The organism is Halovivax cerinus (assembly GCF_024498195.1).
Lineage (GTDB): Archaea > Halobacteriota > Halobacteria > Halobacteriales > Natrialbaceae > Halovivax > Halovivax cerinus.
Map to the genome: position 1 here is coordinate 1714919 of NZ_CP101824.1, position 55251 is coordinate 1770169.

The window sequence follows — 55251 nt, forward strand, 5'->3', positions numbered from 1 at the left end:
GTCCCCGGGCTCGACGAGGACATCCCGCTGATCGACCCCGAGACGGAGGACGAACTCGGCCACGTCAAAGGGGCCGAACAGTCCTACGTCGTCGGACCGGGATCGCTCCACCCGTCGGGCAACCGGTACGGCCCGCTCCAGGGCGACACGATTGCACCCGTCGACGAGGACGAGCTCCGCGAACTGATCGAGCCCTACCGACCGGCGACCCCCGCGAAGCGAGACCGGGATACGGTCGACTGGGACGCCCTCGACGGTGACGGTGGCGACGGGACCGACCTCTCGGTCCACGACGTCGTCTCACGTCGACGCTACCCCGAGGGTGAGCGGTGCGAACACCCGCTTCACGGGTCCGATACCGGCGCGAACTTCATGGTCGACGAGGGTGGCGACACCTGGCGCTGCTGGCGTCACGACTGCACCGGGAACGCGCTCCACCTCGTCGGCGTCGAGCAGGGCGTCATCAGCTGCGGCGACTGGAATCACACCGGGCTCGAGACGGACACCTGGCGCGAGATTTTCGAGGCGGCCCGCGAAGCCGGGTACGACCTCCCCGACTACGAACGCCCCGACGGTGACGACGTCGAGCACACGGCCGTCATGCTCGGGTCGCCCCGCCGCCGCGCCGCGGTGAACGGGTGGGATTGGACTGCCGACGATCGCGACGGACTCACGCTCGACGAGGTACGCGACCGGACCGTCGACGCGATCGTCGACGCGATCGAGGGGCGGACCGATACGCTCCTCGAGGCACTCCCGGGCAGCGGGAAAACGACCGGCGCGCTCATCGCGACCGAACAGACCGGCGAGAAGGCGACGATCGCCGTCCCGCGAGGGAACAACGAGATGTACGGCGCCGTGAAGACGGAAGCCGAGCAGCGAGGCCTCAGCGCGAAGGTACTCCCTCGCGTGTTCGGTGACGACGACGGAAACGGCGGGTGTCCGACCGCAACAGGTGAGCACGGAGAGAGCTGGAAGAACTCCTTCGAGCGGTGGTACTTCGGCGGGAACGCAACCGGTCAGGAGATTCACTCCTACGCCGCCGAGAACGGTATCGAGCTCCCGTGTCAGGAGGACGGCGAGTGCCCACACACCGCTGCCTGGCGGTTCGATCCCGACGACTACGACGTCCTCGTCGGCCACTACAACCACCTCCACAACGACAGCGTCACGAAAGGCCGCGTCACGTTCGTCGACGAGTACCCTGACGACTACGAACAGGCGATAACCGATCCCGCACAGTCGGTCAGTCACTTCCTCGCGTCGACGGACGAGCTCCCGTTCGACGACTACACCGACCTGCTCGAGCGCCGCACCGAGCCCGAGCCGCGCGCTGATGCGCTTGCCTGGTTCACCGACAACCTTGGTCGCGACGGCCGCCAGGCGTTCGACGACGATGGGGACGCACTCGCCCCGCTGGCGACGTTCACCATCCTCGCCGGCGAGTCACTCGGGAACGAGTTCGAACGCGCTCGCTTCCCCGCGGCGTGCGACGACGCCCACCTCGGGCTGTTCGACCGCGAGGACGGCGTCGTTCACCTGCTCATGCCGCCAACGACCCCCTACGCGCGGAACGTGATCGCACTCGACGGGACGCCGACCCCGCGGCTGTGGGACATCACCCTCGGGCGTCGACTCGAGCACACGGAGGTCCTCAGCGACGAGGAGAAGACCCGATACGTCACCGAAGCCCTCGGGGTGAACGTCGTCAGAACGACGGACGCCGTCAAGTCCTACGCGACGAACGAGGAAAACATCGAGCAGCGCGTCACCGTCGACGAGGACCGGACCCTCTTCGAGGCGATCGCGAACGAGCACGGCGAGAGGCCGGAGCTGCTCACCACCAAGCGTGCGAAGGACGTCTACGACGAGGCGGGTGCGCTCGACGACGTCGCAGGTGTCCGATGGCACGGCGACGTCCACGGTTCGAACGAACTTGCTGACTGTCGCCTCGGCGTCGTCGCCGGCGCCCGCAACTTCGGCCCGAAGTGGGTCAAGCGGTGGGGCGCATACCTCGGGGAGACTGTCGAGCCTCGGTACCCCGGCGAAGACATCCCGCTCGAGGCCGGCGTCACTACCGACTACGGCGAGACTGGCAACGATCTCGCCGAGCACATGACCGTCGCACAGACGACCCAGGCGATCTTCCGGTTCGGGCGCGACGGCAACGGCGCCGTCGTCTACGTCCACACGAACACGCTCCCCGACTGGATGCCCGCGAGTGACGACGCTCGCGTCGTTCGAACCCGGGCGGACGGTGAGCGTGAAGTGATCGCCGCCGCCCAGGCCCTCGGGCGGGAGTTCACCACGGCCGACGTCGCCGCGGAAGTCTCGATCTCCGAGCGACAGGTTCGGACCCACCTTCACCGGCTCGCCGATCGGGACGCCCTCGACGTCGAGATTGAGGGCTGTGGATTCGTCTGGCGCGACGATGGGCTTCACCGGCTCAACGAGCACGGAGAGGTCGAGCTCGAGCCGGTCGACCTCGACGAGCTGACCGACGAGGAAAGTGCGGAAGTCGCCCGTATGGAATACTATTGGTGGAACTTCCGCACATCGGGACTGTCACTGTCGGTTCGCGGTCCTGGAGCAGCGGCGTCGGGCTCGACCGCCGATTACCTGACAGGGAACGGAGGTGACCCACCGCCACATGACGCCGACTGACACCGGCCGACGGCGAGATCCACGCGCCGCCGTGAGCGGACGGTCTCGAGCTACTCGAAGCCAGATACCATGACACACTCACACTCCAAAAACACGAAATACGACGACGAGGAGTTCTTCGCCGTTCTCCTCGCAGAGTTTCGCACCGGCGACGACTGGGTCGGAACGCATCAGGTGACTCGGTACGTCGGCTGTGGGATGCAGACCGCCAACCGCCGGTTGCTCGAGTTAGCCCGCACCCTCCCTATCGAGGTCTACGATCCGAAGGCCGGCGACGGGGAGGTTGTCGCTCCGGACCAGATCGACGAGACGGCACGCCGCCTCCTCGGGTTCCGAATCGAGCCCCTCGACCCCGACACGGCACCGGATTCCCTAGAAACCGAACACAAAACGCTATGAGTCAGTCAGACACCTCACCCGACTCGCCCGGATCGCTCGTCGAGGAGTTCTCGGAGACGGACACCCCATGGATCTGGTCGATGGCGGTACCCCATGGACCCAGTCATGTAGCGAATACCCCATGGACCCCGTCGGTGGTAGGCGGGGAGGCGTCTCCACCCGTCGACGAAGAGGAGCTTCTCGACGAGCCGATCGATGACGTCCCGAAGCTCTTGCCGGGGTGGTACTGCAACGCCCGGCGATCCGACGACGGCGTGTTCGTCGGCTACTGTTCGAACCGAGCGGGGAAGGGGACTGACCACGTCGGCGACGGCCGCTGCTCGTTCCACGGCGGCGCTGCCGACAACGCCGGGCGGGAGAACGGCAACTACGTCCACGGTGCGTACTCGCGGGAGTTCCACGCAGCGCTGCTCGGATTCGTTGAGTCTGAACACCCGGGCACGATCGAGGCGGCAGACTCCGACCCTGTCGCGCGCCGGCGTCTGGGTCGATACCTGGCGTCATTTGCCCTCGAGAAGTTCGCGCGATCGGAGGACCCGCGCCACCTCTGCGAGTTTGAAATGGCCCTCGAGAATTTCGGCCTGCTGACCGCCGCTGGCGGAGAGTAATATACCTGCCTTAGAAGACGTCGAGGATGTGGACGCAACTCCTAACTCCCTCAGCCACGAGATGTATTCATGGACGTCTCTTTTTCTGACCTCGATCTCCCTTGGTCTGCGAAGTGTTTGCTGAAGGTGATCGACTCGTGTGGTGGATCGGTAACCCGGTCGACTCTCCTCGAGCGTGCCGATATGCCGGTGTCGACACTCGATCGGGCGCTGGCTCAGCTCGAAGCCGACGGTGTCGTCCGGCGTAATCGAGACCCTACCGATCTGCGGTTCGTTCGCGTCGAGATCGTCGAACCTTCCGAGTGGCAAACCGGGGAGTGAAAGGGAACACGGTCAGGCGAACGCCCACCCGTTCACCCGGCAGTTTGGCACCATACGGATACTCACACACCTCCACACTCCGAATGCATGTCACAAGTAACACAGCAACGAGACCGAATCAACGTTGCACTCCGACGGTCGACGTACAACCGGTTGGAGGACTTAAAGGAGTATGAATCCACGTCGTTCAACGATCTGATCGCGGGGTTGATCGACGAACACGAATCCAGGCAGGGAGTGTGATGACGACTTTCGGATCGGGGGCCGAACGATTGGGGGATCCCGTGACCGATGCAGTCGACGAGCTGGGCGAGGGTGACGACGTCCCGGGCGACGCCTTAGAGGAACTCCCATGACGCGGCGCTCGAGGTGGGAGACCGAGCGCGCCCTGGAGGCGTTCGCCGATCCCGACGGCGGTGACGCATCCACACCTCCGGGACCAGCGGAGAGGGGTTCTGAACCATGACAAACGTCTACGAAATCGACGCGACCGACATCACGACCGACGGCATACTCGTCCCTCGAGACGTCGGCACCGACGCGAACGGTGACGCCGTCGACGCTGACGCCTACACCTGGGGCTCGCGCCATCGGGATCAAAAGCACGACTGGGCGGCCAAGCTCGTCAACGTCGACGCCGACGAGGCCGTCGACCTGGAGGCGGCGATCACCACCTCTGACGACATCGACACCTTCCAGGAGTATGCCCTCGCCGGCGACGCAGGTACTGCGGACCCAGGGAACGTGAACGCCGTCCCGGCCACCGTCGCGCTGATCGACGGGATAACGGTCGCCGCAGCGGTGAACGCACATCTCACGGCCGATCCGGTCCCGACGACGGGGACGGTGAAGGTAGTGTTCAACAGTCGGCGCTACGGAGGAGACCGATGAACAACGGCGACGATCTCGACTCCGACCCTGACAGGGGCTCCCGCCAGGACGTCCCGGACGAGGTCCTCGAGGAGCTCGTCGAGGAGATTCTCGATCGGCTAACGGCTCGGGTCGCCGAGGAGTTCGGCGACACGGCCAAGGAACTCACCGATACCCAGGGCCAGGTCCTCGACGTCGTCGATGAACACGCCGATCGGCTCGACGAACTCGAACAGCGCGTAACTGAACTCGAATCCTCACCCGAAACGGACCAATCGGACACCCGCCAGCGAGGTGTCTACTGACCATGACGAACGTACAAGCAGAACCCACGACGGAAGTACAGACTGACGACCACCACCCCCAGGACCTGCTCGAAGCGGCTGGGGGCTTCACGGTCGGCGGAACGGGCGAGCGCTTCGCACTTCTCATCGAGTGGGCGCGTCCGGTCGCCCATCCCCGAGATTCCATCCAGGAGCTCCACGTCAAACTGAGGAGCAAGCTCCGAAGCACCATCCCCGGCGGGACGAGCGGTCGGATCGACATCGAGGCGCTTGAGACCGACCAGGACCGGACGGTGATCGTCCTTTCGACCGACGGTGATGGATTCCCATCGCCCGAGGCGGTACTGGGGGTGAATCGCGCCATCAGACGGTACAACAAGGAGGATAACCGCACGCGGGATCCCCTCCGATCCTCGCTCGCGAAGCTGGCGCGAAGCGGGGAAGAGAAGCCACGGAGTCATCCCAAAGCGACCCGAGGGGTCGATGAAGACGAGTGGGAGCGGGCCCAAGAAGTCGCAGCCGAATGGGAGTCGATGCCCGACAGTGCTCCCCAGCTGCACCATGAGGACGTCAAGATTCTCACGCTGCCGGCCGCTCCCGTATCGATCACGACGTCCCGCGACGCTGGAGGTAACTTGCGATGAGCGATCCCGACGCCGTCTCATCGGTTTCCTCGGTGACCGAGACGTCCGACGAGGCTCTCCCGCCCGAGAAATTCCCGAAGCCGCCAAACGTCGAGGAGATGACCGATGATCAAATCGGCGAATGGTACAAGAATCTGCTCTCGCCTGTCGAGCAGGCGAAGCATCGACGAGCGGCCGAGAAACTACTCGAAGGGGGTCGCGATCCGACGGAAGCAGAGTACCGGACTCTCATGAACGAATTCTTCGCCGACCTTTCGACGCCAGCCAATCTACGACGGCTTGAGGCGAAGCTAAAGGAGGTACGATAACATGGCAACTGTGGGGGAAGTCGCGCTGAGGTTCAAGGCAAACGGCGCGAAAGACGCCGTTCGCGCCGACCGACGGGTTCGCGACTCGATCAAGACGACGGCGAAGACTGCCCAAAAGGAGACGGGGAAAATTAATCGGTGGCAAGAAAGGCACCAGTCGGCCATCCAGGCGATCGGCATCGCGACAGCGGCGACGATGGGGGCAATCCTTTCCGCCAGCCCAACCATGCGGGCCGAACTCTCCGGCATCCGGATGGCGTTCTCGCTGTTCGCCGATACCGTCGTTCGGGACGTCCTTCCGGCAGCAGGAAGTCTCACAGATATGGCGTTCAACCTGCAGGACGCGTATAGTGACCTTCCGGATCCGGTTCGGGAAGCGATCAGTACCGTCATCCTCCTGGCGGGAGCAATCGGGGGGATCGCAGCTGCCGCCGCGACAAGCAGCTGGGTGTTCAGCGCCTTGTCGGGGGCGATCTCCGTCATCAGTGGAGTCGCAGCGACGGTCGCAGGGATTCTTTCCGGACCACTGGTTCTGGGAATCCTCGCAGTTCTGGGAGCTGCCGCGGCCCTCTACGTCGCATGGACGAACAACTGGGGAGGGATTCGAGACACCACTGGCCGCGTCATCAGCACCATTCGCGACACGATTACTGGTGCGTTCGAGCGGATTAAAACTGTAGTCACTAACGTAATAGAATTCGTCTACCGAAATCTCATATCCCCGACGTTAGCCTCGATGGAAGAGTTATGGGCGATTCACGGAGAGTCGGTCATGTCGGCCGTCGATACCGCGTTCGGGACGATCAAGTCGGTCATCTCGAGAATTCTGAGCGTGGTCCAAACTGTGATGACCGTATTCATAAACGTCGCTACGGGTCTCTGGTCGAATATATTCGGACCGGTTCTCATAACAGCAGTGAAGAACGCCTTCAGCATCATCAAGACGGTCGTCACCACCGCCGTCGACCTCCTCCTCACGTCGATACGGGTCACAATGTCCCTTCTCCAGGGGGACTGGGAGGATGCCTGGAACGCAATAGCGGGGTTCCTCGACCGGACTGGGGAGCGAATAGTCGAAACGATAACCTCCGTCAAGGATCGAGTTGTCGATACGTTGGGTGCCATCGGATCCGCGGTGACGGACGCCTTCGCGAACGCGTTCAACGCCGTCATTCCGTCGAGTATTAGCATCCCCTCGATAACGATTCCGAACCCGATGCCCGGCGAGAGTGGGTGGACGGTCGGTGGGGGATCGATCGATCTGCCGCAGCTCCGCCAGGGCGGCTTCATCGAACGCGGCGGTCTCGCGCGGCTCCACGCCGGCGAGCGGGTCGTCCCCGCGGCGGAGGTGGGGCGCGGAGCCGGCGGCAATGGAGGCGTCCGGATCGGCGAGATAAACGTCGAGGTCGATGGCGCCGGCTCCCCCAAACGGACCGCCGAAAAGACCGTCGAGGAGATCTCCGGCGCGATCGGCTCGCGCCTCGGCTCCCGGGGTGTGGGCGGATGAGCTACGACAGCATCCGTCTCGAGATATTTGACAGTTACAGGTAGCGATCGTAGACGCGATCTCGGTGGTCGACGACCACCACGAATAGAACATCACCGTCCCTGTCCCAGTCGATTATCGCACGATAGTCACCGATCCTGAGTTTGTAGTAATCGGAATTGGTGAGTTGCTCAAGACGGTGATCTGTCCACTCAGTTGCTTCCTCAACCTTGTTCACGACTCGCTCCGCAACATTTGGTTCGAATGAGTCGAGTTTCTCGACGGCCAGGTCTGAGTACTCGACCTCAGTCATCTATGCCGAGGCGGCTGCGGACGTCCTCGGCCGAGTGGGTGGTACCGGCCTCGATCTGGTGCGCGCCAGTGTCGAGTTCCTCGCGAAAAGACTCCGAAAACTCAAGCTCGCCGGCATCGTGGCCAAGTGCTTCGGCCAGCTGGGCGATCGCCTCGGCCTTGCTCTCGCCGTTCCCTGTAACCCCAGAGTCCGGCTCCTCAGCGAACCACTCGCCGTTCTCCTGGGACAGGGTAATGGGATGGCTGCCGGTCACGGTTTCTAGTACGGCCTCGATTCTTTTGACCCTTTGTTCCAGCCCGCCTACGTCGGCGCTGTCAAACTCAAAGGTGGCTGTTTCCCGGCACTCGAGGGTATCATCGTCCGGTTGATCGTCTCTGGCCTGGCCTCCAGAAAGACGATCCAATAGCCCACGCATACCACGGAGTATGAATGTCTTACGTGATTAGTGTTCCGGCAGAGGAGAGTTATCAATTTATGAGGGGGCGAATACACAAGGAGAAAAAGCCAGGTCAATGGGACGGCGCGCGGTGACGCCTCGATGACGGCGCCGCAGCGTTCTCACCTATTCGTCCGCATCGTCATGACCTGGGAAGCACTTCGCACAGGCGTCGTAGTGCGTCGCGATCAAGTCGGGATCCTTCAGCAATGGGTTCCGACCGGTCTGTCCGCAGGCGGCCACGAGACGCTCCTCGTCGCCACGAAGCGCCGGCTGTTCGACCGGGCGGTGATACGACCGGCCACCGCTCCCGGCGAACGTGAGGACGTCCTCGCGGCTCTCGTCGGCCGCTGGCTCACTCGCCGCCATCGGCACCTCCATCGAAGCGATCGCGGACGTCCTTCCCCGCTGGGTCCTCGAGAACAGGAGCGACCTGGATGAAGCTGTCGACCGTATCATACCACGCGGTTTCGGGGTCCTTCCCTTTGCTTTCCTGCTCGAATTTCGCGCGGAGAACGAGCCGATTCGCGATGTCCTCACTGACGCCCACCAGCGCCTCAACTTCCTGCTCGTGTTCCTTGTGACGGGTGGTGAGGAAAAACCACGCAGCGGCCCGGACGAACTCCTCGACGGTTTCGTGAGCGAGTCGGTCGTCCTCGAGCTCCAGGCGGATTAGGTCGTAGAACGGCCGCTCGAATGTGACGTCGATCGAGACGTCGCCGGCTCCGTCGGTCGCGTAAGTGTCCGTGTCGGTGCTACTGTCAGGGGTGTCGTAGTTCGTACTCATTAGTCTACTCGCGGTTGCTCGTTCGTATACCGGTACTTCCGCCCCCGGTTCTCCCCAACGGCCTCGACGAGGCCGGCGCCGACCAGGTCGGCCAGCCAGTTGCGGACCGTTCGCTCAGTCACCGGCTGCTGGACAGCGGCGGTGTAGCGGTCGTAGATCGTCGGCATCGTCGCGACGCCCTCGTCGACTACGATCCCGTGGATAACTCCGCGATCGCCGGCGGTGACTTCCTCGGGAGTTTCGAGCCGATCGATGAACTTGCGGACGGCAGCCGCGTGCTGGTCACAGAGCACGTCGGCCGTGTAGCCGGGGTTCGACTCGGCGCCGGCTTCTCGATCGCCAGGGTACTCGAGTTCGAAGTAGCACCCGGTCGCGAGCTCGACGCCGCAGACGGCGCACTCGATCGTCTCGTCACCAGTACACGCGGGGCACTGACAGTCGACGGTGTCACTCAACATTGTCGCCCTCCGCGTTGCGTTCGGCCGCCTGTTGGTCGCGACGATACCGGAGACACATCCCCGTGAGAGTCTGTTTGCACTCCAGCAGCGTGAGGACGTCCTCGTCGAGCAGCGCGTTCAGGTCGACATCCTCCATCGCGAGCGTGACCTCACTGAGCGCGTCGGCCGCGCGCTTGGACTCGTCGACGTCGCTCATCGATCGATCGCCTCCAGGACGTCGACCAACACTCGAACGTCGTCGTGGTCCAGCTCGATCCGCGCAGTCGCGCCGTCACCGGCGACACTCAACGCGATCGCGGTCTCGTCGGGACCGAGCGGCGTCAAGTCGGGTGTTTGGATGTAGAGCGTTTCGTCGACGTCGGCGTTCATCGCGACGCGACCGTCGGTGATCGAGACCTCGAGGACCGTCTCCTCGATCGTCGCAGCGGAGGACATCATCGGTCGAACCCCTCACGCTCGACGTGTTGCTCGTACACTCGGTCGGGGTCCTCAGGTGCCTCCGGTTCGTCGGGGTCGACATCGTCGGCCGAGACGTCCGCCGGGTAGTGGTCCGGCGATGACCGCGGCCCGCCGAGCGGGCTACGCCACGCGGTCATGCGTCAACCTCCTCGCCGGCGGGCTGGAGCTCGCGGGCGCCGTCGACTACTTCCGCCTCCAGGTATCGCATGGCGCCCTTGTGCTTCGCGATCGCGTCGGTGAGGGTGTGGCCCTTCGCCTTCACCGTGTGGACGTCCTGGTCGCGGGTGCCGGTGCCGCGCGTCACCTTCGAGGTGATCGAGACGCCCGTATCGGTCCGCTCGACGAGCTGGTCCGCGTCGAGGTCAGTCATTGGTCGCCTCGCTCCGTGACGGCGGTGACGGTCGCACCGTGAGCCGACTCGATCTCCGCGACGGTAGCGGATGTCGTCTGAACTGCAAGGCGAGGCGACAGGCGGACAGTGTAGGTCGTTTGGACCGTCATAGCGATTGAACCCCCGTGGACTCGCCACTGCCGAAGTCGGCCGGTTCGTGTCGTGTCGGAGCCTCGCGTTCGGCGCTTTCGTCTACCTCGCCGGCGACAGGGCACCCATCAGCGTGGGTGAGTTGGTCGCGTCCGATCGAGACGAGGATCTCCCGCTGGCAGCCCGCACACCGCCAGTAGTCGGCGCCCCCCTGGTCGCGCGGCTCGGTATGGCGCGACCAGTCGGCCTCTCCGTGGACGTCCGCCAGGTCGACGACGTCCTCGCCGCCGTCCGTGGCGACGACTTTCGCGGGGGTGTCGTCGACGTGCATCCCGAGCTGGGGATCGTGGTCGACGCCAGTGGGGATCGGCCGGCGCCCCGTGGCGAAGGCCACGCGGCGCAGGTGTTTACAGCGAACGTCACGGTACTCGAAGTCCGGGCACGTACAGGCGCCCTCGCGGGCGTCGACGACGTAGTTGCTCCCGGACTCCGAGATGACGTCGTAGACGTCCGGCGCGCGGGGGAGAACGGTCAGGTACTGCTCGAGGGCGCGGACGTCCCGCTCCTCGAGGTCGGTACATTCTTCGGTCGCGTGGTCGTTTGCTTGCATGGGCTTTAGTCTCCCAAGACAGCCCGGCTCGGGTGTTCCATCACCCGGGCGTTCCACACGCCCCGAGGAACCGGTCTGCCTCTGTTACTTGCTATGTGGCAAGGGGCCTTAACTCTTGCTATGGGGCAAGTCTTTACAAGGGGGTGTCGCAAACGACTTACCATGCAGCAAGGATTATTGGGTGTGAACCGATCCGAAGACGAGTATCTCGACGCAGTCAGGGAATTCGAACCCGCGGCGACGAGTGAAGTAGCTGAAGAGACTGGTGTGACGCGACAGGGGGCCGATTACCGCCTTCGACAGTTGGAGGAGCAGGGGAAGGTGAAAAGCAAGATGGTCGGAAACTCCCTAGTTTGGATGCTCGCGGACGGAGGCGACTGATGACGCGGACTCCTCGCCAGAACTTCGAAAACAACGATTCCAGAAGCCTGGACCAGTTCATTGAGGATAATCGAGTTGGTCTCGAGAAGTTGGCTGCGAGCGACTTGCCGGCTAACTGGGTCGCTCAGGCCCTTCTGGACGGTGAAGAAGCCGACAAGGACACCCAATGAGCGCAACACCCCTCTCCGAAGAGCAGCGGGACGTCTTCGAGCGCCTCCAGGAGGCCTTCCCCGACGACGACGCGATGCAACTACTCTGTGAAATTATGCTCGATCGAGGGCGTGGCAGTGCATGATTTCCTTCACTCAGATCGGGGGAGATCGTGATGGGTGACGCGCTCTTAGAACCCGACGAGATCGAGGAAAAGATCGCAGAAAACCCGGATCCGTACATCGACCTGTTCCTGGAGTCGGGCGATCGGTATATCCGGGTGCTACTCCTCACTGTGATGAAAAATTGCTGCTCCGAGCCTCAGTGGGAGCGGACGGTCTCGAAAATCGAGCGTCGAATCGAGGAAAAACAAGCGGTGACGTCGACCGTGGAGGACGACGGGGATGCGTCGGCGGGGTACTGTCCCCAGTGTGGGACCAGCGTCGATCGAGACGATAGGTTCTGTCGCCAGTGCGGCGAAGCGCTCGAGGCGGGTGAGGCCGATGGCTGACGCGCTCACCTGTCCGGAGTGTGGCGAGGGACTTGAGGGGAACCTGGGCCGCGTCCCAGCGTTCGCGAACGGCGACGCCGTCCGCCTGGCCCTCGAGTGTCCCGGCTGCGCTGCGATGCTCGAGCTCGCCGGCGCCGGCCCGTCGATCGCGACGGCCGAGGCGAGGTGAACGGTGCGCCGGAGTTCGCGATCGGCGCCGGTGGTTACACCCGAATCGCCAGGGGGCACCGACTCGGATGTGACTTCACGCGCGCGCACTTGGCGTCGACATCGCCGAGGGAGTCTTCAGAAACCAGAGTTCGAGAACATGAACATCTCGACCCGGGTCACGGTGGGCACTTTCCGAAAGCGAATTTCCAAAAACGCCGATACAGGCAGTGATAGGTGGTTCTGTCGATCTTCAGTATGTTATTACGAGTCGAATTCGTCGAATTTTCCACCGACTATGACCGACCAAGAACGAACGACGATCACGGTCAACCGAGGGACGTTCGAGAAAGTCAAGTCTCTGAAACGGGGCGGCGAGTGCTGGGACGATCTCCTCGAGCAGATGGCGAATTCCTATCACCCCGATGAATTCCACAACAGAACCCATGATACGTAAGCGAGAGAACACTACCGCAGGCGTATCTTATGGTCGCGCCGCAGTACTGCGTTCTCAGAAATTGAGAGTGGAAAAGGACGTCAATCGACGAAGATCATCACGCCGATCGACGTACCCGTTCACCGACGATTTCGGCACCATACGGAGTATGCCGGACATCCATGGTTCGACCATGGCACAGGCCCAACCCGAGAGAACGACCGTCGATGTCAGCCGGTCGCTCCATCAGCGACTCGAGGATCTGAAACCGTACGAATCGGTTTCGTTTAACGACCTCATCGCCGAGATGGCCGACGTCTACGAATCTCAACAGGATACGTAAGGATGACTCTGGCACCTGAGGAACGGAACGACGCGGCCGGGTACGCACACCATGCAACCCCCGACCACGTCGAGAAACTCGACGAGGAGCTTCCCTTTGACGAGGGGAAGTTTTCCGACGACGATGGCGAGGAGCCTATCGTCACCCGGAACTTCGGTCCGGGTGCTGATAGGTTTTTCCCCTTGTCGTCGGCTCTAACCGCGAATACCGACGATGAGCACACCCCACACTACTGAGCCAATCGAATCGATTCCCGACCGACCGCCAGCGCAGGTGGTGGCGTCCCTCGAGGACCACCGCCCGCCAGCCGATCCGGAACGGTGGGACAGCGTCTATCAGGTCATCCCTGGAGAGCCATGCCCCGATTGTGGGACCGCGATCGGGCTGCTCCTCGCGCCGGCAGCACTGCTCGAGGACCACGTCGACGAGGTGATGCGCGACTACCCGGTTACAGTCCCGGATGGATGGACGGAGGGGTACGAACACCCGGTGTACTTCTACTGCGACAGTCCGGTGTGTTCCTGGCACGGCGCCGCCGAGTGGCGCCGCGTCGGGCCTGCACTCGAGCAGTGGATCGGCCGCGGTGCCCCAACCTGGAGAGACAGGGTTACGCAAGAAGGTGAAGCATGAGTCAACCCAAAGACCCCGACGAATACGTCCGCGAGAACCGAGAGACGCTGGTGAAGATCATCAAGCACGGCAACGACGACTTTGTCCGGGCGCTCGCCCTCGCGGCGATCGTCGAGTACGGCGGCGAGCCGGACCTCGAGAAGGTTCGGCGCGAAGTCGACCGGGCGGGAAACACGGGGGGCGTCGCATGAGCGCCACTTCAGCTGTCGGCGTCCGCGGCTTCGACGAACTGGCGGGCGGTGTCGATGACGTCCAGGTCTCCGCCGAGCGCTTCGACGAGCGGCTCGAGCTCTTCGAGACTGTCGAGGAGCTCGGGATTCTCCTTCGCGAGGCCGAGGAGCTGCCGGCGCTGGGTGTCCTGCTCGGTCTCGATCTCGTCGACTGCGCCGTGTTCGAGTGCCTGGTGGCACCACATACAGAACGGTTCATCTCGCGGGGTCTTCTCACCGCATCGGTCACACTCGACGGCGGCGATCGGGTCAGGTTCGTCGACCTCGACGTCGAGACCGTGGGCTCGGGCGACCTCGCGATCGCTCGCCTCTGCGAAGACGGAGATGTATCGCGAGGCGGCTCGGCTCCCGCGCGTCCATCCGTGATGATCCTCGAGGACGGCCTGGTTGACGCCCTGGCTCGCGAGGTGGGACGCCGACGACTTGCGGAAGTTGGTGAACGTGACGGGTTTCGTGACGCCGGCGCGGTCGGCGGCCTCGCGCGGGATCTTGCGCGCCATCTGGTACGAGATCTCTTCACCACTTCGGAGCTTGCACCACAGGGGCGCGCTGGAGTCGTCGCGACGTGGGTGTTCGGAGAGCCACCGGTTGAGGTACGGGACGGCCGTGATGAGCGTGATCGACCGCTGGCCCTTCTTGCCGTCGACGGTGATCTGCAGGCCGTGTTTGTGGTCGGTGACGTCACCGACGGTGAGATCGAGCAGCTCGCCGGAACGGGGGCCACCGTCCCACGCGACGGCGATCAGGGCAGCGTCGCGGGGGTTCATCGTTTCGTCGATCATCGGACGGACGTCGTCCTCCCAGTCGAGCATATCGCCCGGATCGGGGATCGGGTTGTAGTTCGACGACGTCCCGGTCGGGATCCACTCGAGGCTCTCGGGGACGTCGTCGCCGGGCGTAAGGAAGCGACCGAAGGCGCGGAGCGCGTTCCGGTTGTCCTTGTTGCTCTCGACGTTCTCGTACTCGCGGTGGATCACGCGGACGACGGCCTCGGCGGCCTCGCGATCCTCGAGGACGTCCTCCAGGCCGTCGCTTCGTTCGGCGAGGATCGTGCAGTGCCGGAGCAGCTTCTCGTGGCGATCGACACCGATCCGCGAGGGAACGAGTTCCAGGGCGTCGCTGAACTCCAGGAGCAACTCCCGATCGGCCTCGGAGACGTCGCGCTCGCCGACTTCGATCTGTTCGCGAAGCCGCTCGAGCGCGCGGCGCTTATCAGGCATGATGACTCTCTGTTTAAACGACTTGGAGTTAAACCTTGGGTTTGTTGCCCTGTCCTGGCGTTGCGCGATTCGGAGCGAACGGAGTGAGTGAGAATCGCGAGTTGCCGAGCGGCGACAGCCGTGAGATGTATTTTCTGTCGCGAGCAATACGCGAGCGACGAAAACGCAACAAACAGGCGGCGAAAACGCAACAAACAGAATTTGAACTCGCGAGTCACAGCACTGATCGCCCGTGTGAAACGAGGCCGCAGGCTCGGACCGTCTCCCCGCTGTCTGTCGCAGATTGCGTACTGTGCCGTGCGGACACCCGCGTCTCTCTGTCCGACCATTCGGATCGACACAGGCAACAACTGTCTTCGCTCCCGACGATTAATATTGGTTCGATACTACCGTGAAGGTATGGCTGCGTCGAAACCCGCGCCCACGGTCGAAGAAGCGCTCCACACCACGCTCGAGTTGCCGTTCGAGGACGCCGTCGCGCACGTCCAGCTCGAACACGAGTACCAGGGGTTCGAGACCGTCGCGCTCACGCGCCTGGACGAGTACGTCGAGGGCGTCCTCGGCGAGGAGATCAGGAAGACGGCCCTGATCGTCGTCTGTCACGCCGAGATCGCGAAGGACGCCCTGGAGATCGATCCGCAACTCGCCGGGTTGTTACCCTGCACGACCGTCGTGTGGGAGGACGACGGCGAGGTCCACGTCTATCACGCCTCGACGACGAAGGCGATTCGCGACCTGGGCTGTGCGCCCGGCGACTGCGGCCCCGAGATCGAGGCGCTCGTCGAGATGACGGGTGAGGTGATGGCGGACGTCTGGGCCAACGTCGAGGCGTACGCCGAGGGCGCGGCCTCCTCGTAGGTGCGATCTCCGCCGCGAGGGGTCGTCGGTCACCGCACGATTTCGACCGGCCGATCCGTCGAGAGCCACCGGTCCGGCCGGTCCGGATCCCGAAGCTCGAGCCGTCCGTCCGCACTGACCACGAATTCGCAGGTCTCGCCCCCACGGTCTCGCGTCGTGTCCATGGGCGGCACCTCCCGACGACCGTACAAGGGTACGGACGGCTTACCGTCCGTCCGTTCGTCGAAGGGACCGATTTACCGGTTCGACTCCGCTATACCGCGGCGCTACCGACTCGTTTCTCGGGTCCGCCCGCCACGCCAGGCCGCGGACGGCCGACACGATTTCGGTACTGGCCGACCGAGTACGGGGTATGTGTGGCCGGTACTCGCTGTTCGTCCCGCCGGAAGAGCTGGAATCCCGGTTCGACGCGCGGTTCGAGCGGTCGTTCACCCCGACGTACAACGCCGCGCCGGGTCAGTCCGTTCCGGTCGTCACGGACGAAGCGCCGGAGACGATTCGTCAGCTGGAGTGGGGATTCGTCCCGTCGTGGGCCGACGGAACGAGCGACCGGCTGATAAACGCCCGGGCGGAGACGCTCGCCGAGACGCGAGCGTTTCGCTCGGCGTACGTGACGCGGAGCGACGGTGGGCGATCGGGTGACGACGCGCTCGCGTCCGACCGCGAGACGCCCGCCCGTGGTCGGTGTCTCGTGCTGGCCGACGGTTTCTACGAGTGGGCGCCCACGGAGACCGGCAACCAGCCCTACCGAATCGCCTTCGAGGACGACCGTCCGTTCGCGATGGCGGGTCTGTGGGAGCGACGGGAACCGCCGTCGGACGACTCGCAGGCTGGGCTCGACGCATTCGGTGGGGGTATCGAGACCGACTCCGACGACGATCGCCTGGTGGAAACCGTGACGATCGTGACGATGCGTCCGAACGACCTGGTCGCCGAGTTGCACGATCGCATGCCGGCGATCGTAGCATCCGACGACGAACGGCGGTGGCTGCGCGATGCGGATCCGGTGGCGCGGCTGGACCCGCACCCGTCCGATTCGATGGTAGCCTACCCCGTCTCGACGGCGGTGAACGACCCGTCGGTCGACGATCCGTCGGTGGTGGAGCCGATCGACGGCGCGGGACGCTCCGACTAGAGCCCCTCGCGTCCGCCCTGGGAGAGGAGGACGACCATCGAGAGGCCGGAGACGACCAGCAGGATGATCGAGGGAATAACGGCGTACTGGTAGAACGCCTGCTCCTGGGCCTCCCAGATGAGCGTGACGAGGTTCTCGTATCCCAGCGGCTGGAGCAGCAAGGTCACCGGGAGCTCCTTCATCGCCGTCAGGAACACCAGTGCGGCGCCAGCGACGATGCCCGGACGGACGAGCGGGAGGGTGATCGAGCGAAAGGCGGCAAACGGCGAGGACCCCAGCGTCCGGGCGGCCTCGGTGAGTTTTGGATCGACCTGGAGCGTGTTCGTTCGAATGGTGCCGACCGCCTGGGGCATGAACCGGACGACGTAGGCGAACACGAGCAGTGGGAGCGTCTGATAGATCGTCGGAACGAGGTCGAATCGGGTCCCGAGGACCCCGTCGTAGGTGGTGGCCGCCGAGACCAGCGCGAGCGCGAGGACGATACCCGGTACGGCGAAGCCGACGTAGGTCCCCCGTTCGAAGAGAGACGAGAGCCGCGAGTCGTGACGGGCCGCGAAGTAGGCGACGGGCAGGGCCGCCAGCACGGCGACGATGGCGGCCGCGGCGGCGACCTTCACCGAGTTGAGCACGTGGAATCCCTGGAGCGCGAGCGAGGCGCTGGCGTTCGGGTCGGCATTCACCAGCCAGAGGCCGAGGATCCACAGCGGGACCAACAGCGCCAGTCCAGAGACCGCCGCGGGCAACAGCGTGGCCGGCCAGCGCCACGCGCCGAGCGAGACGGCCGGGTCGGCGGCGTCCCCGCGACCCGCGCCGTCGCCGCCCGTTTGTTCTCCCGACCGGACGCGTGATTCCAGGGCCAGAACCACGAGGACGATGGCGAGTAATTGCAGCGAGAGGACGGCGGCGTACTCCGACTGGAAGCTGTTGAACGTGACGTAGATCTGGCGGGTGAACACCCGCAGGCGCATGATCGCGGGTGTCCCGAAGTCCGAGACGGCGTACAGCGCCGCGAGCAACGAACCGGCGGCGATGGCCGGTCGGATCTGGGGGAACGTCACCCGGCGAAAGGCCTCCCATCGCCCGTGCTCTAGGGTACGTGCGGCGTCTAACAGCGTTCGGTCGAACGAAAGTAGGCCCGCTCGCGTCGTCAGGTAGACGTACGGGTAGGTGTACAACGTGATGACGGCGATCGACCCCGGCAGGCCGTAGATCTCCGGGATCTGCTCGACGCCCAGCGGTGCGAGGATCGACTGGAACTCCCCGCGCGGACCGAACGCCGAGACGAACGAGAACGCGCCGATGTAACTCGGGATCACGAGCGGCAGGGCGACGACGATCGTCCAGAATCGCCGGAACGGAAGGTCCGTCTGGACGGTCAGCCACGCGAGCGGAACCCCCAGCAGGATCGACAGCGTCGTCACGCCGACTGTCAGCAGGATACTGTTGGTGAGTACCTCGAACGTGAGCGGCCGGGTGAGGTCCGACCAGACCTGACCGGGATCGACCGTGAGTACCTCGAAAACTAACCAGCTAATCGGCATCAGCATGCTCGCGGCGACCGCTCCGGACAGCAACGTCAAACCGATCGGCAGGCCCTCTCCCTCGCCGCGATTCGTGCGCACGTGTGGAACGTTCATGGCTGTGTGCTCGGGGATTCCCCGCTCGGCGTGTGGTTCGACACCCGATAACTCGACGCGTCTCCGTCGACCGTTCGTGTCGGGTGCTCCGCCTGCGGCCACTTCCAGTCGTCGGTTCGTGCCCGATATCGCCCCGACCGCGTTCGTCGACCGGGTTCACTCGTTCGGAGGCGTTCCAACGAATATAAGGTTTAGGTTTGCCTAATCTCCCGCATGGAGCTGTCACGGCGGGACGCGGTCGCCGCGCTGGCTGCAGTCGGAACCGGTGCCGGCGCCGTTGCCGTGGGTACACACCTGCACGAAAGCGACCCCGGGGAAGACGGCGATCTACGCCGGGCGATGGTCGCCGCCGCCGAGGTGGTCTACCCCGACGCGGTGAGCGGCGTCGACGAGTTCGTCGAGACGTTCCTCGACGGTCGCCTCGACGACGAGGCTCACGCTGCCGGCGTCCGTGAAGCCGTGGACATCCTCGATGACTACGCCTCGGCGCGTCACGACGCGTCGTTCACCGACCTCTCGATCGCGGAGCGTGACGACCTGCTGCGGGCGGCGGGCGTGGCGACCGCGTCGGAGAACCCTGACGGTACCGAGGTCGAGCGGATTCGCTACTACGTGGTCAACGAGTTGCTGCTCGCGTTGTACGCCTCACCGGCCGGCGGCGAACTGGTCGGTATCGAGAACCCGCCGGGCCACCCCGGTGGTACCGGGAGCTACCAGCGGGGGCCGACGCCGTGAGCGATTGGCCGCCCGCCGAGACGGCCGAACCGACTGCCGGGGCGAGCGACCGCACCCCGGTTGCGGACGCCGACGTTTGCGTCGTCGGTGCTGGCCCCGCCGGCGCGCTGGTAGCGAATCGGCTGGCAGCGGCCGGGAAGGAGGTGGTCGTCCTGGAGGCCGGTCCACGGTTCGACCCGGCGGACCGTCGCGCGCGCCAGGAACGATTTCTCCGGCCGTCGGCCGGCCGTGAAGCCGTCTGGGATGGGGACCCCGAACGCGACGCCTACGGCGCCTCCGGCGACGCCCACTACCCGCTGAACCGCGCTCGCGTCAAGGGTGTCGGCGGCACGACGCTCCACTGGCAGGGGATGGTGATGCGGCTTCACGAGGACGACTTCGCCTCACGGAGCGCCCGCGGCGTCGGTGTCGACTGGCCAATCGACTACGCGAACCTGCGACCGTACTACGCCGCCGCCGAGTCCGAACTCGGCGTGGCCGGCGCCAGCGACAACCCCCACGCCCCGCCGCGCGAGGAACCCCACCCGATGCCCGCCTTTCCACCTTCCTACAGCGACTCGCTGTTCGCCGAGGCCTGCGAAGTGCTGGAAATCGACACGCACTCGGTGCCCAACGCTCGCAACTCCGAGGGATACGACGGCCGGAGCGCCTGCGTCGGCTACGGCACCTGTCAACCGGTCTGTCCCTCCGGGGCGAAGTACGACGCGACCGTCCACGTCGAGCGCGCCGAGGACCACGGCGCGAGCGTGATCGATCGGGCCCCCGTCCAGCGCCTCGACCACGACGCCGATCGAATCACCGCAGCGGTGTACGCGACCCCGGGCGGGGCGACCCACCGGCAGGAAGCCGACGCGTTCGTCCTCGCAGCGGGCGGCGTCGAGACGCCCCGACTCCTCTTGCTCTCGGAGTCGTCGCACTACCCCGACGGTCTCGCCAACTCCAGCGGAGTGGTCGGTCGGTACTTCATGGACCACCTGTTCGCCGGCACCTGGGGCGTCCTCGACGAACCGACGCGCCAGCACCACGTCGGCTTTCTCACCAGCGAGTCCCAGCAGTTCTACGACGACGCGGACGACGAGGTGGGGCCGTTCAAACTCGAGTTCTTCAACTACGCCGGTCCCACGCCGGTCGGGCTCGCGCTCACCGGCGACGACTGGGGCGACGACCTGCTGGAGCGCATCCGCGGGGAGTACGGCCGCCACGTCGCCGTCGGCGCGCTGGTCGAGCAACTCCCCCGCGAGGACAGCTACGTCGCGCTCGACCCCGAACGGACCGACGACCGCGGCAATCCGGCCCCGCACGTCCACTGGTCCGTCGGCGAGCGCGCCCGCAACACGCTCGCCCGTGCGAACCAGGTGCAGGAAGCCATCCTCGAGGAACTGGGCGCGGAGATCACCTACCAGGAGGGCCCCGACCGCACCATCCCCGCGAACCACCACATGGGTACCACCCGGATGGGGACCGACCCCGCCGAGAGCGTCGTCGGCCCCGATCTGCGAACCCACGATCTCGATAACTGTTGGATCGCCTCCAGCAGTGTCTTCCCCACCGCCGGCGCGCTGAACCCCACCCTGACAATCGCCGCGGTCGCGCTCAGGTGCGCCGACCACGTCGAGGCGGCGCTGTGACGCTCAGCGATTGTTTAGGCAAACCTAAAAATATAAGGCCGGCCGGCCGAGAGTACCGGCAATGAGTACCCTCGATGCGGACTCGACGGACGGCGGCACCGACGAAGAACCGACCGACGCTGGCGGATCGACGCCGGTAGACACCGATCCCGGCACAACCGAGGAAGCAACGAGCACCGAGACGACCGATGCCGGGGTTGGAGCTGCGACGGACGATACAGGGGCTGGAACCGAGTCAGCCGCTACAGGGGCTGGAGCCGAGACGGCCGCGACGGACGACGCGTTCACCTTCGCCGACGTGAGCGTCGTGATGGGAACCTACAACGAGGAGGCGGCCATCGGCACCGTCCTCGACGACATTGCAGAGGTGACCGACGGCGAGGCCGAGGTAGTCTGCGTCGACGGGTCCAGCGACCGGACGCCCGAGATCGCTCGCGAGCGCGGCGCCACGGTGATCGAACAGGAACCGCAGGGCTACGGCGTCGCCGTCCGGGAGGCGATCCTGGCACCCGACCGCCCAATCGTCGTCACGACCGACTGTGACGACACCTACCCGATGGAGCAGCTGCCCGAGTTCCTCGAACTGATCAACGAGGGCTACGACGTCGTCAGCGGTGACCGCCTCTACCACGGCGCCGAGGCGATGCCCGCGTTCAACCGCTTCGGCAACCACGCCTTCGCCGCCGTCGCGAGCGTCCTCATGGGCACTCGCGTCCACGACACCACGACGGGAATGCGCGCGTACCGCCGCACGGTCGTCGAGGACATCGAGTGGACCGAGAACACCGGCCTCTCGGCGGAACTGCTGATTCGGCCCCTGATGCGCGGCTACGATATCCGCGAACACCCGATCGCCTACGGCGAGCGCGCCGGCGAGACGAAACTCGACCCGCTCCAGGGGGGTGCCGCCATCGCGAAATCCATCGTGAAGGTCGCCCTCGAAGAGCGGTTCCGGTAACCGGTCGCGTCGACGTCGCTGTTTTTGTCCCCTCGACCCGACAGTGCGTCACCTGTCCCACAGCGACGATTGCAACGACTCGGGCGAGACTCCCGCCTCGTCAACGTCCGTTCACTCCCGAACGTCCAGCTCGGTCTCGAAGGAGACGCCGTCGAGGTACAGGTCGGGCTGTCCGGGGACGTAGGTTCCCTCGTCCGCACACCGCGAGACGAGCGTGCACACGGTTCGCTCCGCCGGCCAGAGCACCTCGACGGCCTCGTCGGTACTCCGCACGGGGACCTCCTGGCGGTAGGTGAGCGACGACCCGGCCGTCTCGTACATCGTCACCGTGAGGGCCAACTCGTCGACTTCCTCGAGCGCGACCGACCCGTTCTCGACCGTCTCGGTCGACCCCGCCCCGTTTTCGGCGGACTCAGCCGACTCCGCCCCGTCATCGGCGGACTCGGCCGACTCCGCTCCATCGCCCGCCGTCTCGTTGGAGCCGGTCCCGTCGTCGACGGTTACCAGTTCGGCGCGACCGTCCGTGACTCGCCACTCGACGGTAACCGCGTCGCCGGGCTCGTGTACCCGGTGGGTGGCCGTCTCGCCGTCGGACGTTTCGAGGCGTACGATCGCACTCTCGACGGTGGTGAGGGTGCCGACGCGGGTTTCGCCGTCGACGCTCGTGCCCTCCCGGAGCGTTACCTCCTGGAGCGTCGGCACGTACTCGTCGTCGGGGTCGGGCGACCACTCGCCGTGGGCGGCGTAGCGGTAGTAGGTGCGCTCGGGATAGGCGTCTAACACCGCGAAGTCTCGTTCGACGCCGCCGTCCAGGGCGTACACCACTTCGCCGTCGAGGCCTGGGTCGTTGCGCAGCGCCTGGAACGGGTGGCCGAGCCACTGCCCGTACTCCGGCGGGAGGAACACGAGTGCGTTCTCGAGGTCCGCCTCCTCGAACGGTTCGTAGGCCGTCTCGAACGTCTCGGTGTGTTCGGCGTGGCGCTCGACCGGTGTCGAGACGATCGCGGCGTTGGCGCCGCCGATCGCGAGCGCACTCACGAGCGCGACGGCGATGGCCACCCGCCGCGCACCGTTCGTTGAGGTGTGCGCGGCCAGCCACGCGTGGACGCGTCCGCGACGGAGGGTCCGCCAGGCTGCGACGAGTGCGACCCCCGCGAACACCGCGAGGACGGGGAGTGTGTCGAAGTAGTAGTACGGCCCGAACTGCGAGATGAGGCCGTCGGTCGGGTCGGTCATGGTCGCGAGCGCGTTTCGGTTCCCCCAGAACGCCAGATTCCCGAGAACGACCGCCGGCAGGACACCGGCGAGGAGGACGCCGGCGGTCCGACGGTGACCGGCGTCGTCGGCGCTACCCGTCGTGAGGATGCCGTCCGGTATCCACCGGCGAACGGCGAGTCCGAGCCCGCAGACGGCCAGGAGTGTGCCGAGCGGGCCCGCGGTCATCCAGCGGGCCGCGTAGTACTGAAGGACGTACCCGTTCGATTCGAGCGCGAGCGTCGGCGTGTAGTCGATGCTGTGGTCCAGCAACTCCCGACGGCCGAAGCCGGGGCCGTCCATGGGGGCGAACGCCTGGTAGGGGAACACGAGCGGCGAGCCGGTGACGCGGGCGTTGTACGCGAGCGTCAGCGCGACGAACGAGAGCCCGAGCACGCCCGTGAGCACGTTGCGCCGAATCGGATCGGGGAGCGGACGCCGGACGGCGCCGACGCCCTCGCGACGGACGGTCGCCACGACCTGCCACAGCGCGTGGGCGACGAACGGTGTGGCGAACAGCACCGCCGTGTACGGTCGGGCGAAAAAGGCCAGCCCGACGGCGACGCCCGCCGCCGCGGCGCTCGGGAGCGAGGCGGTGCGGACGCCGCGGAGGTAGGCGACGGCGAACAGCAGGTTCAGGAACGTCGTCGGCGCGTAGGGTAAAAATACCGAGGAGGTGAGCAGCGCGAGCGGCGAAGCGGCGAAGACGGCTGCGGCGACGACGCCGACCGAGCGGTCGAAGATCGCCGATCCAAGGACGTAGACCAGCGCCGCGTTACCCGCCGCCACGACCGCGAGCGTCACTCGCGGTTCGCCGAAGAGCGCCATCGAGATTGCGAACATCCCCGAGGGAACCGGACTGTACTTCGGATAGAGGCGGCCGCCGTCCTGGACGAAGAACCAGGGACGGACGGCGTCGGCGAGTGGGCCCGCATGGAGCTCCACCTGCCCCTCCAGGAGCATCGCGGCCTGCAGCAGGTAGACGGCCTCGTCGTCGTTGGTCGAGTGGTACGGAAAGAGGCGCGTGGCGAGGACGAACACCGCCAGCCCCGCGAGGAGTGAGACGGTGAGTGCGAGCAGGCGGTAGCGGTCCGTCGACGTCAGTTCGCCCGCAACGAGGCGACGGCCGAATCGGCGGCCGCGCCGGACGGACTGGCGACCGCAGTCGAGGAGTAGTCGGGATGGGGAACGGGGCTGGGACACGAATTGAGTGGGGAGTGACGCTCGCTCAGACCGGGACGCCTGCGTCGCGCATGAGTTCGATCGTCCCCTCGACGTCTGAAAGTTGTGTCGGGTCGACGTCGGGAGTGTTCAGTTCGTCGGCGCTCGGGAGTTCGCCGACGGGGTCGACTCCCTCGATGACGGGGTACTCGTACGTCCGGCCCGCGAAGTACGCCTGGGCCTCCCCCGAGAGGAGGTGGCGGACGAAATTCTCGGCGAGTTCGGGCTGATCGGACTGGTCGATAACCGTGGCGCCGGCGACGTCGAAGGTCGCGCCCGCGTCGCCGTCGGTGAACGCCGTCGACACTGGCGCGTCGGGGTTCCCGGCCAGATGGCGCTGGATGTAGTAGTGGTTGGCGAACCCGGCGTCGATCTCGCCGCTGGCGACCGCCCTGGTGACCTCGGACTCGTAGCTGTACTCCTGGACGCCCGAATCGAGGACGCCTTCGAGCCACGCCTTCGTCGCCTCGTCGCCATCGAGGATCCGCATGGACGTGACGAAGCCCTGGAACGAGCCGTAGGAGGGCGCCCAGCCCAGCTGACCGTCGAAGTCGCCCGCGAAGGCGTCGATCGAGTCCGGAATCTCGCTCTCGTCGTAGGCGTCGGTGTTGTAGGGGATCGTTCGGGCTCGTCCGGAGGTCCCGACCCAGTCGTCCGTGGCGAACGTCTCGTTGGCGACCATCCCGGTCACGTCACTCGAGAGCGATCGGGTGCGTCCCTCGTCCGCGAGCGTCCCGAGCGCCCCGGAGTTGACGGTGAAGAAGACGTCGGCGGGCGTCGCCGACCCCTCCTCTAAGATCAGGTTGACGAGGTCGGCCGAGCCGCCGGGATTCTCCTCGACCGTGAAGTCGTCGTACCGGGATTCGAGGTGGGAGAGCAATTCGCCGACGAGTGCCTGCCCGCGGGCGTTGTAGAGGACGAGTTCGCCCGCCAGATCTGGCAGGTCGTCCATCGGCGTACCGCCGGGTTCCGGAAAGCCCCGTCCGGAGCCGATCTGTCCGAAGAAGTCGTCGCCGTCGTCGTCGCCGTCGTCGGGATCGCCGATCAGTCCCCCACAACCGGCCAGCCCGACCGATCCGAGCGCCGCCGAGCTGGCGAGAAAGGTTCGACGTCCGCCATATCGTCGTTGCTGTGTCATGGTTTTAGGTTAACCTAAATAAACTTATAGCCGTCGATCGATCGTCGCGGGTCGGCGTGTTTCGAGCGCGTCGAGGCAGTCGAGCCAGTCTAACATGTACTCGCCGACGTGGGTCAGGAAGTCACCGTTCGTGAACTCGTCCCACTCGCCACTGGCGAGTTCGCGCCCCATCGCCTCGAAGACCTCGGTGTAGGAGTCGGCACCGTGACCGACATCGTCGATCAGCTCCCAGAGGTGCTCGTTGAGTTCGAGTCCCGGCACCTCGTTGTTCAGATCGTCGAACGTCGAACGTGGGGCCTTGTTGTGCTTACACAGCGGTGTTCCGTTGTAGATTCGCTTCCCGAGCACGTCGCAGGCCCGCTTGAGGAAGACGCCCGACCAGATGTCGTCGAAGCGGCCGACGTCCCAGGCGTTGTCGTCCATCGGCAACTGGTAGAACGCCGGGATCACCTCGCGGCGGAAGGCGAGGTTCATCGAGCAGACTGTGAGGTAGTTCCCGCGCGCGGCGACGAAGTCGTCCCCGAAGTCCGCACGCGTCGTCCGCGTCTCGGCCTGCCCTTTTAGGTCGCCGTCCATCAGGATCCTGACGGCGTCTAAGTCCGGAACGTTCGTCCACAGTCCTTGCGAGGCGACGACCTCGCCGGAGTCGATCGTCGTCGTGTCCGTCTCGACAGTCTCGTCCATCGCGGCGTAGGGATACCCACGCGGGTAGAGCCCGTGGTCCTCGGCGTTCTGGTAGAGGACGTTCACCCACCCCTCGTCGGAGGATACTTCCTCGATCTCGCCCTCGTAGCCCAGATTCTGCAGGTGCGTTCCGAAGAAGTCCACGTCGTCGTGCGGGAGGGTATCGTCGTCGATGAAGACGCCGAGTTCGAAGTCCTCGTTCGCCCACATGTAGAGCAGACCGAAACTCGTCTCGGCGTGACTCGCGGCCGGCACGACGTGACTGTACTGTTCGATCCCGTGGGATTCGTACCACTCATCGCGTCGACTGCCGTCGAAGACCTCGCCGGAGACGGAGAGCTCGTCGAGCATCGACTGCATCTCGTCGGTCTCGCAGAAGTCTTCGGTCACGAGCAGGAAGTGCAGCCGCGAGACGTCGAACCCGTGATCCCGGGCGTTCTCGACGTACGAGCGTACACACTCGTACTCCCGGATCGTCGGGACGATCACACAGATGTCGGGTGCCATTACTCACAGGATTTTAGGCCAACCTAAAAAGCGTGCCGATCCCTGTCGACCGGCTCGGAATCTCCACGGACCGCCGCCGCGGAGAGGCCGAGACCGATGGCAGCCAGTGCACCGCCGGCCAGCGTAAGCACGTTCTTTAGCGCGTGGTCGAGGACGGCTGCGGCGAGTGCGGTCCCCGCACCGACCGGCGCGAGCGCGACCACGATCGCGGTAAAGGCTGCCTCGTAGAGGCCGATTCCGCCCTGTGAGAGCGGGAGGACCTTCGCGAGGTTGCCGACGCTCACTGCGATCGAACCGACGACGATCACCGACGGGTCGGCGAGTCCGGGTTCGACGGCGAGTAGCACCAGAACGGCCGTGGCGACGTCGAGGAGCCAGATCGCGAGGCTCGATGTACCGACGACGAGCAGCGTTCGCGGACGTTCGATCACCTGACCGACGTCGACCGCGATCCGACTGAACCACTCGGCTACACTCGACACCCGTGTCGACCCGGCCGCGCGGACGCGAAGCCACGCTCCAACTCGTGTTCCGAGACGGGTCCGCGCCAGGATCACGAGGCCGACGCAGGCGCCGACGGCCCCAAGCGCCACGGACCCGGCGGCGACGACGATCGGTCCCGACCGATCGGTCGCCGAGACCAGCGTCGCCGGCTCGGCCCCGCCGCCCAGCAGGAGCCAGCAGACGGCGCCGCCCGCGATCACCGTGATCGCGACAAGGTCGAAGAGTCGTTCGACGACCAGGGCAGCGATTCCGGCGCTGTAGGGGACGTCGGCGGATTCGTGTGCGACGTATGCGCGCACGGGATCGCCCGCGCGGGCCGGGACGACGAGGTTCGCCGCCTGACTCGCGAAGACGGCCGCCGTCGATAGCGCGGTGCCAACGACGGCGGAGAGCGGCGAGAGCAGGTCGGCGTACCGCTGCCCGCGAAGCGGCCACGACGCGGCGTATACGACCGCCGCCAGTGCCACCAGTGCCGGGTCGGCACTCGCCAGCGCGTCGAGGACTGCGCCCTCGCCGAGTCGGCGCGCGGTGACGACGAGCGCACCGATCAGGAAGAACGAGCCGAGAACTGGTCCGTACCGACGACCGAGCCGGACCAGCCGGTCGCGTGGCGTCGACTGGTCGGAACGGGCACCCGCTTCCGCCGTCTGCACGCCCATGGTTGGGCTGTCCGTCCCAGATATTTAAGCACACCTAAAACGCGACCATGGCCTGGACCGAGCGCTCGTTCGAACGATCTGGCGGTTTTACCCATGCTCTCGACCGCACTCGCCGTAGCTCGCACTAGTCTTCGAGCAACTCCCGCGTGGCCGTTCTGACCGCCTGGTCGCTCGAGCGCTCGGGCTCCCAGCCGAGAGCCGCGAGTTTTTCGATCGAGAGGCGCATCTTTGGGACGTCACCGGTCCAGCCCCGATCCCCGCCGGTGTACTCGAACGCCGGGTCGAGCCCCATTTCGTCGGCGACGATGGCGGCGATCCGATCGACCGACGTGGTCGTCCGGGCCCCAAGGTTGAACGTGTTCATCGCCTCGTCGGCGGTCGCGACCACGTGGAAGATGGCGTCGAGACAGTCTTCGACGTGCAGGTAAGACTTCTCCTGGCGCCCGTCACCGAGGATCGTGAGCGATGCCGGGTCTGCCCGCAATTTCTCGATGAAGTCGGGAATCACGGCGCCGCGCAGTCGTGACCCGACCACGTTCGCGAAGCGGACGTTCCAGACGGTGAGATCGTGACTGTGGGCCCGGACGGAAAGCAGCCCCTCGTCCGCGAGTTTACTCGCCCCGTAGGCGCTGATCGGCTCGAGCGGCGCGTAGTCCTCGGGCGTCGGGCGGGGTGCCTCGCCGTAGACGGTCGACGACGAGGTGTAGAGCAGTTCGGTCACGTCGGCGTCGGCCATCGCCTGGAGCACCGTGCGTGTCATGCGGGTGTTGTCCTCGAACTGTGCGTACGGCCGATCGATGTCGACGTGCTTCGAGGCCGCGAGGTGTGCGACCCGGTCGATTCCGGCGAGCCACCCATCGAGCGCATCCGGTTCGCGGAGATCGGCCTGGACGACCGTGGTCGCGTCGGGAAGTCGGTCCGCGTCACCGTTCGAAAAATCGTCGACGACGGTGACGTCTGCACCGCCGTCGACCAACCGCTCTACCAGGTGCGACCCGATGAACCCCGCGCCGCCGGTCACGAGGACCCGTCCACTGGAGAGATCCATACCCGACCATCGAGGGTCTCGAAAATAGTCCTGCTGTTCTCTGCAGGACACCGTGATCCGGCGGGTGGACCGCCCCTCTCCTGAACTTAAATCCCTGAATCGACCGGCCGTCCACACGTTCTTCGGAATGCGAATCTTTCACAATATTCTCGGCTGTGGTCGTTCAGTCTGCGGGTTTTACGATAGCGAATCTACGCTCGGCCTCGGCTCTCCTGTCCCGAGTAGCGAAACCTTTATGTAGAAGGACAAACAACGAATCGTTTGAGTATGAGTCAGCGAATGCAACAGGGACAGCCGATGATCGTCATGAGCGAGGACTCCCAGCGCGTCAAGGACCAGGACGCCCAGGAGTACAACATCAGTGCCGCGCGAGCGGTCGCCGAGTCGGTCAAATCGACACTCGGCCCGAAGGGGATGGACAAGATGCTCGTCGACTCGATGGGGTCGGTCACCATCACGAACGACGGCGTCACCATCCTCCAGGAGATGGACATCGACAACCCGACGGCCGAGATGATCATCGAGGTCGCCGAGACGCAGGAGGACGAGGCCGGCGACGGCACCACGACCGCCGTCGCCATCGCGGGCGAACTCCTGAAGAACGCCGAGGACCTCATCGAGCAGGACATTCACCCGACGGCCATCATCAAGGGCTTCCACATGGCCGCCGAACAGGCTCGCGAGGAAGTCGACGACATCGCGACCGAGGTCGACACCGAGGACGAGGACCTGCTGCGCTCGGTCGCCGAAACCTCGATGACCGGCAAGGGTGCCGAACTCAACAAGGAGCACCTCTCCCAGCTGATCGTCGACGCGGTTCGTGCGGTCACCGTCGAGACCGACGAGGGCGAGAACGTCGTCGACCTCGAGTTCCTCAACATCGAGACCCAGACCGGCCGCTCGGCCGGCGAGTCCGACCTCCTCGAGGGCGGCATCGTCGACAAGGACCCCGTCCACGACGACATGCCGACCGAGGCCACCGACGCCGACGTCCTCCTGCTCAACGACCCGATCGAGATCGAGGAGGCCGACGTCGATACCGAAGTCTCCGTCACCGACCCCGACCAGCTCCAGCAGTTCTTAGACCGCGAGGAGAAGCAGCTGCGAGAGAAGGTCGACCACATCGTCGACGTCGGCGCCGACGTCGTCTTCTGCCAGAAGGGCATCGACGACCTCGCCCAGCACTACCTCGCGAAGGAGGGCATCCTGGCCGTCCGCCGCGCCAAGAAGTCCGACCTCGAGTTCCTGCAGGAGGTCGTCGACGCCGCCGTCGTCTCCGACTTAGAGAGCGCGACCGAAGACGACCTCGGCTTCGGTGACGTCACCCGCGACGACGAGGACGAACTCTTCTACGTCGAGGGTGAGGACGCCCACGGCGTCACCCTCCTCCTGCGCGGCTCGACCGACCACGTCGTCGACGAACTCGAACGCGGCGTCAACGACGCGCTGGACGTCGTCGCCCAGACGGTCTCCGACGGCCGTGTCCTCGCCGGCGGCGGTGCCGTCGAGGTCGAACTCGCCTCCCGGCTCCGCGACTTCGCCGACTCCGTCTCCGGCCGCGAGCAACTCGCCGTCGAGTCCTTCGCCGACTCACTCGAACTCGTCCCCCGCGTCCTCGCAGAGAACGCCGGCCTCGATTCCATCGACACGCTCGTCGACCTCCGTGCCGCCCACGACGAGGGCGATCTCCAGGCCGGCCTGAACGCCTGGACCGGCGACGTCGAGAACACCGCCGACGCCGGCATCGTCGAACCGGCCCACGCCAAGGAGCAGGCCGTGACCTCCGCCTCCGAGGCCGCGAACCTGGTACTCAAGATCGACGACATCATCTCCGCCGGCGACCTCTCCACCGACAAGGAAGACGACGACGAAGGCGGCGCACCCGGCGGCGGTATGGGCGGCATGGGCGGCGGTATGGGCGGCATGATGTAAACCGACCTTTTACGCTGCTCTCTTGTCGCGCCGGCGGCTTCGCCGCACGGCGCGCCGACGTTCGGTAAAAGGTCGATCAAAAGCACTCCTCCTTCCGTTCTACTCGCTTCGCTCGTTCCACATCAGTCGTCGGCCCGCTCGGCGACTCACGGGCTGCGCCCGTTCGTCTTCTCGCGGTTCTCATACTAGTGTAGACCAGCCGTTCCTCGTTGAGCGAAAGCGAAGCTTTCGCGATGCTCGGAAGCGCTTGCGCTTCCGTAGGCTCGCGTGCCCGTTCGGGCACGCTCGCGGCCACCGCGGACGGTGATCGGTCGGTGGCGCTGTTGGCCGTAAATCTGTGACCGACTCGATTCCCGGCACTGCCGGCCGATACCGTGGATCGTTTACGGTTCGAAACTGAACTGGAGGGTCAGTGAGCGCTTACGACGAGGAGGAGACGCCGTTCGACGCCTATCGAGAGCGCGTCGATCGGCCGCTGACGCGGCTGTTCATGGAGTACGGGACGGACCGCCTCGGCTGGTTCTCGGCGGGGATGGTTGCGAACTTCGTCGCGCGGATGGCGAGCCTCGTCGCGCCGTTGCTCCTCGGGACGGCGATCGACGCCGTGTTCCCGCCGCCGGAGCGGGCGGGAGAGTTCACGCTGCCGGTCGTCCCGAACGCGTGGCTGCCGGTCGAACAGATGCCTCAGTTCTGGTTCTCGGTGACGGCCATCGCGCTGGCGTTCGTGGTGACTGCGATCTTCACCTGGATCTACGGCGTAACGGCCAATCTCTTCGCCCACGGCGTGATGCACACCGTGCGGGTCGACAGCTTCGAGAAGATGCAGCGGCTGGACCAGACGTTCTTCGACGACAAGCAGACGGGCGAGGTCATGGCGGTGCTCAACAACGATACCCAGAATCTGGAGATGTTTCTGGACAACGCCCTGATGAACTCGCTCCGGTTGATCGTGATGGTCCTCGGCATCGCCGGCGTGCTCTTCTATCTCAACTGGCAGCTCGCGCTCATCACGCTGGTCGCCGTGCCGCTGATGGTCGGCTTTACACTCTGGTTCATGCGTGTGGCCGAACCGCGCTACGTCCGCCAGCGGTCGGCCGTCGCCCGACTCAATACCCGGCTGGAGAACTCGATCGCCGGGATGGAGCTGACGAAGACGACTGCGAACGAATCCTACGAGACCGAACGCGTCAGGAAGGCCTCGAAGAACCTCTTCGACCGGACGATCGACGTCCTCAAGCTCACCTACCTCTACCGGCCGGGGATGGAACTGCTCGCCGGCGTCTCCTTCGCCGTCACGTTCCTCGTCGGCGGACTCTGGCTCACGACCGGGACGGCGCCTGGGCCCCTCTCCGGGAGCCTCTCGGTCGGCGACTTCGTCGTCTTCCTGATGCTGACCCAGCGCATCGTCGCGCCGCTCGCGGAGGTCTCGAACATCGTCGACCAGTACGAGAACGCCAAGGCCTCCAGCGAGCGCATCTTCGGGCTGATGGACATCCCGGTCGCGATCCAGGACGACGAAGATCCCGTCTCGCTGCCCGATCCCGACGGACGCGTCGAGTACGACAGCGTCTCCTTCGCCTACGACGATATCATGGCCGACGAGGACCACGAGGCCGAGACCGTGATCGACGATGTCTCCTTTAGCGCCGAGCCGGGCGAGATGGTCGCGCTCGTCGGCCCGACGGGTGCCGGCAAGTCGACGATGCTCAAACTCCTCATGCGACTCTACGACGTCGACGACGGCGAGATCCGCGTCGACGGCCACGACCTGCGGGACGTCGCGATCGAGGATCTCCGCGAAGCAACCGGCTACGTCGGCCAGGAGACGTTCCTCTTCGACGGGACGATCGCCGACAACATCCGCTACGGCAGCCAGGAAGCATCGATAGACGCCGTCCGCGAGGCCGCGAAAGCCGCCGAAGCGCACGAGTTCATCCAGGACCTCGAGGAGGGATACGACACCCGCGTGGGTGAGCGGGGGGTCAAGCTCTCCGGCGGGCAGCGCCAGCGAATCGCCATCGCCCGCACCGTCCTGCAGGACCCGCCGATCCTCGTCCTCGACGAGGCGACCAGCGCCGTGGACACGGAGACCGAACTCGCCATCCAGCGCTCGATCGAGCGCCTGACCGCGGACCGGACGACGCTCGCCATCGCCCACCGGCTGTCGACGATCCGCGACGCGGACACGATTCTCGTCCTCGAAGCGGGAGAGGTCGTCGAGCGCGGCGACCACGAGCAGCTGCTCGCCGAAGATGGCCGCTACGCCGCCCTCTGGAACGTCCAGGCCGGCCAGATCGACGAACCGGCGGAGCTTTCGGGCGACTGACGGTCGTCGTTACGGGGCTTTTTGCTGCCTCGCGCGAAACGCCGTGACGTGTCCAACGACGCGCCGGTGCTCGTCAGGCGCTACTACGACGCGCTCGACGCCCACGAGTACGGCGAACTCGAAACCATCCTCGCACCGTCGTTCGTCCAGCACCGCCCGGATCGAACGTTCGAGGGTCGCGATGCGTTCGTCGTGTTCATGCGCGACGAGCGGCCGACGACCGACACGCGTCACGAACTGCTCGAGGTAGTGGGCACCGACGATCACGTTACGGCTCGCGGCCGGTTGCTCGACGGCGAGGCGGAACCGCTCTTCGAGTTCGCAGACTGTTTCGCGGTCGCAGACGGCCGGATCACTCGGCTCGATACGTACACCCGATGAGCGCGACGTCGGCCCCGTTTCGTAATTCGGGAGCGAGACACGAGGAGATCGGTCCGGGCCGTCTGGGACCGGCGACTGACGACCGGGCCCCGCCGCGTCGGAGGATATCGAGCGCACCGGTGTCGGAGCCCGGTTCGACCGTCGAAATCGCCGAGGTCGTGCGGTTCTCTCTCTCTCTCTCTCTCTCTCTCTCTCTTAGGAGCGTCTCCTCTCGCAGATACCGAATTCGTGACAGAGCGACGTCGGATCGTCCCCGCAGGTGATTCCGGTGACGATCCCGAGGATGATGGAGCAGATGGTCCGACACAGCGGATCGGGACAGATCGACGAACAGATCCGGTCGCCGTCCCCGACCATGTCGCAGATCATCGTCATGGCCTCCTCGCAGATTTCACACCAGTCGGGTGCCGCGGTCGCGGTGAGCGACCGGGTGGCGACCCGTCGGTCGTCGATCGTCGTCGCCTCGTCGTCGGCTTCCCAGAGGGAGACGACGACGTCGTCTCGCCCGCCGTGGATCGTGATCCGACGGTCGCGTTCGACGGTGATCCCGAGCAGACCGTCGACGTCGTACCCGGTTCCCGAGTCGGACAACAGGGCGAACGCCACGGCGAGTCCATCGTCGGACCGGGCGGCCGTCGACTCGAAGGGGAGCACCGTCACGACCGGGTTCCGTTCGTCGAGGCGTCGTTCGTCGGTCTCGACCCGATAGGCACGGGCCCGACCGATCGCCGCGTCGAACCCCCGCGATTCGAACCCGCTCGCGAGGGACGCCACTCGACGGGACCTGAGTGCCGTCGACGCGAGCGTGCGCGTTCGACTGGCCGGGAGCACCGCGGTCGAGTCGATCGAGGTGTCCTGGGCGTTCGCGCCCGTTGACGCGGCCAGACCGCCGACGATCGACGCGCCCGCTCCGACGCCGACGCTGTGGAGAACGGATCGACGGCTAACATCGGCGGTGTCGTCTCTGTCGTCTCGATTGGAGGGAGTGTCGTTGGTCATTGGATTGGACCATCAGGAGAAACAATGCGACTGGAATTAAATCTTACTTCAACCAAACTGTAATTTACTGGACGAGGGTTTACGGGAGCGCGAGGAGAAATCTACCCTGCAGTGTGGGGTACATTGCAAGGCTGTCCGAGGTGAACGCCCGCTACTTCGTCCCCCAGTCGAATCTAGTGGACCGGTCCGTCGTGAGACGGTCGTCGAACCTCCTGCGACGAACGAGTGATCGCAGATCGTCCGCCACTCACGCAGAGCAGTTGTTCGGCCCGAGTTCGAGTTCCGTTCGGTCTTCCGGGTCCATTTCTCGGACACCGCGGTTGATCTCGATTATCTCCTCGTAGTTAGCTGGCTTCGCACCGGGATCGGCCAGTCGCTCGACGAACGCCTCTTCGTCGAGCTGGAGGACGTCGATCCCCGTTCGGGCGTCGCGGATCGTCGTGGCGACCGGTTCTCCCGCCTCGCCCCCGCTCACGGCGTTGCCGTTCGCCTTTTCCGAGGCGGTTCCCGCCTCGCCCACGTCGAACTCACCCTCTTCGGTGACCGTGACGTGGCCCGGAAGCACGGTCAGGGAATCCGGTTCGGCCAACAGCGTCCGGTGGAGCGACTCGTAGAGCATCCGGGCGCCCTCGTCGCCGTCGTCGTCGCTGAATTCGAGCTCCGTTCGTCCCACGGAATCGACGTGCAGCGTGTCGGCCGTCAGGGCCGCGTCCTCACCGACGAGGACGGAGATCATCTCGCTCGTGTGTCCGGGCGTGTACAGCGCTTTGAGCGAGAGCTCGCCGACCGCTATCGTCTCGTTGCGTCCGAGCCCTTCGAACTCCAGGTCGAGGTTGCGTTCTGCGGCCCGCTCACCCAGATAGTACGGCACGTCGAGTTCGTCGGCGAGGCGTCGGCCGCCCGAGACGTGGTCGGCGTGGACGTGCGTGTCGATCACGGCCGCGATCGTCAGTTCGCCGTCCGTCGCTGCAGCTTTCACCTCGTCTATATCCTCAGTCGGATCGACGGCGACGGCCTCGCCGGTCTCCGCACAACCGACGACGTAGGAGAGACAGCCCTTCGCCCGCCGCTGGAGCTGGACCGCGCGGGCGGACTCTCCGACGTCGATCTCGACGTGGTCGTAGACGCCGCTCCAGGCTTTCATCCCGCCGTCGACGGCGTTGACCTCACGGTCGTCCAGTTCCTCGGCGAGTTGGGTCGCGAGAGTTCCAGAGGAGATACCGGTCGCACAGATCGTGACGACGCGATCGTCCTCGCCGACGAGTTCGTCGATCCTGTCGAGGTGGCCGTCGTCGACCGTCTCGTCCGCTCCGAAGGGATAGTTGACGGCCCCGCGAACGTGCCAGGCGTCGTAACTCTCCTCGGGGCGAGTGTCGAGGAGGGTGAACGCCTCGTCGTCGTCCAGTAGTTGCTTCAGTCGGTCGGGTGAGATGGTGGTGACCATGGTGGTCCTCTCACCACGCCGAGGGACGTAAGTCGTTGTCCGCGGATTGTGGATCGGTCGCCGGGTACGCGGATCGAGCACCGGTTCCGTTCGTCGGATGGCTCGCTCATCGATCCGATCCCGGGCGTTGCTTCGAAATTGCCTGGACTTCGAATTCGATCGCACTGGTGCCAGGGGGCAACGCTTCGGCAGAGCTAGACGATCATCACCTGGGCGAATCGACTCAGAAGGTACTTGGTCCGGGGAGGGCGTTTCTCGAGCGGAGACGATGGTCCTCGATCTCTCCGAGTTCCGGTCACGAATCGATCGCCACCGCGTTCCGGCGTTTCTCCTCGCTGTCTACGGCTGGTCCTGGGGGTGGGACGCGGTCTATTTCTCGTTCGGCTGGTGGGAGACGCTGCCGGTCTACATCAATTCCTTCCCGCGACAGTGGGGCCTCCCGATCGGCGCGCTGGTAGTCGTCTGGGCGAGCGACGTCCCGCTTCGGGAGTGGCTCGGTCGCGTGCTCCGGTGGCGACTCCACCCCGGTCTGTATCTCGGCGCGCTCGCCCTTCCCGTATTCGTCACCAACGTCCAACCGGCGCTCGCCGCGCTCGGCGGGGGGACGCTTCGCTACTCGCCACCTGCCCCGTTGTCTCTGCTACTGGGATTCTTCCTGCTCAACGTGGTCCTCTTCGGCGGCGTCGAGGAGTTCGGGTGGCGCGGATTCCTCCAGCGACAGTTTCAGGGCCACTTATCGGTCTTTTCGGCGGGACTCGCCGTCGGCGTCCTGTGGTGGGCGTGGCACCTCCCGCTCTTTCTCGGCCATCCGAACTTCGCCGCCGACCCGCTGTTCCTCTTCCAGTACACGACGTTCGTCCTCGGCGCGTCGACCGTCCTCGGTGCGCTCGTCAACGCCACAGACGGCGGCGTACTCCCGGCGGTGGGGATGCACGCCGCGATCAACGTCGGGGCCGTCCTGGCGGGATCGGGCGGCATCCTGGAGGGAGTGGTGCCGCTCGCACTCGTCGTCGGTTCGGGCGCGTGGTGGCTGCTCGCCGCCGTTCTGGTTGCGCGCTACGGACGCTCGATGATACCCGGATCCGCGCTCCAGCCGCTGTCGGAGCCGTCCGATCGTTCGGATCCGAGCCGTCGGTCGGCCTCTCGATCGGTACAGACTCGCCGCTGACCCGACCGATCGCATCGCTCACGACCGGTGGATACCGATCGGTTCGCTCGTGTGATCCTCGTCGTCTGCCCCTCGATTTCTGAAACAGATTCCCCTCGAACGGTTCCCGGTCGTGCGAATCGTGCAGTCCACTCGATCACCACGTCCGTGTCGGGAGGAGGTCGATCGCAGGCGCGACCCGATTCTCCCCATCGACGGGGACGATGACGCGCATCTCTTCGTTGTAATCGGCCAGCAGTTCCCGGCAGGAGCCACACGGCGGAATTACCCGTACCTCGTCCGTCTCGTGAGACGGCATCGGGTACGCGACGGCGACGCTGGTTTCGATCTCGTCGTGGCCGTACCCGTCGGCTATCGCGGCGCCGACGGCGATCGGTTCGGCGCACATCGACGCGCGACCGACACTCGCCGGGAGACTCACTCCTTCGTAGATCGAGCCGTCCGTCGTCCGCACGCCAGCGGCGACGATGTGGGCGCCGTCGAAGAAGTCTGGATCGACCGTCCGCTCGTTCGTCGCTGCGACTCGCTCGATGAGGGCTTCGTCTTTCGCCGAGAGCGGTGTCGTCTCCATATCGGGTCGAGTCATGTGAAGGGGGAAAAGACGGTCGGTCGATGCGGACGAAGGACTCTCCTCCCAACTATGGTACGAAAATCTCCGTACTACTCATTGTGTATTGTGCCGTAGAACGAGTATGCCGCGCGTCACCACGAAGGGCCAGGTCACCATCCCCAAGGACGTTCGGGACGCACTCGGAATCGAACCCGGCGACGAAATCACGTTCGAGTCCGTCGACTCCGGCTACAAGATCCAGAAGAAGGAACCAACGGCGGCGGACGGTACTGACCCCTTCGAGAAGTATCGGGGGAGCGCAGAGAGCGACGAATCCATGCCGGAGCGGATGCGGCGACTCCGGGGCGAATACCCCAGAGTTGTCGACGATGATGAAGGTGTCCCGACGGAGGATGCGTTGTGATCACCGCAGTCGACACGAACGCGCTTCCCGCGCTGCTGTACGACGACGAACACGCTGCTGTGAGTGAGTGCTCTCACGTCTGCGGGTACTGCCCTTGCCGTCCTCAGTCGTCGCCCCCTTCTCCCAATGCACTCTCGCCGACCGAGTCGTGTCCCTCGATGACCTCCTGGCCGCCCATGTAGGGTCGAAGCGCCTTGGGGACGGTTATCGTGCCGTCCTCGTTCTGGTAGTACTCCATGATGGCGACCATCACGCGCGGGACGGCGACGCCGGAGCCGTTCAGCGTGTGGACGTACTCGGCCGATTCGTGGCGTTCGGGGCGGTACTGAATGCCCGCGCGACGGGCCTGGAAGTCTTCGAAGTTCGAGACCGAGGAGACCTCGAGCCAGCGCCCGCCCTCCGCGGGTCCCTCCTCCATGTCGTCGCCCGGCGCCCAGACCTCGATGTCGTACTTCTTGGCCTGGGTGAAGCCGAGGTCACCCGTGCACATCTCGAGGATTCGGTATGGCAGTTCGAGACGGCGGAGGACCTCTTCGGCCTCGTCGAGCAGCCCCTCGAAGCGGTCGTCACTCTCCTCCGGGCGGACGAAGTTGACGAGTTCGACCTTGTTGAACTGGTGGACGCGGACGTAGCCGCGGGTCTCGGTGCCGTGTTCGCCCGCCTCGCGCCGGAAGTTCGGCGAGTAGGCGGCGTACTTCAGCGGGAGATCCTCGTCGACGAAGATCTCGTCGCGGTGTAAGTTGGTGACCGGCACCTCGGCCGTCGGGAGCAGCCAGAGGTCGTCGTCGCCGTAGGGTTCGTCGTTGTCAGCGCCGATCCGGTAGGCGTCCTCGGTGAACTTCGGGAACTGGCCGGTGCCCTGCATCGAGGCGGAGTTGACCGGAATCGGTGGGAAGACGTCGACGTAGCCGCTCTCGCGGTGGACGTCGAGGAAGAACTGGATCAACGCGTGCTCCAGGCGGGCCCCGTCGCCTTTGAGGAACTGAAAGCCGCCACCGGCGACCTTCGCGCCGCGCTCGAAGTCGATCAGTTCGAGGTCCTCGCCGATGTCGTAGTGTGGGACGATCTCGCCGGGCAGCTCGCGCAAGTCGTCGAACCCTTCGCGCCGGCGCTCGACGTTCTCGCTCTCGTCTGCGCCGACGGGCACCTCGTCGGCCGGGATCTGGGGGAGGCGGAGCAATCCCTCTTCGAGTTCCGCTTCGAGGACTCCGGCCCGCTGTTCTACCTCTTCGAGTTCGGTCTTCAGATCGTTCGAGCGCTCGATAGCATCCTCGGCTTCTTCGTCCCGTCCATCGCGCTTGAGTTCGCCGATCTGCTGGCTCACCTGATTGCGTTCGTGACGCAAATCGTCTCCGCGGGCCTTGAGCTCGCGCCACTCCTCGTCGACGGCGAGGAGTCGGTCGAGGTCGAGATCGACCCCTTTGTTAGCAAGCGCTGTCCGTACCTCTTCGGGGTGTTCGCGCACGTAGGTCCGGTCGAGCATTCGTTGTGTGGTGGTTCCGGACGCCTCGCCTAAATCGTATCGGAACGCGTGACGCGTTCGCGAGCCGTGATCGATGTCGCTCCGAGTGTCGACGCTCGGACGACTGCCGTGCCCACGGAGTCTCGTGGGACCGATCGTGCCGAGCCGAATCGTTATTGGGCTCGCCCGTTCATCCCTCCGCTATGGACGAACATCTCGCCGCGTTGCTCGACGGCAACGACGAGCACGTCGAACAGGTCCCCGATGGAACGTTCGAGGTGGTGCAGGACGGTCAGGCCCCCGACGTCGTCTCCGTCTGTTGTTCGGATTCGCGGGTCTCCCAGGAGGGAATGTGGAGCGTCGACACGCCGGGAGCGCACTTCACGGCGAGCAACATCGGCAACCAGGTCTGGGACGCAGACGTCGGGGAGCGGATCGTCAACGGGAGCGTCCTGTATCCGATACACCACTGCGGGACGGAGGCGGTGGCGGTCGTGGGCCACACCGGCTGCGGCGCGGTGACCGCGGCGTACGACGTCGTTCGCGGCGAACCGGCTCCACGCCCGCTCGGCGTCTCGAAATTCGTCGAGTTACTGGTCCCCGTGGTCGAGGACGGCCTGGAAGACGACCGGACGGACGCGGCAGCCGACGGCACGCCCGCAGACGACATCGACGAGGAAAATGTTCGCGATCAGCTCGTCGAGTACAACGTGTACGCGCAGGTCGACTTCCTCCGAGACGCGCCCGAGATCCCCGACGGCGTCGCCGTCTACGGGTTCGTCTACGACTTCCACGGCACGTACGGCGACGACCTGGGGCGGACGTACCTCGTCTCCCTGGACGGTGAGACCGAGCCGTCGGCGATCCAGGAGTCGCTTCCGGACGCCCATCGTGACGCCGTCGCGAGCCTGCTGTGAGCCCGCCGCGTCGCCACCGTTATAGCACCGCCGTGCGACTAGTCCACTAGTCGATGAGCGCCCTCTTCGAATCTGACCAGGCGTTTTACTACGCGATCGGAGCGTCGACGTTCGCCCTCTTTCTCGTCGGTCTCGGCGTCCTCGCCCTGCTCAATCCGGACGGCATCGGTACGCACGAACTCGGCGGGTTCGTCGTCGGCTTCGGCCTCTTCATGGTTTCGTACGTCGTCGCGATGGTCGTCTATCGGTTCGTCCCCGGCGACGCCGATTCTGTGTGATCGCAGACAGTATTTCCGTCCCCCTCAAACGCCGATACTGGTGGCTTCGACCCATCTATTGCCCCGTTCGAACGAGACGATCAGAGTCGGAAAGGTTATCAATGGGAAGCCCCTCCGTTCAGAAGCAATGGCGAAAGGAACCGTTGATTTCTTCAACGACACTGGCGGCTACGGATTCATCGAGACTGAGGACGCGGACGACGACGTGTTCTTCCACATGGAAGACATCGGCGGCCCGGACCTTGAGGAAGGACAGGAACTCGAGTTCGAGATCGAGCAGGCCCCCAAGGGCCCGCGCGCAACGAACGTCGAGCGCCTGTAAGGCGAATTCGCTGAGGTATCGACTCTTGACTGCAGCACTTACCCTTCTGAGCAGCGGCTGTCCCTCTATGGTGTAACACCACCCTCCAAGCGACGGCTGTTCCGTTGTAGCGACGCACCACCACCCGGCCACACGGCCGTCCCCCTGTGGTGCCACACCACCCACTGCCACGGCCCTGCGGTCCCATCGGACAGCCCGCGAAATCGATCGATCTTTTGACGGTGGCCACCGACGACCGGGTATGAGCGAGCCGCTTATTCGAGGTGCGGACGACATCGAGTACGAATCGGTCGACGCTGCCGACGGCCTGGCGAAGGGCGTCCTGATCGCCGAGGACCACGGTGCGCCGAATTTTGCGATCCGCCGATTCACCCTCGACGCGGGCGCCGAGGTGCCAACACACACGAACGCAGTCGAGCACGAACAGTACGTCCTCGCTGGCGAGTACGTCGTCGGCGTCGACGACGAGGAGTTCACGGTCGAGGCGGGCGACTCGCTGCTGATCCCGGCGGGCGTCCCGCACTGGTACCGAAACGAGGGCGACGAGGAGGGAGCCTTCCTCTGTGCGGTTCCCAACGGCGACGACGCGATCGAACTGGTCGAGTGAGCGCGTCGCGACCCCTACCGATCAGTCGTGCCCGGAGACAGTCACGGGTTCGTAGGGTTCCTCCAGGTACGCCTGGTCACTCGCCGAGAGGTCGATTTCGAGGGCTTCGACGGCCTGTTCCAGGTGCTCGACGCTCGTCGTTCCGACGATCGGCGCGTCGACGGCGTCCTGGTGGAGCAGCCACGCCAGCGCGATCTGGGCCATCGTCACGCCCTTCTCGGCGGCCAGCTCCGCGACGCGCTCGTTGATCTCCGTCCCGCCGCCCTCGCGATAGGGGTGTTCGTACATGTGCTCTTCCGTCTCGCCGCGCGTCGTCGCGTCGATCTCCTCGTGCGGTCGGGTGAGATAGCCCCGGGCGAGTGGGCTCCAGGGCACGACGCCGATGCCTTCTCGCTCACAGAGGGGCAGCATCTCCCGTTCCTCCTCGCGGTAGACGAGGTTGTAGTGGTTCTGCATCGTCTGGAAGCGCTCCAGGCCCAGTCGGTCGCTCGTGTGGAGGGCGTCGGCGAACTGGTAGGCCCACATCGAGGACGCACCGGCGTAGCGGATTTGCCCGCGCCGGACGGCATCGTCGAGCGCCCTGAGCGTCTCCTCGATGGGTGTGTCGTCGTCGTAGCGGTGGATCTGGTAGAGATCGATCGTGTCCATCCCCAGCCGCTCCAGCGAACGCTCTAACTCCTGCTCGATCGCCTTCCGGGAGAGCCCGCCGGAGTTCGGGTTCGACTCGTCCATCTGGAAGTAACACTTCGACGCGACGACCTGCTGGTCGCGGTCGTACTCCGCGAGAACGTCCCCGAGCACGCGCTCGGACTCCCCATTGGAGTACATGTTCGCGGTGTCGAAGAAGGTGATCCCCAGGTCGATCGCTCGTTCGATGATCTCGCGGGACTCTTCCTCGCCGAGGACCCACTCACGCCAGTCGCTCGTCCCGAAGCTCATACAACCCAGGCAGAGTCGGCTAACCTCCACGCCCGTCGAGCCGAGGGTGGTGTACTCCATGCACGAGCTATCGCGTCTACCCTCAAAATACTCCGGGATCCGGTAGCCGAGGGTGAGCGAGCGGATCCGGACCTGGAGCGAATCGGCGAACGATCCGACGGACCTGGAGCGAATCAGTCGGTCGACCCGACGGGCCTGGAGCAAATCAGTCGGTCGAACCGTCGGGTCTCGAACCGTTCGTCCCACCACGAGACGGACCATGTTTTCGACGTCGGCTGTCGTCATCGAGACGGTGGTGGACTGTCTCGACCGATTGGGCGAAGACGAGGCCGGTGTCGTCCGCTGTGCGGTCTCGAAGCGGACGACACGATCGAACTGGTCGAGTAGTTCCTTCTATCGTCGCCCGGAGAACCACCGCTTTCGACGTCTACTTGAGGCGTCCGTACGCAGGCGTTCGTATGAATCACCCGACAGGTTCGAATCCGCCGCCGACCGAGCGGGACCCGGTCACGGAGAAACTCCACGGCGAGGAGATCGTCGATCCGTACCGCTGGCTCGAAGGTGACGACGAGGCCGTTCGCGAGTGGGAGGCAGCGCAGAACGACTACACCGACGGGTTCGTCGAGACCGACCGTCGCGAAGACCTGCGTCCACAGTTCGAACGCGTCGCCGACCACACGACGTACCAGCTGCCGGTCGCCAGGGGCGGGCGGTACTTCCAGTTGATCGAGACCGCGGACGCCGATCAGCCGCACTTGACCGTTCGAGCGGAACGGGACGACGAGCCGCGGACGCTGGTCGACCCGGCCGAGTTCGGCGAGACGGTCTCGCTCGGCTGGTTCGTCCCGGATCCCGACGGGGAGCGCGTCGTCTACGGGCTGATGGACGGTGGAACCGAAGAGTTCGACCTGCGCGTCCTCGACGTCGAGACCGGCGAGGTGATCGACCGCGTCGACGGCGTCGGCCGTTGCGGCGAGGTTTCGGTGGCGTGGACGGGGGAGGGCTTCTACTACCAGTCGACGGGTGCCGCGGCGGACGACGAACTGCTGGACAAGGCGATTCGCTACCACGAGATGGGCGATGGCGGGGCGGATCGCACCGTCACCGACGACATCCCAGAGTCCCGCTGGCCGAACGTCCAGGTCGACCGAGAAACGGGCCTCGTGCTGGTCGCGCTGGGAGAACTCGCCTCGGACACCGAACTGTACGTCCTCGAAGACGGCGAACTGGTCCCGCTGCTCACCGACGTCGACGCGTCGCTGGTGCCGCTCGTCCACGACGGCGACGTCTATCTCCGGACGAATCACGACGCGCCGCGATTTCGGCTGCTCGGCGTCGCCGCCACCGATCTGGTGGACGGCGGCGCGGCGGCGATCCCGTCGGACGAACGCGGCCTGGATTCGTTCGAGACCGTGATCCCCGAGAGCGACGACGTACTGTTCGACGTCGCACCGGCCGGCGACGGCCTGGTCGTCCACCGGATCCGGGACGCCGAATCGATGGTCTCTCTCCACGACGCGGACGGAACGGCCCGCCACGAACTGACACTGCCCGAGCACGCCGGCATCGGCCGCGACGCGATCGGCGGCAGCAGAGACGCCGACGAGGCGTTCTTCACGCTTCAGGGGTTCGACCGACCGCCGAGCATCGTCCACGCGGACGCGGGACCGGCAGCCGGGTCGGACGACTGGGAGATCGTGCAGGAACCCGAACTGCCGACGAACCGCGACCCGCGCGTTGAACTGGACCTGACCGTCGACCAGCTGTGGGCCGACTCGCCGGACGGTACGTCGGTCCCGGTCTTCGTCGTTCACCGGACTGATATCGACCTGGACGGCGACGCGCCGACGGTACTCTACGGCTACGGCGGCTTCCGTATCCCGTTGCTACCGAGCTTCGACGAGTACCGCCTCCCCTTCCTCGCCGACGGCGGTGTCTTCGCGGTGGCCTGCCTGCGCGGCGGGCTGGAGTTCGGCGAGGCGTGGCACGAAGCGGGCCACAGGGCTCAAAAGACGAACGTCTTCGACGACTTCGAGGCCGTCGGCGAGGCCCTGATCGACGAGGGATACACGACGGCCGATCGGCTGGCGGCCTGGGGTGGTTCGAACGGCGGGCTCCTCGTCGGCGCGGCGATCACGCGTCGGCCCGACCTGTTCGGCGCCGCCGTCTGCGCCGTACCGCTGCTCGACATGCTCCGGTTCCACAAATTCCTGCTCGGGGCGACCTGGACGCCCGAGTACGGCTCGCCGGACGACCCCGAGGCGTTCGCGTGGCTGCGAGAGTACTCGCCGTACCACAACGTCGCGGAGACCGAGTATCCGGCGACGCTGTTCCAGACGGCCGCCGGAGACACGCGCGTTCACCCCTCGCACGCCCGGAAGATGACCGCCCGGGTGCAGGCCGCGACGACGGGCGACGCACCGATCTGCTTTCGCGGTGACGAGGGGACCGGTCACGGCGCGGGGACGGCCACCTCGATCGAGATCGAACAGCAACTCGACCGCTGGACGTGGGTCGCCGAGATGCTCGGCGTCGATTCGTCGTAAGCGTCACTCGATCGGCGGGCTCGACCGTCTGGTCTCGGTCCGAACCCCTCAAGTACCACAGCCCGCTACGAACGAGCGTGTCGAAGCAGCTCCAGGCGGTGGATACCCTCTTCGTCCACCAGGTGGGTGACGACTATCTCGTCATCCCCGTCCGTGACGACGAGCGGCTGTTCCGCGCGAAGCTGGGCCTGTCGGAGACCTCGGCCGGTCCCCGACCCGCGAAGTTCCGCCTGAAGCAAGGATCGAGCGAGGAACCGCGACAGCCCGCCGAGTTCGTCGAGATCGCCCGCCGGGCGGGGCGCATCCGGATCTCCGAACAGACGTCGGCCGAGAAGCGATCGGAATTGCTGGCGATGTTCGCCGGCTACCAGCTCGACGAGAAGGCCAAGGCGGTTCGGACCTGCCGGTACTGCGCGTCAGAGGGGCGCTACTCCCCCGTGACGACGGAGACGGCCGTAAAGGACGATCGCGACTGGATCTGTCGTGACTGCGCTCGTCAGGAACTCGAGCGCCAGCTATCGTACGCCGGCGGCGTCACCGGCGCGGCGAAAGAGCGCCTGGAAGAGCTCATGATGGATGTCCAGGACCTGCAGCGCATCGTCAACCTCCTGAAGGGGCAGCTCGATCCGGATCTGACGAAGTTCGATACGATCAGTGCGACGACCGACGAGGTGGATCTCGCACCGGTCGACTCGCTCGCCCTGCACGACGATCTGCAGGGGCTGCTCGAGGACCGGTTCGATACCTTGCTCCCGGTCCAGAGCCTGGCCGTCGAGAACGGGCTACTGGAGGGGCAGGATCAACTCGTCGTGAGTGCGACGGCGACCGGGAAGACCCTGGTCGGCGAACTCGCCGGGATAGATCGCGCGTTGAAGGGTAAAGGGAAGCTGCTCTTTCTCGTCCCGCTCGTCGCGCTGGCCAACCAGAAACACGAGGACTTCGAGGACGAGTACGGCCACCTCGTCGACGTCTCGATCCGCGTCGGGGCGAGTCGAATCGCGGACTCTGGCAACCGATTCGACCCGAACGCCGACGTGATCGTCGGCACCTACGAGGGAATCGATCACGCCCTTCGCACCGACAAAGACATGGGCGACATCGGGACCGTCGTCATCGACGAGGTCCACACGCTGAAGGAAGCCGATCGTGGCCACCGCCTGGACGGGCTCATCTCCCGTCTGAAGTACGTAACCGAGAACCGATCCAGGGAGCGAAGTGGATACGAGGGGGCGCAGTGGATCTACCTCTCGGCGACCGTCGGCAACCCGGAGCACCTCGGGGAGACGCTGGAGGCCACCGTGATCGAGTTCGAAGAGCGGCCGGTGCCGATCGAGCGCCACGTCACCTTCGCCGATGGGCAGGAGAAGGTCCGCGTCGAGAACAAACTCGTAACGCGCGAGTTCGACACCAAATCCTCGAAAGGCTATCGCGGGCAGACGATCATCTTCACCAACTCGCGGCGTCGGTGTCACGAGATCGCCCGGAAACTCGAGTACGACGCCGCGCCGTATCACGCCGGGCTCGACTACAGGCGACGCAAGACCGTCGAGCGGAAGTTCGGCGACCAGGAGCTTGCGGCGGTCGTCACGACGGCGGCGCTGGCCGCCGGGGTCGACTTCCCCGCCTCGCAGGTCGTCTTCGATTCGCTGGCGATGGGCATCGAGTGGCTCTCCGTCCAGGAGTTCCACCAGATGCTCGGGCGCGCAGGCCGGCCGGACTACCACGACGAGGGGAAAGTCTACGTCCTCGTCGAACCCGACACCACCTACCACAACTCGATGGAGGGGACGGAGGACGAGATCGCCTTCAAACTTCTCAAAGGCGAGATGGAACCGGTGACGACGCCGTACGACGAGGCCGCCGCCGTCGAGGAAACCCTGGCGAACGTCACCGTCGGCGGTCGCGACGCAAAGCGACTCAACGACCGCATGCTGGGCGACGTCCCGACGAAACACGCCATCGGCAAGCTCCTCGAGTACGACTTCATCGATGGGTTCGAACCGACACCGCTGGGTCGCGTAATCACGGAGCACTTCCTCGATCCGGGCGAGGCGTTCGCCTTACTCGACGGCATCCGCAAGGGGGCCCACCCGTACGACCTCGTCGCCGACATCGAACTGCGCGATCAGGAACTATAGCACGGGTGTCTCGACAGTGTCCGTCCGTCCACAGTTCCGGTCTGACTCATCGGTCCGCAGGTCGAAACGGACGGTCGGTCGAGTCACGCGCCGACAGGAGTCGATCTTCGATGTGTGGACCGAATCCGGGCGGATTCTGGCCGGAAAGGTAAAGGACGCTTCCGCCGAACGTCGTGACAACGCGGGGCAACTCACGCCGACCCATGGAGCACACACCGTCTTCAGCGATCGACCCACCGGCCAACGTGTTGCTGGTGCACGACTCACAGCGCCGACCAGCGGACTGCGAGTCGCTGTGTTGTGACGCGGGTCGGACGGCTATCGTCCGCGTCTCGTTCGCCGGTGAGGCGTGCGACGACAAGCCGGTACGCGCGACCGACGCTGCCGTCGGCCTCCTCTCTGTCGGTGACGTCATCAGGGCGAGCGCGTCGAGCGAGGCCCCGGATTTCACCGGCCCGATCGCCGTCGACACCGTCGCGGATCCGACGGATCTCTCGGCGATCGGCGTCTCGATCAGCCGATTCTGCGAACACTGGGCCGACGAAGACCTCGGCGTGTGTTTCAATTCACTCGACGCGTTGCTTCGCCAGCGCGATCCGGAGACCGTCTTCGAGTTCATCTACTACCTGAATCGACGTCTCGAAACCGTCGGCGCGCTCGCTCACTTCCACCTGGACGCCGCTCGTCACGACGATCGCATCGTCGCAGCCTTCGGTGAGGTGTTCGATGCGGTCGTCGTCGACGAGAGCGCGACCGATTCGATCCCGGAGGCGACGGACGACGACGTCGCTGCGCTGCTTTCGGACGTCGGAACCGAACCCGATCGCCCGGCGTATCCCTGGGAATCCGGTCAGTTCTCGGAGGCGACCGACGAGGACATCGAGCAAGTCCTCGGTGGGCGTGTCGACTGACCGCCCGTCGACAAACGAAACCCTTTACGCGCTGCCCAAGAAAGATCGGACACGGGACCGTGGGTTAGTCTGGTATACTTCGGGCCTTGGGTGCCCGTGACCGCGGTTCAAATCCGCGCGGTCCCACTGCGCATAAAAGTGAATCGGCGGATTTTGCCGATTCACGCGGCCGTTCTCACACCACCCAGCCGTCGCTCCGAGGTGGTCGGTGATGCACCGATTCGACCTCGATCATCGCCCGAACCGGTGGCGCAGATGCGGCTCTCACGTACGCCCGCATACGGCGAGCGGTGTGCGACAGACTCGCCACTGTGACCCCTTCGGTGGCCTCTCGGTACCACTGCAGTACCGGTCGAACGGGGTCTGTCGCCCCGTGTCCGTACGACCGACTACTCGACCGCCGTCTCGTGGCCGACTTCGGGCGCGGATGGCGCGTCGAGTGCGTTTTCGACGGTGATGGCCCCGTCCGCGGCGACGGTGACCTCGTACCCGACGTACGTGAACGAGACGGATCCCACACAGTCTCGGTCCGTGGTCGGTGTCGGTTCGAACAGCGCTTCCAGTGCGTCGACGTCGACGACGTCCTGTAGCGGTGGTGTGAGGCCAGTCGGATCGACCCCTTCGCGATCTGCGATCTCGGTGACGATGCGTACCCCAAGGTCCCCCGTCATGGCTTCACCGACTGGGAGGTGTGGTAAAACGGCTCCGATTCGACGAGGGTTCACACGAATTCAGTAACCGAAACGAATGACCGAAACACGTCCTTGAAGGACGCGGTCAGTCCCGTGGACCTGGTAATGACAGACTACCGCGGGTCCATCGGGATCAGTACGTCTCACGCTCGGCGATCGGGACAGTTACGCCGTCGCGTGAGACGAGGATCCGATCGACCTCGCCGGTGGTGTCGGTCCTGACGACGAACGAGTCGACGGAACGGGAGGCGTTCGCCTCTGGCACCGGGACGGAGGTGGTGTCACCGTCGTTCGAGATACGAACAGTGAATCCCTCGTCGGTCGGGGCGACCTGTACGCTCGCATTTGTGAACTGCACACCGGTTCCGACCGGACCGGAGCTGTACGATCGAGTCACGTCGCCGTCGACCGCCAGATCGACGACGTAGGCGGTACCGTTGCCCAGCACGTTCCACCCCGATCGTTCCGCGCGGACAGTTTCGTACCAGCCGGGGCCGCCGACGGCCACCGTGGCCTCGCCCGTGTGTTCGAGGACGGCGGCTCGCTCGCCGACGGTGAACAGCTCCAGTTCGTCGTTCGCGACGAGCAGACCGCCGTAGCTCGTGTTCGTCGTGTCGTCCGGAAATCCGAGGACGGTGCGGTCGATACTCGCGTTCTCCTCGTACGTGACGGTGTAGTCGTCGACCGTCACGGCGCCGGTGCCGGTGGGTTGGCCGTCCACGAGGGTGAAGCCGTAGGGGACGGCAACGAGCGCGACGACGGCGGTGATGACACAGAGCGTGAGCACCGCGGCTCCGCGGTAGCTCGTCGGGCCGCCAGTCACCCGATCCGGGAGGAGCGGTGGCAGGGCCGGGACGGCGAGCAGGGCGAATCCGGTGGCGACGATGCCGAGGGTGAGGCCGGACACGTCGCCTGTCGGTAGAACCGAGGCGACGACCGATCCGAGGACGATAGTGAGCGTACCGAGCCAGACGATCGCGAACTGTCTGCGGCTCGGGATCCAGTCGAACCGCCGGGCGGGACGTGGCAACGGGCGGTCGCTCCCGGCGGCTGCGACGGCGGTGAAAACGGCGAGGGCGAACAGGAACGTGACGCCGATCCCCCGGTAGAGCGTGTACGTGCCCGCCTCACCGGGCAGGACGAGCAACCAGAGCGACTGGACGAGCCCGACGAGGACGAGTCCGCCGAAGACGGCGTCTGCGGCGGGTGTGACCCGTCTCCGTCGGAGGACTGCGATCGCACAGAGCGCACCGACGAGAAAGCCGAGGAGGTGGGCCTGAAATCCGACCCCGGCCCAGCTCGGCGGCGACGGCGGTCCCGTTTCCAGCCCTTCAGTGACGACTGGATTCGTGACGGCGTCGTAGAGGACCGAGACTGCGGAGCTCGCGACCACGCCGCCGACAGCGAGCCGTGGTGTGGTGAGCAACGTGAATCCGACGATGGCGTAGACGGCGCCGGAGAAACCGAGCCCGGGCCCGAGGGAGAAGACGGCCGTCAGAACGGCGATGGCGACGAGGACGCCCGGGAAGACGACGAGTGCCCGGACCCACGGCGTCGACAGGGCCCGTTTCCACCGTGGCGTCTGCGCCCCCGTCGTCCGTGACGGTGGGTAGTGACCCCACGTGTACTCGGCGATCACGCCGAAGACGAGCGTTGCCGTCGCGTTCGAGACGACGTGCGCGGGCGAACCGTGTGCGACGCCGGCAGTGAGGAGGCCCGTCGGGTAGCCGTACGACCACGAGATGTACGGGTAGATGAGCGGCTGGTCCCAGTGGTCGAGGCCGTGCTGGGCGACGAGGTAGAACCCGAAGAGGACGACGACCGTGACCGCCGTGCCCCAGGGAACCCCGTAGACGAATCGATCGGTCACCCGTCGTCGCCACCGGGCCCGATCGATCACGGAGCCCAGGTACGCGAGGGCGAGACAGAGTGCCAGCCCGATCGCGACGTGCGTCTCGGAGACGATCACTACGGGTCACTTCCGAAGCCGGACTCCTAACTGTTCGGTTTCCTGACCCCCTGGTGGAACCGTTCGGCGACGCCGCGGGCGCCCCCGCATCACGAATCGAACGGGTCCGCCACGACGAGCCCAGGTCCAACCGTGGGATGGCGGACGGCTGGTCGGCCCTGACTGCTCGGTCCTGGTGGGTCCTGACAACTCGGTCCTGGTCAGTCCCTACTGGTCGGTCCTGGTGAGTTGGCGGGTCGGTCCTGATGGAGTAACTAGTCGGTCTCGGTGTGTTGAGTAGTCGGTCTCGTTCGGGATGGCTGGCCGCCTAGGACTGCTGTGTGGTGGACCCGGGTAGAGATCGGAGTGCGACGCGTAGAAACTCACAATGTGATGGAAATTGGTGCCGGACGTGAGTGGGGTGTGTGGATCGGGTGTAACAAGAGTTAAGGGGGATCCTTCCGGGGTCTAGGGCATGTTCAGGGCTCTCGACGGTACCGTTCCCCTCGCGACGAGCGAGGCGACCCGCGAGACGTACTGGGGGATCACGAGTACCGAATACGCGATCTTCTACCTCTTCGCGACGATCGCCATTCTCGTCTTCGCCTACGGCTTCGTGAGCCGGTTCGTTCGGTACGCACGCGCGTCTGAAGATCCGTTCCCGCGCGTCGACGAGATCCACGAGCGCGTCGTCGACGCCACGAAGATCGTCCTCACGAACGAGAAGCAGTTCAACCGCGACCTCTACGGCGGCCTGATGCACGCCTTCATCATGTGGGGTTTTCTGACGCTGTTCATCGCGACGGCGATCATCTTCGTCGACGATTATGCCGTCCAGAAGATCTTACACCAGCCGTCGGTCTGGATCGGCGAGTTCTACCTCTCGTATCAGTTCATCGTCGACGCCATGGGTCTGCTGTTCGTGGTCGGGCTCGGGATGGCGATCTACCGGCGGTACTGGGTCGGCAACCACCGGTTGCTCGACCGCCACACCTCCCTCGAGGACGACGTCTTCGTCTGGACGCTCTTCTTCCTCGGCGCGGGCGGCTTCCTGCTCGAGGGCCTTCGCATCTACTCGATGGGCATCCCCGAGTTCGAACGCGTCAGTTTCGTCGGCTACGCGCTCGCACTCGCGTTCGAGGGAATGGGGCTGTCGACGCTCGGGCCGGACGCGGCCGGCTTCAACATGAGCGGGTTCAACGTCGAGAACGTCCACTGGGCGATCTGGTGGCTCCACTCGCTGAACGCCTTCTTCTTCGTCGCGTGGATCCCCTACGCCAAGCCGTTCCACATGTTCTCCTCGTTCGCGAACGTCATTACGCGCGACGAGAAGGCGGGCAAGCGCCTGCCGAACGTCCCCTCGGATCTGGACGCGACGAACGCCGAGTCCATCGAGGATTTCACCTGGAAAGAGATGCTCGATCAGGACGCCTGTACGAAGTGCGGTCGCTGTTCGGCGGCCTGTCCGGCGAAGGCCTCGGATCGCCCGCTCGACCCCCGAAACGTCATCTTGGACCTGAAGAAATATCGCGAGGAACTCGACGCCGGCGAGACCGACGAACAGCCGATCGTCGCCGACGGCGGGACGTCGGTCATCGATAGCGAGACGATGGAGTCCTGCATGGCCTGCATGGCCTGTATGGACGCCTGCCCCGTCGAGATCGAGCACTTGAAGAGCTTCACCAAGCTCAACCGTCAGCTGACCGACCAGGGTGACGTCCGCTCGTCCATGCAGGACGTCTTCCAGAACGTGATGCAGGACGGCAACACGTTCGGGAACAGCCCACGCAATCGGGCCGACTGGGCCGACGACCTCGAGTTCGACCTCACGGACGCTCGCGAGGAGTCCGTCGACTATCTCTGGTACGTCGGCGACTACCCGAGTTACGACGAGCGGAACAAGCAAGTCGCGCGCTCGCTGGCGACGATCTTACAGGAAGCCGACGTCAGCTTCGGTATCCTCTTCGAGGACGAAAAGTACGACGGCAACGACATCCGCCGCGTCGGCGAGGAGTTCCTCTACGTCGAACTCGCGGGTCACCACGTCGAGACCTGGGCGGACTGCGACTTCGACAAGATCGTCTGTACCGATCCCCACTCCTACAACACGTTCGAGAACGAGTATCCGGAACTCGACTTCGAGGAGTTCGCCGACGATCCGATGATGCCGTTCGAGTACACCGACGAGTGGAACGAAGACGGGGAGATCGACGTCTATCACTGGACGCAGGCCATCGAGGAACTCGTCACCGAAGGCAAACTCGATCTCACCGGCACGGAACTCGACTACACGGTCACCTACCACGATCCGTGTCACCTCGGGCGGTACAACGACGAGTACGAGGCCCCGCGGGAACTCATCCGGGCGACCGGCGCCGACCTCCACGAGATGCCGCGCAACCGCGCGGACTCCTTCTGCTGCGGTGGCGGGGGCGGCGGCCTCTGGATGGACTTCGAGGAAGAGCCGAAGCCGAGCGAAGAACGCCTCCGCGAGGCCCTCGAAGACACCGAGGCCGGCTCGGCCGTCGAGAAGTTCGTCGTCGCCTGTCCGATGTGCATGACGATGTACGAGGACGGTCGCAAGACCGGCGGCTTCGAGGACGATATCGAGATCGTCGACGTCGCGGAACTGCTGGTCGAAGCGATCGGAAAAGCCGACGAGGCGAACGTCGAGATCGCGGCCGCGGACTAGAAGCCGATCGGCTGTTCGGCCCGACGGACCGTCGTGCCCGCGTCGACGGCCCGGCGTCGATCGTTGCGGGTTTCCACCTACCGGACTGTGACGGCCCAGTCCGTCGAGGGCGTCGCAGGCGTTCGGTTCCGGCAGGTAGAGCGGCTGTCCGGGTCGGGCGATCGAGCTATGGATCGTCACAGCAGCCGTCCGCCGCTAACACCGCGTAGTCTGCAACCCAGCCGTTACGGAGATCTGGATCGCACCACTCGACGTAGTAGCCCTTCCAGGGGTCGCCGTTGATTTCACAGCAGGTGCCCTCGCGGATGACGCCCTTCGTTCGTTTCGGGATCTGTGTCGCCGTCTCGGCGCACGGTTCATCGTAGAGTGAGACGCTGTAGCCATACGTGGTGACGCACCGCCCCGGTTCGAACTCCAGGTCACAGTCGCAACAGCGGCCGGACCCGACCACAACCGCCCCGTCGACCCACCCGTCGGGAAGGGTCGCGTCGCACCACTCAAGCGCGTAGCGCGGGCGTAACTCACCGTCGACCTCGCAACAGCGGCGGTCGACGATCACGGCTCGTGCTTCGACTGAGACCGGTTCGGTCGCGCATGCTGAGTCGAAGATCGGCGGTTCGTCGACACGAACCCGGACGCAGTCGTCGACGTCCCACTCGAACTCACACGTATCGCAACAATCGCTCGACTGGACGAGGTCCGCCTCGCGGATCCACGAGACGGGGAGATTTGGGTCACACCACTCGACGTAGTAGCCCGGCGTCGGCCCGGCCGCGGCCTCGCAGCAGTCCCCCTCGAGAATGGTGGCTTGCATCCCCTGGGGAAGGTGTTCGAACGGCTCACCGGCACACTCCTCCTCGAAGATCGGGACTCCGTCGGCCGCTGTCTCGACGCACGTTTCTGGGTCCCAGCGCGGTTCACACGCACCGCAGCAGCCGCTCGATTCGACGAGGTCCGCCTGTCGAATCCACGTGACCGGACGGTCAGGGTCACACCACTCGACGGAGTATCCCGGCGTCGGGCCGACCGGTCCCTCACAACAATCGCCTTCGAGAACGGTCGCTTGCAGTCCCTGTGGAAGTTGCTCCAGCGGCTCTTCGACGCACGCCTCCTCGAAGATCGGGACCCCGTCGACGGCGGTCTCGACGCACGTATCGGGCGTCCATTGGGCTCGCAGTCGCCGCAGCAACCGTTCGACGCGGTGAGATCCGACTGGTCGACCCATCCAGGGGGCAACTCGCCGGTACACCACTCGACGAGGTAGCGCGGAACCAGGCCTCCGTCCCCCTCACAACAGACGCGTTCGTGGACGATCCCCCTCGCGCCGCTCGTCGTGACGGCCTGGGGATCCGTGGCGCATTCTTCCTCGTAGATGGGCACCTTGAAGCCGGTGGTTGCGACACAGGTTTCGACCGGCCACCGGAACGAGCAGG

62 protein-coding genes and 1 tRNA gene (1 of these 63 running past the window's edge) are annotated in these 55251 nt (G+C 65.4%); 37 read left to right on the forward strand and 26 right to left on the reverse strand.

The annotated features are described in order from the left end of the window. The 9 genes from NO366_RS07895 to NO366_RS07935 all read left to right on the forward strand — a co-directional run. Positions 1-2664, forward strand: the 3' portion of a protein-coding gene (locus tag NO366_RS07895) for a bifunctional DNA primase/polymerase (RefSeq protein WP_256533781.1). The gene continues 492 nt to the left of window position 1, outside the view; only the last 2664 of its 3156 coding nucleotides appear in the window; the start codon falls outside the window, past its left edge; its stop codon occupies positions 2662-2664. 69 nt (positions 2665-2733) lie between these two features. Continuing rightward, the gene (locus tag NO366_RS07900; protein ID WP_256533782.1) at positions 2734-3063 is read left to right on the forward strand and encodes a hypothetical protein; all 330 of its coding nucleotides are present in this window, start codon (positions 2734-2736) and stop codon (positions 3061-3063) included. Next, the gene (locus tag NO366_RS07905; RefSeq protein WP_256533783.1) at positions 3060-3671 is read left to right on the forward strand and encodes a hypothetical protein; all 612 of its coding nucleotides are present in this window, start codon (positions 3060-3062) and stop codon (positions 3669-3671) included. Before NO366_RS07900 ends, NO366_RS07905 begins: the two co-directional genes overlap by 4 nt. A 408-nt stretch (positions 3672-4079) precedes the next feature. Beyond that, the gene (locus NO366_RS07910; RefSeq protein WP_256533784.1) at positions 4080-4235 is read left to right on the forward strand and encodes a hypothetical protein; all 156 of its coding nucleotides are present in this window, start codon (positions 4080-4082) and stop codon (positions 4233-4235) included. A 219-nt stretch (positions 4236-4454) separates the two neighbouring features. Further along, a complete protein-coding gene (locus NO366_RS07915) occupies positions 4455-4883 on the forward strand; it encodes a hypothetical protein (protein WP_256533785.1) in 429 nt (142 codons plus the stop codon). Then, positions 4880-5167, forward strand: a complete 288-nt coding sequence (locus tag NO366_RS07920; RefSeq protein WP_256533786.1) for a hypothetical protein — start codon at positions 4880-4882, stop codon at positions 5165-5167. Before NO366_RS07915 ends, NO366_RS07920 begins: the two co-directional genes overlap by 4 nt. Before the next feature lie 2 nt (positions 5168-5169). Then, positions 5170-5790 carry a hypothetical protein gene (locus NO366_RS07925; protein ID WP_256533787.1) on the forward strand — a complete coding sequence of 207 codons (621 nt, stop codon included), beginning with the start codon at positions 5170-5172 and terminating at the stop codon, positions 5788-5790. Beyond that, the gene (locus NO366_RS07930; protein ID WP_256533788.1) at positions 5787-6098 is read left to right on the forward strand and encodes a hypothetical protein; all 312 of its coding nucleotides are present in this window, start codon (positions 5787-5789) and stop codon (positions 6096-6098) included. Before NO366_RS07925 ends, NO366_RS07930 begins: the two co-directional genes overlap by 4 nt. Position 6099: 1 nt before the next feature. Then, on the forward strand, positions 6100-7605 hold the full coding sequence (locus NO366_RS07935; protein WP_256533789.1) for a phage tail family protein: 1506 nt from the start codon (positions 6100-6102) through the stop codon (positions 7603-7605). A 34-nt stretch (positions 7606-7639) separates the two neighbouring features. Here the strand turns inward: NO366_RS07935 and NO366_RS07940 are convergent, their stop codons facing one another. The 11 genes from NO366_RS07940 to NO366_RS07990 all read right to left on the reverse strand — a co-directional run bounded on the left by NO366_RS07940 (position 7640) and on the right by NO366_RS07990 (position 11128). After that, positions 7640-7897, reverse strand: a complete 258-nt coding sequence (locus NO366_RS07940) for a type II toxin-antitoxin system RelE family toxin (RefSeq protein WP_256533790.1) — start codon at positions 7895-7897, stop codon at positions 7640-7642. Continuing rightward, entirely contained in the window at positions 7890-8312 is a 423-nt protein-coding gene (locus NO366_RS07945; RefSeq protein ID WP_256533791.1) for a type II toxin-antitoxin system HicB family antitoxin, read from the reverse strand. The genes NO366_RS07940 and NO366_RS07945 overlap by 8 nt, the downstream gene beginning before the upstream one ends. A 147-nt stretch (positions 8313-8459) precedes the next feature. Beyond that, positions 8460-8702 (reverse strand): hypothetical protein, encoded by a 243-nt coding sequence (locus NO366_RS07950; RefSeq protein ID WP_256533792.1) that lies wholly within the window; start codon positions 8700-8702, stop codon positions 8460-8462. Continuing rightward, entirely contained in the window at positions 8689-9120 is a 432-nt protein-coding gene (locus NO366_RS07955; protein ID WP_256533793.1) for a hypothetical protein, read from the reverse strand. The genes NO366_RS07950 and NO366_RS07955 overlap by 14 nt, the downstream gene beginning before the upstream one ends. Next, positions 9120-9575 carry a hypothetical protein gene (locus tag NO366_RS07960; protein ID WP_256533794.1) on the reverse strand — a complete coding sequence of 152 codons (456 nt, stop codon included), beginning with the start codon at positions 9573-9575 and terminating at the stop codon, positions 9120-9122. Before NO366_RS07960 ends, NO366_RS07955 begins: the two co-directional genes overlap by 1 nt. After that, positions 9568-9774 carry a hypothetical protein gene (locus NO366_RS07965; RefSeq protein ID WP_256533795.1) on the reverse strand — a complete coding sequence of 69 codons (207 nt, stop codon included), beginning with the start codon at positions 9772-9774 and terminating at the stop codon, positions 9568-9570. Before NO366_RS07965 ends, NO366_RS07960 begins: the two co-directional genes overlap by 8 nt. Then, complete coding sequence (locus tag NO366_RS07970; protein WP_256533796.1) at positions 9771-10016, reverse strand: hypothetical protein; 246 nt, start codon at positions 10014-10016, stop codon at positions 9771-9773. The genes NO366_RS07965 and NO366_RS07970 overlap by 4 nt, the downstream gene beginning before the upstream one ends. Further along, positions 10013-10174: a hypothetical protein gene (locus tag NO366_RS07975; protein ID WP_256533797.1), complete on the reverse strand. Its 162-nt coding sequence runs from the start codon at positions 10172-10174 to the stop codon at positions 10013-10015. The genes NO366_RS07970 and NO366_RS07975 overlap by 4 nt, the downstream gene beginning before the upstream one ends. Then, complete coding sequence (locus NO366_RS07980) at positions 10171-10407, reverse strand: DUF7389 domain-containing protein (protein WP_256533798.1); 237 nt, start codon at positions 10405-10407, stop codon at positions 10171-10173. Before NO366_RS07980 ends, NO366_RS07975 begins: the two co-directional genes overlap by 4 nt. Further along, positions 10404-10538 (reverse strand): hypothetical protein, encoded by a 135-nt coding sequence (locus NO366_RS07985; RefSeq protein ID WP_256533799.1) that lies wholly within the window; start codon positions 10536-10538, stop codon positions 10404-10406. The genes NO366_RS07980 and NO366_RS07985 overlap by 4 nt, the downstream gene beginning before the upstream one ends. Beyond that, on the reverse strand, positions 10535-11128 hold the full coding sequence (locus tag NO366_RS07990; RefSeq protein WP_256533800.1) for a DUF8118 domain-containing protein: 594 nt from the start codon (positions 11126-11128) through the stop codon (positions 10535-10537). The genes NO366_RS07985 and NO366_RS07990 overlap by 4 nt, the downstream gene beginning before the upstream one ends. 162 nt (positions 11129-11290) lie before the next feature. Here NO366_RS07990 and NO366_RS07995 point away from each other — a divergent pair, with 162 nt between their 5' ends. The 9 genes from NO366_RS07995 to NO366_RS08035 all read left to right on the forward strand — a co-directional run bounded on the left by NO366_RS07995 (position 11291) and on the right by NO366_RS08035 (position 13917). Next, the gene (locus tag NO366_RS07995; RefSeq protein WP_256533801.1) at positions 11291-11509 is read left to right on the forward strand and encodes a winged helix-turn-helix domain-containing protein; all 219 of its coding nucleotides are present in this window, start codon (positions 11291-11293) and stop codon (positions 11507-11509) included. A 166-nt stretch (positions 11510-11675) separates the two neighbouring features. Continuing rightward, on the forward strand, positions 11676-11804 hold the full coding sequence (locus NO366_RS08000; RefSeq protein ID WP_256533802.1) for a hypothetical protein: 129 nt from the start codon (positions 11676-11678) through the stop codon (positions 11802-11804). A gap of 30 nt (positions 11805-11834) precedes the next feature. Beyond that, a complete protein-coding gene (locus NO366_RS08005; protein WP_256533803.1) occupies positions 11835-12170 on the forward strand; it encodes a zinc ribbon domain-containing protein in 336 nt (111 codons plus the stop codon). Then, on the forward strand, positions 12163-12339 hold the full coding sequence (locus tag NO366_RS08010) for a hypothetical protein (protein ID WP_256533804.1): 177 nt from the start codon (positions 12163-12165) through the stop codon (positions 12337-12339). The genes NO366_RS08005 and NO366_RS08010 overlap by 8 nt, the downstream gene beginning before the upstream one ends. Positions 12340-12615: 276 nt before the next feature. Continuing rightward, positions 12616-12774 (forward strand): hypothetical protein, encoded by a 159-nt coding sequence (locus NO366_RS08015; RefSeq protein ID WP_256533805.1) that lies wholly within the window; start codon positions 12616-12618, stop codon positions 12772-12774. 148 nt (positions 12775-12922) lie between these two features. Continuing rightward, positions 12923-13096, forward strand: coding sequence for a DUF7557 family protein (locus NO366_RS08020; RefSeq protein WP_256533806.1), 174 nt, complete (start codon positions 12923-12925; stop codon positions 13094-13096). A gap of 2 nt (positions 13097-13098) precedes the next feature. Then, the gene (locus NO366_RS08025) at positions 13099-13332 is read left to right on the forward strand and encodes a hypothetical protein (RefSeq protein WP_256533807.1); all 234 of its coding nucleotides are present in this window, start codon (positions 13099-13101) and stop codon (positions 13330-13332) included. After that, positions 13310-13726 carry a hypothetical protein gene (locus tag NO366_RS08030; RefSeq protein WP_256533808.1) on the forward strand — a complete coding sequence of 139 codons (417 nt, stop codon included), beginning with the start codon at positions 13310-13312 and terminating at the stop codon, positions 13724-13726. Before NO366_RS08025 ends, NO366_RS08030 begins: the two co-directional genes overlap by 23 nt. After that, positions 13723-13917, forward strand: a complete 195-nt coding sequence (locus NO366_RS08035) for a hypothetical protein (RefSeq protein ID WP_256533809.1) — start codon at positions 13723-13725, stop codon at positions 13915-13917. The genes NO366_RS08030 and NO366_RS08035 overlap by 4 nt, the downstream gene beginning before the upstream one ends. 8 nt (positions 13918-13925) lie before the next feature. Here the strand turns inward: NO366_RS08035 and NO366_RS08040 are convergent, their stop codons facing one another. Continuing rightward, a complete protein-coding gene (locus NO366_RS08040) occupies positions 13926-15176 on the reverse strand; it encodes a tyrosine-type recombinase/integrase (RefSeq protein WP_256533810.1) in 1251 nt (416 codons plus the stop codon). 399 nt (positions 15177-15575) lie between these two features. Between NO366_RS08040 and NO366_RS08045 the strand changes: the two genes are divergently transcribed. Together NO366_RS08045 and NO366_RS08050 are read left to right on the forward strand one after the other, a co-directional pair. After that, a complete protein-coding gene (locus tag NO366_RS08045) occupies positions 15576-16034 on the forward strand; it encodes a DUF302 domain-containing protein (protein WP_256533811.1) in 459 nt (152 codons plus the stop codon). A 352-nt stretch (positions 16035-16386) separates the two neighbouring features. Then, positions 16387-17169 (forward strand): SOS response-associated peptidase, encoded by a 783-nt coding sequence (locus NO366_RS08050; protein ID WP_256533812.1) that lies wholly within the window; start codon positions 16387-16389, stop codon positions 17167-17169. On the opposite strand, the gene NO366_RS08055 is transcribed toward NO366_RS08050, so the two are convergent. Beyond that, a complete protein-coding gene (locus NO366_RS08055; RefSeq protein ID WP_256533813.1) occupies positions 17166-18806 on the reverse strand; it encodes an ABC transporter permease in 1641 nt (546 codons plus the stop codon). The two genes, NO366_RS08050 and NO366_RS08055, sit on opposite strands and share 4 nt — an antisense overlap. A gap of 213 nt (positions 18807-19019) precedes the next feature. Here NO366_RS08055 and NO366_RS08060 point away from each other — a divergent pair, with 213 nt between their 5' ends. From NO366_RS08060 to NO366_RS08070, 3 genes are all read left to right on the forward strand, one after another. Then, a complete protein-coding gene (locus NO366_RS08060; RefSeq protein WP_256533814.1) occupies positions 19020-19541 on the forward strand; it encodes a gluconate 2-dehydrogenase subunit 3 family protein in 522 nt (173 codons plus the stop codon). Next, positions 19538-21169: a GMC family oxidoreductase gene (locus NO366_RS08065; protein WP_256533815.1), complete on the forward strand. Its 1632-nt coding sequence runs from the start codon at positions 19538-19540 to the stop codon at positions 21167-21169. The genes NO366_RS08060 and NO366_RS08065 overlap by 4 nt, the downstream gene beginning before the upstream one ends. A 310-nt stretch (positions 21170-21479) precedes the next feature. Beyond that, the gene (locus NO366_RS08070; protein ID WP_484496880.1) at positions 21480-22127 is read left to right on the forward strand and encodes a dolichyl-phosphate hexose transferase; all 648 of its coding nucleotides are present in this window, start codon (positions 21480-21482) and stop codon (positions 22125-22127) included. 111 nt (positions 22128-22238) lie between these two features. On the opposite strand, the gene NO366_RS08075 is transcribed toward NO366_RS08070, so the two are convergent. The 5 genes from NO366_RS08075 to NO366_RS08095 form a co-directional block, all read right to left on the reverse strand. Then, positions 22239-24584: an ArnT family glycosyltransferase gene (locus NO366_RS08075; RefSeq protein WP_256533816.1), complete on the reverse strand. Its 2346-nt coding sequence runs from the start codon at positions 24582-24584 to the stop codon at positions 22239-22241. 25 nt (positions 24585-24609) lie between these two features. Continuing rightward, on the reverse strand, positions 24610-25740 hold the full coding sequence (locus tag NO366_RS08080; RefSeq protein WP_256533817.1) for an extracellular solute-binding protein: 1131 nt from the start codon (positions 25738-25740) through the stop codon (positions 24610-24612). Positions 25741-25764: 24 nt separating this feature from the next. Further along, positions 25765-26931 carry an alpha-1 4-glucan-protein synthase gene (locus tag NO366_RS08085; protein WP_256533818.1) on the reverse strand — a complete coding sequence of 389 codons (1167 nt, stop codon included), beginning with the start codon at positions 26929-26931 and terminating at the stop codon, positions 25765-25767. Positions 26932-26954: 23 nt separating this feature from the next. After that, on the reverse strand, positions 26955-28094 hold the full coding sequence (locus NO366_RS08090; RefSeq protein WP_256533819.1) for a lysylphosphatidylglycerol synthase transmembrane domain-containing protein: 1140 nt from the start codon (positions 28092-28094) through the stop codon (positions 26955-26957). Between the two features lie 124 nt (positions 28095-28218). Beyond that, positions 28219-29142 (reverse strand): NAD-dependent epimerase/dehydratase family protein, encoded by a 924-nt coding sequence (locus NO366_RS08095; RefSeq protein WP_256533820.1) that lies wholly within the window; start codon positions 29140-29142, stop codon positions 28219-28221. A gap of 267 nt (positions 29143-29409) precedes the next feature. Here NO366_RS08095 and thsB point away from each other — a divergent pair, with 267 nt between their 5' ends. From thsB to NO366_RS08110, 3 genes are all read left to right on the forward strand, one after another. Further along, positions 29410-31074 carry a thermosome subunit beta gene (thsB, locus tag NO366_RS08100; protein WP_256533821.1) on the forward strand — a complete coding sequence of 555 codons (1665 nt, stop codon included), beginning with the start codon at positions 29410-29412 and terminating at the stop codon, positions 31072-31074. 412 nt (positions 31075-31486) lie between these two features. After that, positions 31487-33400, forward strand: a complete 1914-nt coding sequence (locus NO366_RS08105) for an ABC transporter ATP-binding protein (RefSeq protein WP_256533822.1) — start codon at positions 31487-31489, stop codon at positions 33398-33400. 48 nt (positions 33401-33448) lie between these two features. Then, positions 33449-33781, forward strand: a complete 333-nt coding sequence (locus NO366_RS08110) for a nuclear transport factor 2 family protein (protein WP_256533823.1) — start codon at positions 33449-33451, stop codon at positions 33779-33781. A gap of 195 nt (positions 33782-33976) precedes the next feature. Here the strand turns inward: NO366_RS08110 and NO366_RS08115 are convergent, their stop codons facing one another. Continuing rightward, positions 33977-34780: a hypothetical protein gene (locus tag NO366_RS08115; protein ID WP_256533824.1), complete on the reverse strand. Its 804-nt coding sequence runs from the start codon at positions 34778-34780 to the stop codon at positions 33977-33979. A 247-nt stretch (positions 34781-35027) separates the two neighbouring features. Next, entirely contained in the window at positions 35028-36224 is a 1197-nt protein-coding gene (locus NO366_RS08120; RefSeq protein WP_256533825.1) for an MBL fold metallo-hydrolase, read from the reverse strand. Positions 36225-36492: 268 nt separating this feature from the next. Here NO366_RS08120 and NO366_RS08125 point away from each other — a divergent pair, with 268 nt between their 5' ends. Further along, on the forward strand, positions 36493-37392 hold the full coding sequence (locus NO366_RS08125) for a CPBP family intramembrane glutamic endopeptidase (RefSeq protein WP_256533826.1): 900 nt from the start codon (positions 36493-36495) through the stop codon (positions 37390-37392). 136 nt (positions 37393-37528) lie between these two features. Here the strand turns inward: NO366_RS08125 and NO366_RS08130 are convergent, their stop codons facing one another. Then, positions 37529-37963: a cytidine/deoxycytidylate deaminase family protein gene (locus NO366_RS08130; RefSeq protein ID WP_256533827.1), complete on the reverse strand. Its 435-nt coding sequence runs from the start codon at positions 37961-37963 to the stop codon at positions 37529-37531. 121 nt (positions 37964-38084) lie between these two features. On the opposite strand from NO366_RS08130, the gene NO366_RS08135 reads away from it, so the two are divergent. Next, a complete protein-coding gene (locus NO366_RS08135) occupies positions 38085-38366 on the forward strand; it encodes an AbrB/MazE/SpoVT family DNA-binding domain-containing protein (RefSeq protein ID WP_256533828.1) in 282 nt (93 codons plus the stop codon). A gap of 103 nt (positions 38367-38469) precedes the next feature. Here NO366_RS08135 and serS read toward each other — a convergent pair whose 3' ends face one another. After that, positions 38470-39849, reverse strand: coding sequence for a serine--tRNA ligase (serS, locus tag NO366_RS08140; RefSeq protein ID WP_256533829.1), 1380 nt, complete (start codon positions 39847-39849; stop codon positions 38470-38472). A 182-nt stretch (positions 39850-40031) separates the two neighbouring features. Here serS and NO366_RS08145 point away from each other — a divergent pair, with 182 nt between their 5' ends. From NO366_RS08145 to NO366_RS08160, 4 genes are all read left to right on the forward strand, one after another. Next, positions 40032-40745 (forward strand): carbonic anhydrase, encoded by a 714-nt coding sequence (locus NO366_RS08145; protein ID WP_256533830.1) that lies wholly within the window; start codon positions 40032-40034, stop codon positions 40743-40745. Between the two features lie 53 nt (positions 40746-40798). Continuing rightward, positions 40799-41023, forward strand: coding sequence for a hypothetical protein (locus tag NO366_RS08150; protein WP_256533831.1), 225 nt, complete (start codon positions 40799-40801; stop codon positions 41021-41023). Between the two features lie 127 nt (positions 41024-41150). Further along, complete coding sequence (locus NO366_RS08155; RefSeq protein ID WP_004267330.1) at positions 41151-41345, forward strand: cold-shock protein; 195 nt, start codon at positions 41151-41153, stop codon at positions 41343-41345. A 241-nt stretch (positions 41346-41586) separates the two neighbouring features. Continuing rightward, positions 41587-41952: a cupin domain-containing protein gene (locus NO366_RS08160; RefSeq protein WP_256533832.1), complete on the forward strand. Its 366-nt coding sequence runs from the start codon at positions 41587-41589 to the stop codon at positions 41950-41952. A 21-nt stretch (positions 41953-41973) separates the two neighbouring features. Here the strand turns inward: NO366_RS08160 and NO366_RS08165 are convergent, their stop codons facing one another. Then, the gene (locus NO366_RS08165) at positions 41974-42951 is read right to left on the reverse strand and encodes an aldo/keto reductase (RefSeq protein WP_256533833.1); all 978 of its coding nucleotides are present in this window, start codon (positions 42949-42951) and stop codon (positions 41974-41976) included. 398 nt (positions 42952-43349) lie between these two features. Between NO366_RS08165 and NO366_RS08170 the strand changes: the two genes are divergently transcribed. The 4 genes from NO366_RS08170 (at position 43350) to NO366_RS08185 (ending at position 48612) form a co-directional block, all read left to right on the forward strand. Then, a complete protein-coding gene (locus tag NO366_RS08170) occupies positions 43350-45437 on the forward strand; it encodes a prolyl oligopeptidase family serine peptidase (protein WP_256533834.1) in 2088 nt (695 codons plus the stop codon). Positions 45438-45514: 77 nt separating this feature from the next. Next, positions 45515-47575, forward strand: a complete 2061-nt coding sequence (locus NO366_RS08175; protein ID WP_256533835.1) for a DEAD/DEAH box helicase — start codon at positions 45515-45517, stop codon at positions 47573-47575. Positions 47576-47778: 203 nt separating this feature from the next. Next, a complete protein-coding gene (locus tag NO366_RS08180; RefSeq protein ID WP_256533836.1) occupies positions 47779-48486 on the forward strand; it encodes a DUF7504 family protein in 708 nt (235 codons plus the stop codon). Positions 48487-48539: 53 nt separating this feature from the next. Then, positions 48540-48612, forward strand: a tRNA-Pro gene (locus tag NO366_RS08185). Between the two features lie 263 nt (positions 48613-48875). Here NO366_RS08185 and NO366_RS08190 read toward each other — a convergent pair. Together NO366_RS08190 and NO366_RS08195 are read right to left on the reverse strand one after the other, a co-directional pair. Then, positions 48876-49157, reverse strand: a complete 282-nt coding sequence (locus NO366_RS08190; protein WP_256533837.1) for a HalOD1 output domain-containing protein — start codon at positions 49155-49157, stop codon at positions 48876-48878. Between the two features lie 154 nt (positions 49158-49311). Further along, on the reverse strand, positions 49312-51147 hold the full coding sequence (locus NO366_RS08195; protein ID WP_256533838.1) for a rhomboid family intramembrane serine protease: 1836 nt from the start codon (positions 51145-51147) through the stop codon (positions 49312-49314). 454 nt (positions 51148-51601) lie between these two features. On the opposite strand from NO366_RS08195, the gene NO366_RS08200 reads away from it, so the two are divergent. Next, positions 51602-53818, forward strand: a complete 2217-nt coding sequence (locus NO366_RS08200) for a heterodisulfide reductase-related iron-sulfur binding cluster (protein WP_256533839.1) — start codon at positions 51602-51604, stop codon at positions 53816-53818. Between the two features lie 166 nt (positions 53819-53984). On the opposite strand, the gene NO366_RS08205 is transcribed toward NO366_RS08200, so the two are convergent. Beyond that, positions 53985-55043: a hypothetical protein gene (locus NO366_RS08205; RefSeq protein ID WP_256533840.1), complete on the reverse strand. Its 1059-nt coding sequence runs from the start codon at positions 55041-55043 to the stop codon at positions 53985-53987. Positions 55044-55251: the final 208 nt, after the last annotated feature.

Bases quoted from the DNA above. Each gene is read 5' to 3' on its own strand.
- NO366_RS07900 (WP_256533782.1), top strand. From the start codon at position 2,734: ATGACACACTCACACTCCAAAAACACGAAATACGACGACGAGGAGTTC.
- NO366_RS07905 (WP_256533783.1), top strand. From the start codon at position 3,060: ATGAGTCAGTCAGACACCTCACCCGACTCGCCCGGATCGCTCGTCGAG.
- NO366_RS07910 (WP_256533784.1), top strand. From the start codon at position 4,080: ATGTCACAAGTAACACAGCAACGAGACCGAATCAACGTTGCACTCCGA.
- NO366_RS07915 (WP_256533785.1), top strand. From the start codon at position 4,455: ATGACAAACGTCTACGAAATCGACGCGACCGACATCACGACCGACGGC.
- NO366_RS07920 (WP_256533786.1), top strand. From the start codon at position 4,880: ATGAACAACGGCGACGATCTCGACTCCGACCCTGACAGGGGCTCCCGC.
- NO366_RS07925 (WP_256533787.1), top strand. From the start codon at position 5,170: ATGACGAACGTACAAGCAGAACCCACGACGGAAGTACAGACTGACGAC.
- NO366_RS07930 (WP_256533788.1), top strand. From the start codon at position 5,787: ATGAGCGATCCCGACGCCGTCTCATCGGTTTCCTCGGTGACCGAGACG.
- NO366_RS07935 (WP_256533789.1), top strand. From the start codon at position 6,100: ATGGCAACTGTGGGGGAAGTCGCGCTGAGGTTCAAGGCAAACGGCGCG.
- NO366_RS07940 (WP_256533790.1), bottom strand. From the start codon at position 7,897: ATGACTGAGGTCGAGTACTCAGACCTGGCCGTCGAGAAACTCGACTCA.
- NO366_RS07945 (WP_256533791.1), bottom strand. From the start codon at position 8,312: ATGCGTGGGCTATTGGATCGTCTTTCTGGAGGCCAGGCCAGAGACGAT.
- NO366_RS07950 (WP_256533792.1), bottom strand. From the start codon at position 8,702: ATGGCGGCGAGTGAGCCAGCGGCCGACGAGAGCCGCGAGGACGTCCTC.
- NO366_RS07955 (WP_256533793.1), bottom strand. From the start codon at position 9,120: ATGAGTACGAACTACGACACCCCTGACAGTAGCACCGACACGGACACT.
- NO366_RS07965 (WP_256533795.1), bottom strand. From the start codon at position 9,774: ATGAGCGACGTCGACGAGTCCAAGCGCGCGGCCGACGCGCTCAGTGAG.
- NO366_RS07970 (WP_256533796.1), bottom strand. From the start codon at position 10,016: ATGATGTCCTCCGCTGCGACGATCGAGGAGACGGTCCTCGAGGTCTCG.
- NO366_RS07975 (WP_256533797.1), bottom strand. From the start codon at position 10,174: ATGACCGCGTGGCGTAGCCCGCTCGGCGGGCCGCGGTCATCGCCGGAC.
- NO366_RS07980 (WP_256533798.1), bottom strand. From the start codon at position 10,407: ATGACTGACCTCGACGCGGACCAGCTCGTCGAGCGGACCGATACGGGC.
- NO366_RS07985 (WP_256533799.1), bottom strand. From the start codon at position 10,538: ATGACGGTCCAAACGACCTACACTGTCCGCCTGTCGCCTCGCCTTGCA.
- NO366_RS07990 (WP_256533800.1), bottom strand. From the start codon at position 11,128: ATGCAAGCAAACGACCACGCGACCGAAGAATGTACCGACCTCGAGGAG.
- NO366_RS07995 (WP_256533801.1), top strand. From the start codon at position 11,291: ATGCAGCAAGGATTATTGGGTGTGAACCGATCCGAAGACGAGTATCTC.
- NO366_RS08000 (WP_256533802.1), top strand. From the start codon at position 11,676: ATGAGCGCAACACCCCTCTCCGAAGAGCAGCGGGACGTCTTCGAGCGC.
- NO366_RS08005 (WP_256533803.1), top strand. From the start codon at position 11,835: ATGGGTGACGCGCTCTTAGAACCCGACGAGATCGAGGAAAAGATCGCA.
- NO366_RS08010 (WP_256533804.1), top strand. From the start codon at position 12,163: ATGGCTGACGCGCTCACCTGTCCGGAGTGTGGCGAGGGACTTGAGGGG.
- NO366_RS08015 (WP_256533805.1), top strand. From the start codon at position 12,616: ATGACCGACCAAGAACGAACGACGATCACGGTCAACCGAGGGACGTTC.
- NO366_RS08020 (WP_256533806.1), top strand. From the start codon at position 12,923: ATGCCGGACATCCATGGTTCGACCATGGCACAGGCCCAACCCGAGAGA.
- NO366_RS08025 (WP_256533807.1), top strand. From the start codon at position 13,099: ATGACTCTGGCACCTGAGGAACGGAACGACGCGGCCGGGTACGCACAC.
- NO366_RS08030 (WP_256533808.1), top strand. From the start codon at position 13,310: ATGAGCACACCCCACACTACTGAGCCAATCGAATCGATTCCCGACCGA.
- NO366_RS08035 (WP_256533809.1), top strand. From the start codon at position 13,723: ATGAGTCAACCCAAAGACCCCGACGAATACGTCCGCGAGAACCGAGAG.
- NO366_RS08040 (WP_256533810.1), bottom strand. From the start codon at position 15,176: ATGCCTGATAAGCGCCGCGCGCTCGAGCGGCTTCGCGAACAGATCGAA.
- NO366_RS08045 (WP_256533811.1), top strand. From the start codon at position 15,576: ATGGCTGCGTCGAAACCCGCGCCCACGGTCGAAGAAGCGCTCCACACC.
- NO366_RS08050 (WP_256533812.1), top strand. From the start codon at position 16,387: ATGTGTGGCCGGTACTCGCTGTTCGTCCCGCCGGAAGAGCTGGAATCC.
- NO366_RS08055 (WP_256533813.1), bottom strand. From the start codon at position 18,806: ATGAACGTTCCACACGTGCGCACGAATCGCGGCGAGGGAGAGGGCCTG.
- NO366_RS08060 (WP_256533814.1), top strand. From the start codon at position 19,020: ATGGAGCTGTCACGGCGGGACGCGGTCGCCGCGCTGGCTGCAGTCGGA.
- NO366_RS08070 (WP_484496880.1), top strand. From the start codon at position 21,480: ATGGGAACCTACAACGAGGAGGCGGCCATCGGCACCGTCCTCGACGAC.
- NO366_RS08080 (WP_256533817.1), bottom strand. From the start codon at position 25,740: ATGACACAGCAACGACGATATGGCGGACGTCGAACCTTTCTCGCCAGC.
- NO366_RS08085 (WP_256533818.1), bottom strand. From the start codon at position 26,931: ATGGCACCCGACATCTGTGTGATCGTCCCGACGATCCGGGAGTACGAG.
- NO366_RS08090 (WP_256533819.1), bottom strand. From the start codon at position 28,094: ATGGGCGTGCAGACGGCGGAAGCGGGTGCCCGTTCCGACCAGTCGACG.
- NO366_RS08095 (WP_256533820.1), bottom strand. From the start codon at position 29,142: ATGGATCTCTCCAGTGGACGGGTCCTCGTGACCGGCGGCGCGGGGTTC.
- thsB (WP_256533821.1), top strand. From the start codon at position 29,410: ATGAGTCAGCGAATGCAACAGGGACAGCCGATGATCGTCATGAGCGAG.
- NO366_RS08115 (WP_256533824.1), bottom strand. From the start codon at position 34,780: ATGACCAACGACACTCCCTCCAATCGAGACGACAGAGACGACACCGCC.
- NO366_RS08120 (WP_256533825.1), bottom strand. From the start codon at position 36,224: ATGGTCACCACCATCTCACCCGACCGACTGAAGCAACTACTGGACGAC.
- NO366_RS08125 (WP_256533826.1), top strand. From the start codon at position 36,493: ATGGTCCTCGATCTCTCCGAGTTCCGGTCACGAATCGATCGCCACCGC.
- NO366_RS08130 (WP_256533827.1), bottom strand. From the start codon at position 37,963: ATGGAGACGACACCGCTCTCGGCGAAAGACGAAGCCCTCATCGAGCGA.
- NO366_RS08135 (WP_256533828.1), top strand. From the start codon at position 38,085: ATGCCGCGCGTCACCACGAAGGGCCAGGTCACCATCCCCAAGGACGTT.
- serS (WP_256533829.1), bottom strand. From the start codon at position 39,849: ATGCTCGACCGGACCTACGTGCGCGAACACCCCGAAGAGGTACGGACA.
- NO366_RS08145 (WP_256533830.1), top strand. From the start codon at position 40,032: ATGGACGAACATCTCGCCGCGTTGCTCGACGGCAACGACGAGCACGTC.
- NO366_RS08150 (WP_256533831.1), top strand. From the start codon at position 40,799: ATGAGCGCCCTCTTCGAATCTGACCAGGCGTTTTACTACGCGATCGGA.
- NO366_RS08155 (WP_004267330.1), top strand. From the start codon at position 41,151: ATGGCGAAAGGAACCGTTGATTTCTTCAACGACACTGGCGGCTACGGA.
- NO366_RS08160 (WP_256533832.1), top strand. From the start codon at position 41,587: ATGAGCGAGCCGCTTATTCGAGGTGCGGACGACATCGAGTACGAATCG.
- NO366_RS08165 (WP_256533833.1), bottom strand. From the start codon at position 42,951: ATGGAGTACACCACCCTCGGCTCGACGGGCGTGGAGGTTAGCCGACTC.
- NO366_RS08170 (WP_256533834.1), top strand. From the start codon at position 43,350: ATGAATCACCCGACAGGTTCGAATCCGCCGCCGACCGAGCGGGACCCG.
- NO366_RS08180 (WP_256533836.1), top strand. From the start codon at position 47,779: ATGGAGCACACACCGTCTTCAGCGATCGACCCACCGGCCAACGTGTTG.
- NO366_RS08190 (WP_256533837.1), bottom strand. From the start codon at position 49,157: ATGACGGGGGACCTTGGGGTACGCATCGTCACCGAGATCGCAGATCGC.
- NO366_RS08200 (WP_256533839.1), top strand. From the start codon at position 51,602: ATGTTCAGGGCTCTCGACGGTACCGTTCCCCTCGCGACGAGCGAGGCG.
- NO366_RS08205 (WP_256533840.1), bottom strand. From the start codon at position 55,043: ATGGGTCGACCAGTCGGATCTCACCGCGTCGAACGGTTGCTGCGGCGA.